The sequence below is a fragment of the Klebsiella sp. PK18 genome, assembly GCF_057784655.1.
The window spans coordinates 3,746,018-3,802,715 of the sequence record NZ_CM173493.1 but is presented as its reverse complement, the minus strand read 5'-3'; the positions used below and the strand labels follow the sequence as shown (position 1 = coordinate 3,802,715).

Here is a 56,698-nt window from a genome sequence, read left to right as displayed (position 1 = left end):
CCAGGGCAAAGGGTTTCACCAGATAGTCATCCGCGCCGGTATCGAGACCGCTAATGCGATCCTCAAGCGTATCGCGGGCGGTGAGGATCAGCACCGGCTGGGTCATCTTCTCCCGCCGCATGCGGGTGAGAAAATGCAGACCGTCTTCATCCGGCAGGCCGAGGTCGAGTACGATCAGGCTGTAGTGATTGCTGGCCAACGATAGCGCCGCTTCGTGCGCTGTGGAGACGCCGTCGCATACGTATCCTTCACTTTGCATCGCCAGAATCAACCCCTGCAACAGCAGCGCATCGTCTTCAATGACTAAGATTTTCATCAACCAGCCTCTCTACATGGCGTTAAAATATCATCTGCTGCCTGGTACTCGTGGGTGCTGACGCCGAGCAGGCCGAGCAGGGTGGAGAACAGATTATCTTGTGAATAATCCTTCGTCTTGGCCTGTTGTTGCAAACACTGGCTGGAGACACCGTAACGTTGCTGGTAATCCGGCGACAGCCACAGCAGCATGGGCACGTGTTTTTGCGTATCCGGCGCAATTGAGTACGGCAGACCATGCAAATAGACGCCATCTTCACCCAGCGATTCGCCGTGGTCTGACAAATAAACCAGACTAGTGGTAAATTTATCCTGTTTGGATTGCAGTAATTTTATCGCTTTATCAACAACATAGTCGACATACAGAATGGTGTTGTCGTAGGTATTGGTCAACTGTTGTTGCGTACAACTTTGGATTTCATTGGTATCGCAGGTCGGGGTGAATTTTTTGAATTCAGCCGGATAGCGGTTGTAATAGGTCGGGCCGTGGCTGCCGATAGTATGCAGTACGATAATGCCATCCTGTTTCAGGTTGTCGATGTAACTGTCCAGATTATGGAACAGGACCTCATCGTAGCACTCGCCGTCGATGCACTGACCGCTGAGGTGCAGGTCGGTGACGTTCTGGTGCGGTACACGGTCACAGGCGCCTTTACAGCCACCGTCATTGTCGTTCCACAGCACCTGAACACCGGCGCGCTGCAGAATATCCAGGACGCCTTCCTGATGGTGCGCCAGTTCTTCATCGTAATGCGCGCGCGGCATATTGGAGAACATACAGGGGACGGAAACCGCAGTTGCCGTGCCGCAGGAGGTGGTTTTCGGGAAGTACACCACGTCGTCCTGTTGCAGGCGTGGGTTAGTCTCCCGATCGTAGCCGCCCAGCGAGAAGTTCCCGGCGCGTGAGGTTTCGCCCAGCACCACAATCGTCAGGTTTTTGCGGGGGCCGCTATGCATCACCGGTTTCTGCCTGGCATCTTCGCCAATCTTCACCAGCGGCAGATTGTCCATGCGGTTGTGCGCATACCACGAGTTCAGCGCCACAATGCTGTTGGAGGGACTCAGGGATTTCACCAGCTCTTTGTTGTTACGGAACACCGAGGCGTAATCTTTGTAGAACAGCGCGGCCACCAGAATAATCAGCAGCGCCGAAACGGCGATATTGAGCAGGCGCATCGCCGCGCCGCGCCACCGCGTGGCGGGCTTACGGATTTTCACCCACCAGGCGACGAATACCGCTAAAACCCCCGAGAGGCCGAGGACGGCGATCATTTCGCCGGAGAGCAGAGCAAAGCTCTCCGCTGGAGTGGTGTCGAGGATATTGGTGATCATGCTGCGGTCGATCACTACCCCGAAGTTCCAGATAAAGTACTGCGCCGACGCGCTGAGCAGAATAAACAGGCTGATGACCACCCGATCGAGCTTCAGGAACGAGGCGAGGGTGGTGATGATATTCATCACGCTAATGGCCACGATCGGCATACTGAGGAATACCAGCCAGTTATGCAGGCTGTTTACCGGCAGTAACGGGAAAACCTGGCGATAAAAAGCCAGGTTGAGAAAGATACCGATATAGCAAGCAAAGAGAATCAAATAAGTCGTGCGGCTGAAGAGCGGCCGACGCAGAGGCAATAACGACATAATACCTACCCACAGAAAGAGATAAGCGTATAGTGCCAGCCCTATTTTAAGACAACCTTAAGATTTTAAGGTGCACCGAAGGTTGGCCCTCCGGCGCGCAGCGTCAGCCAGGAAGCTGAATCGCCTTTTCCAGCGCGCCGCGAAGCAGCGCCCGATCATGGCGATAGGGCACGTCACTGGCCTCCAGCGGCGTCTGGATCACCAGCCGGTCGTTGATGCCACGGATATCGGCTTTTGGCCCGGCGATCACCGCATCCACCACCCGCTTACCCACATAGCGCTCCATAATCGCAATGCGTTCCGCCAGCGACAGCCTCGCCGCCGGGCTGTGCTCTTTGCCGAGGTTATCGATAAACACCATCGGCGCCGGGGTGCGGCGCAGCGCCTGGGCCATCTCGTCGAGCAGCAGGATCGGCAGCAGGCTGGTGTAAAAGCTGCCCGGGCCGATGAGGATCAGATCGGCTTCGGCGATCGCTTCCACCGCCTCGCGGGTGGCGGGTACCGGTGGGGTAAGCATCAGCTCCTGCGGTAGGTTGTCGAGCTGATCGATATTCACTTCGCCGTAAACTTCATGGCCTTCATGATCGAGCGCCATCAAATCCACCGGTTGTTCCGACATCGGGATAAGAAACGCGTCTACTTTGAGCAGGTTTCTGATTAAATTGATAGCTTCTAAAGGCCGCACGCTCAGGTGGTCCAGCGCCTTTAACATCAGATTCCCGAGGTTATGCCCGGAAAGTTCGCCATTACCGCTAAAACGATACTCGAACATCGCCGACGCCACGCTGGGCTCGGCAATTAACTGATTGATGCAGTTGCGCATATCGCCCCAGGCAATGCCGCCTTCCGAGCGGCGGATCCGCCCGGTGGAGCCCCCGTTGTCGGTGGTGGTGACAATGCCGGTCAGCCGCGAGCCGAGCGAGGAGAGGGAGGACATCACCCGGCCCAGACCATGCCCGCCGCCGAGCGCGACCACCCGATCGAGGTCAGCGAATGTACGATTGCGCATAGAAATTCCTTATTTCACATAAACGGCCACACACTACCCGATCTACCCCTAAAAGACGATGGGAGGAGCCCGACAAACTGACCGACATCAAGGCAAAAAAATGATTTATGGCTATTCTGTAGCGAAAATGCACGAAGGTAGCGATATATACAATGTTATATAACGAAATCGCAAATGGCGAAACCGTCCGTAACGCGCTACTATCGGCATAACCTGTTAACACTCTAGCCTCTTCGCCTGTGTCAAAAGATATGGCGGTTTGGCCGCGACTCCTCCGGGTGTCGCCAGGGCGTGGGAAGAAATGACCGCGCCTCCCGTATTTGGAAAGGTGTATATGGCCTCACAGCTTACCGATGCATTCGCGCGTAAGTTTTTTTACCTGCGTCTGTCGATTACCGATGTGTGCAACTTCCGTTGCACCTACTGCCTGCCGGACGGCTACAAACCCGGCGCCGTCAATAACAACGGCTTTCTCAGCGTAGACGAAGTGCGCCGCGTCACGCGCGCTTTCTCCGCGCTGGGCACCGAAAAAGTTCGCCTCACCGGTGGGGAACCCTCTCTGCGTCGCGACTTCACCGAAATCATTGCCGCGGTGCGTGAAAACCCGGCGATCCGTCAGATTGCGGTTACCACCAACGGTTACCGCCTGGCGCGCGATGTCGAACGCTGGCGCGATGCCGGGCTGACGGCGATTAACGTCAGCGTTGATAGCCTCGACGCCCGTCAATTTCATGCCATCACCGGCCAGGACAAGTTCCACCAGGTGATGGACGGCATTGATGCTGCTTTCGCCGCGGGCTTTGACAAGGTGAAGGTCAATACCGTGCTGATGCGTGATGTTAATCATCACCAGCTCGATACCTTTCTCGCGTGGATCCAACCCCGTCGTATTCAGCTGCGTTTTATTGAGCTGATGGAAACCGGAGAGGGCAGCGATCTGTTCCGCCGTCACCATCTCTCCGGCATGGTGCTGCGCGACGAGCTGCTGCGCCGCGGCTGGATCCACCAGATCCGCCAGCGCAGCGATGGCCCGGCGCAGGTCTTTTGTCACCCGGATTACGCCGGTGAAATCGGCCTCATCATGCCGTATGAAAAAGATTTCTGCGCCACCTGCAACCGTCTGCGCGTCTCATCCGTTGGCAAACTGCACCTGTGTCTGTTTGGCGAAGGCGGCGTCGACCTGCGCGACCTGATGGCTGAGGACGAGCAACAGGCCGAGCTGGAAGCGCGGATAGCCGAAGCCTTGACCCATAAAAAGCAGACCCATTTCCTGCATCAGGGCAACACCGGTATTACGCAGAACCTGTCCTATATTGGCGGTTAATCGTTTTAGAAAGGAGCATTCAGATGAGCCAGGCTAGCGCTGAGTTTATTCCGACCCGTATTGCTATTCTTACTGTTTCCAGCCGTCGTGGCGAAGAGGATGATACCTCCGGCCACTGGCTGCGCGAGGCGGCGCAGGAGGCGGGACACCATGTCGTCGATAAGGCGATTGTGAAAGAAAACCGCTACGCCATCCGCGCCCAGGTGTCGGCGTGGATCGCCAGCGATGACGTGCAGGTGGTGCTGATCACCGGCGGGACCGGGTTCACCGAGGGTGACCAGGCGCCGGAAGCGCTGCTGCCGCTGTTTGACCGTGAGGTCGAAGGCTTTGGCGAAGTGTTCCGCATGCTGTCGTTCGAAGAGATCGGCACCTCGACGCTGCAGTCCCGGGCCGTGGCCGGCGTCGCCAACCGCACGCTGATTTTTGCCATGCCGGGCTCGACCAAAGCCTGCCGCACGGCGTGGGACAACATCATTGCCCCGCAGCTGGATGCTCGCACCCGTCCGTGTAACTTCATTCCTCACCTGAAGAAATAATCTATGTCACAACTGACCCATATTAACGCCGCGGGCGAAGCCCATATGGTGGATGTCTCCGGCAAAGCGGAAACGGTGCGCGAAGCGCGCGCCGAGGCTTATGTCGAAATGCAGGCGGCGACGCTGGCGATGATTATCGACGGCAGCCACCACAAAGGCGATGTGTTCGCCACCGCGCGTATCGCCGGGATCCAGGCGGCAAAACGTACGTGGGAGCTGATCCCGCTGTGTCATCCGCTGATGCTGAGCAAAGTGGAAGTCAATCTGCAGGCGCAGCCGGAACATAACCGGGTGCGCATTGAGTCGCTCTGCCGTCTGACCGGTAAAACCGGCGTCGAGATGGAAGCATTAACCGCCGCCTCCGTTGCCGCGCTGACCATCTACGACATGTGCAAGGCGGTGCAAAAAGATATGGTCATTGGTCCGCTGCGCCTGCTGGCGAAAAGCGGCGGCAAGTCCGGCGATTTTAAGGTGGACGAACGCCATGATTAAGGTTCTGTTTTTCGCCCAGGTGCGCGAACTGGTCGGCACCGATGCCCTGACACTCGACGCCCGCGACCTGGCAACCGTCGAGGCCGTGCGCCAACAGCTTGCCGCCCGCGGCGACCGCTGGGCGCTGGCCCTGGAAGAGGGCAAGCTGCTGGCGGCAGTCAACCAGACGCTGACCGCGTTTGACCATCCTGTCGCCAGCGGTGACGAAGTGGCATTTTTCCCACCGGTTACCGGGGGCTAAGATGACGCAAACTCGTATCGTGGTTAGCCCGGCGCGCTTTTGCGTCGGCGATGAGTATCCGTGGCTGGCCGAGCGCGATGAAGACGGTGCGGTGGTCACCTTCACTGGTAAAGTGCGCAATCACAATCTTGGCGACAGCGTAAAAGCGCTGACCCTCGAGCACTATCCGGGGATGACCGAGAAATCACTGGCGGAAATTGTCAACCTGGCGCGCGAGCGCTGGCCGCTGGGCCGGGTGACGGTTATCCACCGCATCGGCGAAATGTGGCCGGGGGAAGAGATTGTGTTTGTCGGCGTCACCAGCGCCCACCGCGGCAGCGCCTTCGCCGCGGGCGAGTTTATTATGGACTACCTGAAAACCCGCGCGCCGTTCTGGAAGCGTGAGGCGACGCCGGAAGGGGAACGCTGGGTCGACGCCCGCGACAGCGATCGTCAGGCGGCAGAGCGCTGGTAGTGTGATACGCTTACAGGGTGAAACTTTGTTAATCAGGAGAGAGTCATGGACAGATATCCGCGTTCCGATTCAATCGTGCAGGGCCGTACCGGCCTGCAGACTTACATGGCGCAGGTATACGGCTGGATGACGGTCGGCCTGCTGCTGACGGCGTTTATCGCGTGGTTTGCGGCGAATACCCCGGCGGTGATGATGTTCGTCTTTTCGAGCAAAATCACTTTCTTCGGGCTGATTATTGCCCAGCTGGCGCTGGTGTTTGTGCTGTCGGGGATGGTGCAGCGGCTGAGCGCCGGGATGGCCACCACGCTGTTTATGCTCTACTCGGCGCTGACCGGGCTGACGCTGTCGAGCATTTTTATCGCCTATACCTACTCATCGATCGCCAGCACCTTTGTGGTCACCGGCGGGATGTTCGGGGCGATGAGCTTGTATGGTTACACCACGAAGCGCGATCTGAGCGGCTTCGGCAGCATGCTGTTTATGGGGCTGATTGGCATCGTGCTGGCATCGCTGGTCAACTTGTGGCTGAAGAGCGAGGCGCTGATGTGGGCGGTGACCTACATTGGGGTGGTGCTGTTTGTCGGCCTGACGGCGTATGACACCCAGAAGCTGAAAAACATCGGCGAGCAGATTGACACCCGCGACAGCGCCACGCTGCGTAAATACTCGATCCTCGGGGCCTTAACGCTGTACCTGGACTTTATCAACCTGTTCCTGATGCTGCTGCGTATTATGGGCAACCGCCGCTAACCTCTTAATATCAAAGAGTTGCATCTCCTAACGCCCGGTAAGAGCAGCGCCGCCGGGCGATATATCAGGCACGGTACCCGTGATTTTGCCGGGTGGCGGCTGCGCCTTACCCGGCCTACAGGATCCTCTCACAGGCTCACACCCCGTAGGCCCGTGCAAGCGCAGCGCCGCCGGGCGATGGCATCAGGCACGGTACCCGTGGTGCTGCCGGGTGGCGGGTGGCGCCTTACCCGGCCTACAGGATCCTCTCACAGGCTCACACCCCGTAGGCCCGAGCAAGCGCAGCGCCGCCGGGCGATGGCATCAGGCACGGTACCCGTGGTGCTGCCGGGTAGCGGCTGGCGCCTGACCCGGCCTACAGGAGCCTCTCACAGGCTCACACCCCGTAGGCCCGTGCAAGCCGCAGCGCCGCCGGGCGAGATTTCAGGCACGGTACCCGTGATGTTGCCGGGTGGCGGCTGGCGCCTTATCCGGCTTACGGTGCGTGCGACCTGTCGTTAATTTATTCACCTTTCTTGCTGAAACTGCCGGTGCTGACGGCCTCAAAATCGCTGAGACGTTCCCGGAAGGCCGGGGCAGCCCGCAGGGATGCGGGCTGAGGGCCGTGTTTTGCACGGACGCTGCCTCGGCCCGACCCGAAGCCTGCAGGGATAAGTCGAAGGCACCACGAAGTGGCGATTTTGCTGGCCGGAGCCCGGGGGTACAGGGGGCGGCGGCGACTGGCCGCCCCCTGTGCGCTCCCTGCGCCATAAGAGACATAACGCAGAAGACTAACCGGGAGCGCAAACTACGCTGAAGCCACAGATAATATAAACAACCACACCGCAGTGCTTCCCCTCACCCTGTCCCTCTCCCGGAGGGAGAGGGAACCGTCCGGCTGGCGTTTAGACCTGCCAAGCGCAGCGCCGCCGGGCAAGATATCAGGCACGGTACCCCTGGTATTGCCGGGTGGCGGCTGGCGCCTTACCCGGACTACAGGATCCTCTCACAGGCTCACACCCCGCAGGCCCGGCAAGCGCAGCGCGACCTGGCGGTGTCATTCGCGGGCCAGCTTACGCTGGTTCTTTTGCCGCAGCTTTTTCGCTCGACTCTCCAGCAGCAGATAAGCCACCGTCGCCAGCAGCAGCGGCAGGAAATAATAGAGCGCGCGCCAGGCGAGCAGGGCGGCGATAATCGCGCCCTTCGAAATCTCCTCTCCGGAGAGCATGGCGATAAACACCGCCTCCAGCACGCCGATACCGGCCGGAATATGAACGATCACCCCGGCGATACTGCTCACCAGCAGCACCCCTAATACCAGGAAATAGTTAATTTCGCTACCCAACAGCAGCCAGATTATCGCCCCCATCGCCATCCAGTTCGCCGCCGAAATCCCCATCTGCAGCAACGCGAAGCGCCAGGAGGGCAGCACCAGCCGCTGGCCTTTAATCGTCAGGTGACGGCGTTTGGCAAACGCGCAACCGAACAGATAGCAAAGCGTAAGGATCAGCATCACCCCACCGATAATGCGCAGAGTGGTCTGGCTGATGTACCAGTGCGGCGGCAGCTTCACCAGATCCGCCGTAAATATCACCCCACCGAGCAGGATATAGCCCAGCCAGTTGGTGGTAATGCTTAATGAAAAAATACGGGTGATGGTGCCGCCGTTGAGCCCCAGCCGCGAGTACAGCCGGTAGCGCATGCCGATCCCGCCGACCCAGGTGCTGAGCGTCAGGTTAAAGGCATAGCAGATAAACGACACCAGCATCACCTGGCGTTTCGCCAGCTTATGCCCACAATAGGCCCGGCCAAGCAGATCGTAGCAGCCGTAGATCAGATAGCTGACGATGACCAGCGCAATGGCGCTAAACAAGGCCAGCCGATCGTAGCCGCGGATCACCTTCCACACGTCCTGCCAGTCGACTTTTTGCGCGTAAATCACCAGCAGGACGATCACCGCGATAAAAAAGAGCACGGTAAGTACTCTTTTCGCCATCCGCCAGCGGGGATGCGATTTGCTCATAGCGGATTATCCCTGGTTTGTGAGTCGACACGATCCTGGGTTTCAATCTCCGGCTGCACCGGCGGGCTGACCCTGGCCAGCCGCGGCGTATGGGCTGGTAGCCAGCCGACCCACGCCGGGAAGTGGCGCAGAAAGTGGAAGGCCATCACGCTGACGCCCAGCCGCCACCAGTTGCGTTTCGGCAGCATCGTTTTATCGATCCGCTGGCAATCCCTGGCGATAAGCCCGTTAAGGTTATCGCGCAGCGTCTGGTTAAACACCCGGTCGTGGATAATCAGATTGGCTTCCAGATTCAGCGACAGGCTCAATGGATCCAGGTTGCTCGACCCGACGGTGGCCCAGTGGTCATCCGCCAGGGCGACCTTGCCATGCAGCGGACGGCGGCGATATTCGTAGATCTGCACCCCGCCCTTAACGAGATAGTGATAGAGCAGGTGGGCGCCAAACTTCACAATCGGAATATCCGGCTCGCCCTGGACGATCAGCTTGACCCGCACGCCGCGTCGCGCAGCGTTGCGCATCGCATGCAGCAGGCGGTAGCCGGGAAAGAAATAGGCGTTGGCAATGATCACCTCCCGGCGGGCGCTGGTGAGCATCTTCAGGTAGTGGCGTTCGATATCGTCGCGGTGATCCTGGTTGTCGCGCCAGATGAACAGCGCCTGCGCCTCGCCGGGAGTCTGGTTGATCTCTGGCTGGTGGCGACGGCGGCGCCACCAGCGGCGGGCGGTTTCGCTGTTGGGCAGGTTCTCCAGCTCGAACTGGAGAATATCAAGCACCACCGGCCCCTCGACCTGCACCGCATAATCCTGTTTCGCCTCCGGGCCGTAGTCGCTCATATGCTCGGCGGAGTAGTTGATGCCGCCGACAAAGGCGGTGGTGTCGTCAATCACCACGATTTTACGGTGCATCCGACGGAACAGGTTGGTGCGCATCCCCATCAGCTTAGGGCGCGGATCGTAGTAGCGAAAAATCACCCCGGCGGCGGTCAGTTCGCCGACAAACTCATCGCTGAGATCCGGCGAGCCGTAGCCGTCAAGCAGCACCTCCACCTGAATACCGCGGCGGGCGGCTTTCAGCAGCACCGCGTGCAGCCGCCAGCCCACCTCATCTTCAAACCAGATAAAGGATTCGAGGATCACCCGCCGGCTGGCGCGACCAATAGCCGCAAACAGCGCCGGATAGTACTGGTCGCCGTTCTCCAGTAGCGTAATGCGGTTGCCTTCCTGCCAACGACATTTCACAAGTGTATCTCCACGCTAAGGGGCGCATGATCGGACAGATGCCGCCATTGTTTGAGGGCCAGCGCCTTCGGGTGGCTGGCGTGGGCGTTTTTGACATAAATACGATCGAGGCGCAGCAGCGGAAAACTGACCGGAAACGTACGCGCCGGCCGTCCGCGGGCGCGGGTAAAGATCTCTTCCAGCCCGGCTTGCGCTTTTAACGGCTGATTCGCCTGCTGACGCCAGTCGTTAAAATCCCCGGCCACCACCACCGGCTCACCGGCGGGGAGGGTATTGACCCATTCTGCCAGCATGGTCAACTGCGCCTGCCGTTGGCCGGCGCGTAAACCCAGGTGAACGCAGATCACATGGATCGTCACGCCGCTCTCTGGCGGCACGATGCGGCAGTAAAGCAGACCGCGTTTCTCGCCGTTGCCGACTGAAATATCCCGATTTTCATAGTATTCAATGGGAAAGCGCGACAGTACGGCATTGCCGTGGTGGCCTTCCGGATAGACTGCGTTGCGCCCGTAGGCGTAATCGCTCCACATGGTGTCGGCGAGAAATTCATAATGGGTGGTATCTGGCCAGTTCTCGATGTGCAGCGGGTGAACCTCGTGAGCGCCCATCACTTCCTGCAGGCAAACAATATCCGCGCTGACGCTGCGCACGGCGTCGCGCAACTCGGGCAAAATAAAACGCCGATTAAACGCCGTAAAGCCTTTATGGGTGTTAATTGTCAGCACGTTCAACGAAAATCCCGACGTTGGCTCAGCCATAATTCTCCAGTAAATGTCACTTTCCTGAATAAAATAGTGTAGTAGACGTCACAAAAAGATGCGGTGTTACGGAATTTTCCGTAAAGTGCGGTACTCTGAGTAGCAGAGAAAAATCCTTCAGGAGAGAAGCCATGAAGTGGCAACAACGTGTACGCGTCGCAACAGGTCTTAGTTGCTGGCAGATTATGTTGCATCTACTGGTCGTGGCAGTGCTGGTGATGGGATGGATGAGCGGCGCGCTGGTGCGCGTCGGATTGGGGCTGTGCGTCCTCTATAGCGTCACGCTGCTGGCGATGCTGTTTTTGCAGCGTCACCACGAGGCGCGCTGGCGCGATGTGGGAGACTTCCTTGAGGAGCTCACCACCACCTGGTACTTTGGCGCGGCCATGATAGCGCTGTGGCTGCTGTCGCGCGTGCTGCACAACAACCTGCTGCTGGCCCTCGCCGGGCTGGTGATACTGGCAGGCCCGGCGGTGGTCTCGCTGCTGGCGAAAGATAAAAAACTACGCAATCTTTCTTCGGAACATCGCATACGCCGCTGAGCCGGTGGTGGCCGCTATGACCAGTAGCGGCCACAAACTTCCCCACACAATCTTCAGACTCGCATCCTTCAGATAAATTTGCTTGGTGATATCGGTAAAATGGCGGATCGGGTTTATCCAGGTCAGATCCTGCAGCCACTGCGGCATATTTTCCACCGGTGAAACGTAGCCCGAAAGCAGGATCGCCGGCATCATAAAGACGAACACGCCGATAAACGCCTGCTGCTGGGTGGCGCACAGCGATGAAATCAATAAACCGAAGCCCACCAGCGATAAGCCATAAATCACCATCGTGAAATAGAACAGCAGCAGCGAGCCGGCAAACGGGATCTGATAGGCCCAGATACCAATCGCCAGCACGATAGTCGCCTGCAGGGTGGCGACGATCAGCGCCGGCACTGCTTTGCCAACGAAGATTTGCCAGGTGGCGAGGGGCGAGACCAGCAGCTGATCGAGGGTACCCTGTTCGCGCTCACGGGCCACCGACAACGACGTCACGATCATCACTCCGATGGTGGTGATCATGGCGATAAGCGACGGCACCACGAACCACTTATAGTCGAGATTCGGGTTGTACCAGTTGCGCACCACCAGTTCGCTGTTGTTCGGCTTCGCTTTCCCCTCCAGCAGCTCCTGCTGATAGTTTTTTACGATCTGCTGCAGGTAGTTGGCGGCGATTTGCGCGCTGTTGGAGTTGCGCCCGTCGAGCAGGAGCTGCAGCGGGGCGGTTTGATAGTTGTCGAGATTACGCGAGAAATCCGCCGGGAAGCGTACCACCAGCAGGGCTTTTTGTTCATCGATGGTCGGCTGGATCGCTTGCGGGCTTTTCAGCAACAGGACGTGGGTAAAGGCTTTGGCGCGGGCGAAGCGCTGAGTGAGTTCCACCGCGTGGCGGCCGCTGTCTTCGTTGTAGATGGCGATGGTGGCGTTGGTCACCTCCAGCGTCGCGGCAAAGGGAAACAACAATACCTGAATCAGCACCGGCATGATTAAAATTGCCCGCGTTTGCGGCTCGCGCAGCAGCGACTGCAGCTCTTTGCGGATCAATGTCCATAAACGGTGAAACATAATTGCTCCTTTGGCCCATTCAACCACGCCGGGCGGCACTGCGTTTGCCCGGCCTGGGGGATCGGCGAACCGTATAATCGATGTTGGTTAAACCGTAGGCCCGGTCAGCGCAGCGCCACCGGGCAAAACCTAATCCAGACGCCGCTTGGTTTTTAACCACGTCAGGCCGATAAACATCACCGCCGACGCAATCAAAAACAGCACATTCACCAGCAGCACCACCGGAATATTGCCCGCCAGAAACAGGCTTTGCAGGGTGTTGACGAAATAGCGCGCCGGGATCACGTAGGTCACCGCGCGGATCACCGCCGGCATACTGTCTATCTGGAAAATAAACCCGGACAGCATAATCGACGGTAAAAACGCGGCATTCAGCGCCACCTGCGCGGCGTTAAACTGGTTGCGGGTAATGGTTGAGATCAGCAGCCCCATCCCCAGGGTGCTGAGCAAAAACAGACTGGTGATGACAAACAGGATCGGCAGCGAGCCGCGATAGGGCACGCCGAGAATAAATACCGACACCAGCATACAGAGCAACATCGCCAGCATGCCGAGGAAATAGTAGGGAATGAGCTTGCATAGCAGCAGTTCGGCGCGGGTGATCTCCGTCGACAGCAGCGCCTCCATGGTGCCGCGCTCCCATTCGCGCGCCACCACCAGCGAGGTCAGGATCGCGCCGACCACGGTCATGATGATGGTAATTGCGCCGGGGATAATAAAGTGCTGGCTAATAGCCGCCGGGTTAAACCAGTAGCGCATCTGCACGTCGATCAGCGGTTCAAAGGTTTCGCCGCGGTCTTCCGCCCGCTGCTGCTGCCAGATCTGCCAGATACCTTCCACGTAGCCCTGAGCGAAGTTGGCGGTATTGGGCTCGCTGCCGTCGGTGATGAGCTGCAGCGGTGCGTCGGCGCCGGCGCGGGCCATCTGGCGGTCGAAGTCCACCGGAATGACCACCATGGCGCGGATGCGCCCGGCCTGCATCATTTGAATCAGTTGCTGGCGATTATCGCTGACCGTGGCGTCGATATAGGGCGAGCCGGTCATGGTATGGACGAAATCCAGCGCCTCTTCGCTCTGTTGCTCCAGCAATACGCCGACCCGCAGTTTGCTGGAGTCGAGGTTAATGCCATAGCCGAAGATAAACAGCAGGAGTAGCGGGATCACCACCGCGATCAGCCAGCTGCTGGGATCGCGGACGATCTGCCGGGTCTCTTTCACGCACAGGGCGCGGACCCGCCGCCAGGAGAGAATGCTATTGCTCATGGCTATTCTCCTTATCCCAGCGGTTAATCAGGGTAATGAACGCCTGCTCCATGGTCGGGTCCGTCTGGCTGTCATCCGCTGCCTGGGCCTTCAGCGCGTCCGGGGTGCCGCTGGCGATAAGTTTACCGTGGTAAACCAGCCCGATACGGTCGCAGTATTCCGCCTCATCCATAAAGTGGGTGGTCACCATCACCGTCACCCCTTTATCGACCATGCTGTTGATATGCAGCCAGAACTCGCGGCGGGTGATGGGGTCGACGCCGGAGGTCGGTTCATCGAGAAACAGAATATCGGGCTCATGCATCAGCGAGCAGGCCAGCGCCAGCCGCTGCTTGTAGCCGAGCGGCAGCTCGTCGGCGGCGTGACGGGCGATACTTTTCAGGCCAAAGGCATCGCTCATTCGGGCGATTTTTTCATTTTGCGCCCGGCCGCGCAGGCCATAGACGCCGGAGAAAAAGCGCAGGTTCTGCTCGACGCTGAGGTTGCCGTACAGCGAAAATTTTTGCGCCATATAGCCCAGATGTTGGCGCGCCTTGCCAGAGCTGACCTTAAGATCCATCCCCAGAACCAGCGCTTTGCCGGAGGTGGGCACCAGCAGGCCGCACATCATTTTGAAGGTGGTGGATTTCCCGGCGCCGTTGGGGCCGAGCAGGCCGAAAATTTCACCGCGCTTAACCTGGAAATCGACGTGGTCGGTAGCGGCGAAATCACCAAACTTTTTCGTTAACGACTGGGCTTCAATGACCGTTTCGTCTTTGCTGCCGTCAACACGATGGATAATCGCTCCCAACGGCGATTCGGCGGTTCCCGCTCCGCCGAGCAGATCGATAAACGCATCTTCAAAGCGCGGCGCGGTGTCGGCCACCTGCAGCGGCGGCATGTCGCCATGCTGCTGGACTTCCTCAATGCGGGCGTCCTTTTTCAGGATCAGGCGCACCGATTTGCCCTGGATCACGCCATCGCTGACCTGCGGCAGTTTCAGCGCCCGCTGCAGCAGACGGCGGTTGTTTTCCTGTGGGCTGGAGACGAGGAAACTGCGCCCGGCCATGGTTTGCGTCAGCGCCGTCGGCTCACCCTGGTAGAGCAGTTTGCCTTCGTTCATCAGCAGCACGTCGCGGCATTGTTCCGCTTCATCGAGATAGGAGGTGCTCCACAGGATCAGCATGCCTTCGCCGGCCAGCTCGTGCACCATCTGCCACAGCTCGCGGCGCGAGATAGGGTCGACGCCGACGCCGGGCTCATCCAGCAGCAGTACTTTCGGGTCGCCCACCAGGGTACAGGCGAGCCCCAGCTTTTGCTTCATGCCGCCGGAAAGCTTGCCTGCCAGCCGTTCGGTGAACGGGCCAAGGGAGGTGAACTCCAGCAGACGGTCGAAAATTTTCTTCCGCGCCTCGCCGGTGACGCTGCGCAGGTCGGCGTACAGGGTCAGGTTTTCCATCACCGTCAGATCTTCATACAGGCCGAACTTCTGCGGCATATAGCCGAGCACCGCGTGCAGAGCGCTGTCGTCTTTTAGCGGGTCGAAGCCGATCACGCTGGCGCGGCCCTCATCAGGCTTGAGCAAACCGGCCAGCATTCGCATCAGGGTGGTTTTCCCCGCGCCGTCGGGCCCCACCAGCCCGGTGACGTAGCCGGCGTGGATCGTGCAGGTGAGCGGCGCCACCGCTGGCCTGTCCATTCCGGGAAAACGGCGGCTCAGACCGTTTAAGGCAATGATGGCCTCACTCATGTCCGTTCCCGTGGTTAAAGGAGACGGTCACCGGCATCCCCTGGCGCAGGGCGCCGTCGGCATCGTTCACCACAATACGCAGACGATAAACGAGGTCGGTACGCAGATCCGGCGTTTCAACGGTCTTCGGCGTGAATTCAGCGCTTGGCGAGACAAAGCCGATTTTGCCGTGATAGGGCTTATCCGGCCGGCTATCGGTATACAGCAGCACTTCACGTCCCGGCTGCGCCTGACCAAGGTTTTTTTCGTCAACATAGGCGCGGACCCATACCGGATGGGTTAACGACAGCGTCAGTACGGTGCCGCCGGCGTTGAGCATGGTGCCGGGCTCGACGGCACGGGTCATCAGCGTACCGTCGGAAGGGGCGGTGAGCACGGTATCGTGCAGGTCCAGTTTGGCCTGGGCCAGCGCCGCCTGCGCCTGTTCCAGACTGGCTTTGGCCTGGGCAATTTCCTGCGGGCGGTTACCGGCGCGGTACTGACGCAGTTTGTCCTGCGCTGATTTGAGCGTTGCCTGCGCCTGGTCGCGCGAGGAACGGGCATTCTCCAGATCGTTGGCGGAAATCGCGCTGCTGGCGCGCAGCCCGAGCTGGCGCTGATAAAAGTTTTGCGCATAGTCGTAAGCGGCCTGCGCCTGTTTCACCGCCGCTGCGGCCTGGGCAATCTCTTCCGCGCGGTAGCCGGCCATCATCAGGTCATACTGCGCCTGGGCGGTAGAGACGTTGGCCTGGGCCTGCAGCAGGGCATTTTCATACGGCGCGCGATCAAGCTCGCCGAGAGTTTGCCCGGCGCGGATGCTGTCGCCTTCGTCGACGGTCAGCGAAGCCAGTCTGCCGCCGACGCGGAAGCTCATGTTGACGGTGCGGATATCGACATTGCCATACAGGGTCAGCGGCTGCTGCCGGCTGCTCTGGTACCACCACCAGCCGCCGCCCAGCGCGGCGAGAAGAATCACGATCAACAGAATGACGACGACGGGTTTTTTCATCAGCCCAAACTCCTTTGCGATAACCCTTGCAGAATGAAATCGATATGACAGGTAATGACCTCGAAAATCTGTTCGGTCTTTTGCGCGTCAAACTGCGTCCAGCCGGTGCGCAGCAGGATGGTTTCACGCCCAAGACGGAAAGCCAGCACCTCGCCCAGCAGGGCGTGGGTGTGGAGGATCATTTGCGTATCACCGGCATCGCGGCCTGTCCAGGCGGCAATCAGCCGGGTGAGATAGTGGTGCAGGGGGGCGATCACCTGCTGGTGGATCAGATGGTAGGCGGCGGTCGGCGCCAGCTGCTCACGGGAAATGAATTTGCTTAAGTTGACCGTATCATCCTGGGTCAGCAGCAGGATCATGTTATGGCAGGCGTTGAGAATGAGGGCGCGTATTGCCTGGCGATCCGGCGACTTCCCGGCGAGCAGGGCCTCCGCCGCTTCGGCCTGTGGGCGAAAATTGTCGCCGATAAAATCGGCGATCCATTGGGCACAGGCGAGATATAAGTCGTCTTTCGAGCCAAAATAATAGGTGATAGCGGCGATATTCTGCCCGGCCTGGGCGGCGATATCGCGGGTGGTGGCATGCTGACCATACTCGCCAAACTGGGCGATAGCGGCCGCGATAAGCTGATTTTTTGCCTGTTCGCCTTTACTAGTCATCGCGCTCGGTAAAAGTTAATCAATCGATTGATTAACTTTAGGCCTCGATCGGCGGTTTGTCCACCAGCCGGGATCAAATATGGAACCCTTCCTCTTTCAGCTCCCCGGCGACCCAGGCGAAGAAACGCTGGACCTTCTCCTTCTGTTCATTGGCATGGGGAAGAACGAAGTGGTGCGCGCCGACCGGCATACTCCGCTCGTCGTCAAATACCGGCGTCAGCTGCCCCTGACGCACGTGCCCGCCGGCCAGCAGATTGCTTTCGAGGATCACGCCCATCCCCATTCTGGCCGCCTCGATGCTCATGTACGACCGGTCGAAATTAAAAATGAAGTTTTTATGCCAGCCGCGGACCTTGTGCCACGACAGCCAACTGCTCCAGTTAATTAAGGTGCTGTCGGAGTGGATCAGATCGCAGGCCAGCAGATCTTCCACCGCATGCACAGGATGGCTGGCTAAATAAGACGCTGCGCTGTAGGGCAAGACGCACTCATTTTTAATGGTTCTGACCAACAGCGTTGGCCACTGTGATAGCCCGTGACGAATATCGATATCAATATTATCCCGGGAGAACTGGATGCTTTCGTAGGAACAGGTCAGGCTGATTTTTAACTCCGGCCACGCCTGGCGAAATTTATCCAGGCGAGGCATCAACCACAGCAGGCCGAAGCTCGGCGCCGAGTGAATACGTAAATAATCCTGATGGATATCGTTGATCACCTGGCTGGTGGCCTGGCCAATCATATTCAGCGCCCCGGAGACCTCTTTGAGATATTTTTCTCCCACCGCCGTTAACATGACGCCTTTACTGCTGCGGGAGAACAGTTTTTTCCCCAGAAAGTGCTCCAGGCTGGCTATCTGATGGCTGACCGCCGAGGCGGTAATATTGAGATTCTCTGCGGCCAGGTTGAGGCTGCCGGTAGCGGCGACTTCAATAAAGGCCTGGATATTGCGTAAAGAGGGCATCGGCAAATTTTTATTGGGCAGCGGTTGACTCATGGCAGCATCCTGGGCAGGGCGTTTCTAAAAGAAAATAGCGAACAGCGTGGCGCAGTCGTGATAGCCAGCATAGGGAAAAGGAAAAAAATGATTTTAATTTGTGATGGGCTTAACAATTTATCTCGTTAAAAGCGCGCGTGTCAGTAAAGACTAAAAATTTGCGGGAAGTCACTAACTCAATTTTTCTCAATCATAATTGAGGTTTTTTGAATACCGTTTCATTTTGGGGTTGTTATATTCCTCTCACAGGCCTGATCACAAACGGCGATGCTTTGAGATCGCCATTATAAAACACCTAACCACCTGTTTAGCTGAGCGAAAAGATATTTATCTTTTGCTGCTGTATGGAAAGTGAAAACGCGGTGATCCGAAGCGGCAACGGGCAGCGAAGTGGATGAGGTATAAGATGAGGAAACCCTATGTCACGTATAGATACACTAGTCTGTACTGACGCCAGGAAAACGAAATATCGTTTCGTGGTTTTGACGATGATTTTCCTGGTGTATGCCATCAATTACGCCGACAGAACCAATATTGGCGCGGTTCTGCCGTTTATCATTGATGAGTTTCATATCAATAATTTTGAAGCCGGGGCCATCGCCAGTATGTTTTTCCTCGGCTATGCGGTAAGCCAGATCCCGGCCGGTTTTTTCATCGCCAAACGCGGTACCCGGGGGCTGGTTTCGCTGTCCATTTTCGGCTTCTCCGCCTTTACCTGGCTGATGGGCACGGTGAGCTCCGTGTTTGGCCTGAAGCTGGTGCGGCTGGGACTGGGGCTAAGCGAAGGGCCTTGCCCGGTGGGGCTGGCTTCCACCATAAATAACTGGTTTCCACCAAAAGAGAAAGCCACAGCAACCGGCGTTTACATCGCGGCGACCATGTTTGCGCCGATTATTGTCCCGCCGCTGGCGGTGTGGATTGCGGTGACCTGGGGCTGGCGGTGGGTCTTTTTCTCCTTCGCGATACCCGGGATTGTGGCAGCGATAGCCTGGTATCTATTGGTGAAGTCAAAGCCATCAGAAAGCGGATTTGTTTCACAAAGTGAACTGGCAGAGATTAATGCCGGGCGTGAAAGTCATAATAATAGCGTACGCGAAAATATATTAATTGCCGATCGATTCACCTGGCTGGATAAAATCATTCGGGTAAAGAAGATGGCGCCAATTGATACGGCGAAAGGCTTATTCACCTCAAAAAATATTCTCGGTGACTGCCTGGCGTATTTTATGATGGTTAGCGTGCTGTACGGATTATTAACCTGGATCCCGCTGTACTTAGTCAAAGAGCGTGGCTTTGATGTAATGAGTATGGGTTTCGTGGCCAGTATGCCGTGCATCGGCGGCTTTATTGGCGCGATTGGCGGCGGGTGGATTTCAGATAAAGTCCTGGGCCGCCGACGTAAACCCACCATGATGTTTACTGCCGTGTCAACGGTGGTCATGATGTTAATTATGCTGAATATCCCGGCAAGCACCCTGGCGGTCTGTATTGGATTATTTTTTGTCGGTTTTTGTTTGAATATCGGCTGGCCGGCTTTTACCGCCTACGGTATGGCCGTTTCGGACAGCAAAACCTATCCAATCGCCTCTTCCATAATTAATAGCGGCGGCAACTTCGGTGGATTTGTCGCGCCGATGGCAGCCGGTTTCTTACTTGATAAAACCGGGAGTTTTAATTCTGTATTTACCTATTTTGGTATCTGCGCCGCCATTGGTTTGGTGGTGATTCTTTTCCTCGATGAACCACAATAACGGAAATATATCCTGTTAATTAATATGACGTAATGTCATGGAGTGAAACTATGTTATTAGAAGATAAAGTCGCCATTATTACTGGCGCGGCCTCCGCTCGCGGTTTGGGTTTCGCCACCGCGAAATTATTCGCCGACAACGGCGCGAAAGTGGTCATTATCGACCTCAATGGTGAAGCCAGCAAAACCGCGGCGGCGGCATTAGGCGAAGGCCATCTCGGCCTGGCGGCGAACGTCTCCGACGAAGTGCAGGTGCAGGCGGCCATCGAACAAATTCTGGCGAAATATGGCCGGGTTGATGTGCTGGTGAATAACGCCGGGATTACCCAACCGCTGAAGCTGATGGATATCAAGCGCGCCAATTATGACGCAGTACTTGATGTCAGCCTGCGCGGCACGCTGCTGATGTCGCAGGCGGTTATTCCCACCATGCGGGCGCAAAAATCCGGCAGCATCGTCTGCATCTCGTCCGTTTCCGCCCAGCGCGGCGGCGGTATCTTCGGCGGCCCGCACTACAGCGCGGCAAAAGCCGGGGTGCTGGGTCTGGCGCGGGCGATGGCGCGCGAGCTTGGCCCGGATAACGTCCGCGTTAACTGCATCACCCCGGGGCTGATTCAGACCGACATTACCGCCGGCAAGCTGACCGACGACATGACGGCCAACATTCTTGCCGGGATCCCGATGAATCGCCTCGGAGACGCGGTAGACATCGCGCGCGCCGCGCTGTTCCTCGGCAGCGACCTCTCTTCCTACTCCACCGGTATTACCCTGGACGTTAACGGCGGCATGTTAATTCACTAAGCGAGGCAAACAGATGAAGATGACCGAATCACAAAAAGTCGCCGCGGCGGCATGGCGTATTCGCCGTTACGCCCTGCAAATGGGGGAAGTGCAGGGGCAGGGCTATATCGGCCAGGCGCTGGGCTATGCCGATGTGCTGGCCACCGCCTTCAGCCACGCCATGACCTATCGTCCGGAAGATCCCGAGTGGGAGGGGCGCGATCGCTTCCTGCTCTCTCATGGCCATTACGCTATCGCTTATTATGCCGCGCTGCTGGAGGCGGGCATTATCCCGGAAGCCGAGCTGGAAACTTACGGCTCCGACGACAGCCGCCTGCCGATGTCCGGCATGGCGACCTACACCCCAGGCATGGAGATGTCCGGCGGTTCGCTGGGACAGGGGCTGTCCATTGCCGTCGGCATGGCGCTTGGGCTGCGGCAGAAACAGAGCACGGCCTGGGTCTACAACTCCATGTCCGATGGGGAGCTGGACGAAGGGTCGACCTGGGAAGCGGCGATGTCGGCGGCTCACTATGGCCTGAGCAACCTGATTAACCTGGTCGACGTCAACAAACAGCAGGCCGACGGCGATTCACGCAAAATCCTCGGCTTTGAGCCGCTGCATGAAAAATGGGCCGCCTTCGGCTGGTACGTACAGCGCGTGGACGGTAACGATCTGCCGGCGGTGATGGCCGCCTTTGACAACGCGAAAAGTTATTCCGGCAACCAGCCGCGGGTCATTTTATGCGACACGCTGATGGGCAAAGGTGTGCCGTTCCTCGAAACCCGCGATAAAAACCATTTTATTCGCGTCGATGCCGACGAATGGCAAAAAGCGATTGCGGTGCTGGATGCTAACAAACCAGAAGGAGTGCTGTAATGAGCCAGAGTCAACCCCGTTTAAAAACGTCGGCGATGATCGCCTCGATTGCCGATGAGGGCCAGGCGACCATCTCTGCGCCCTTCGGCGTCGCGCTGTCAAAACTGGCGGCGCAGCGTCCGGAAATCGTCGGCATGACCGCGGACCTGTCAAAATATACCGATCTGCATATTTTCGCCCAGGCCTTCCCGGATCGTTTCTTCCAGATGGGCATGGCCGAGCAGCTGCTGATGGCGGCGGCGGGGGGAATGGCGAAGGAGGGATTTATTCCTTTCGCCACCACCTATGCCGCCTTTGCAACCCGTCGCGCCTATGATTTTATTCATCAGGTCATCGCTGAAGAGCATCTGAACGTGAAGATCTGCGCGGCGCTGCCGGGCCTGACGACCGGTTATGGCCCCAGCCATCAGGCCACTGAAGATCTGGCGATTATGCGCGGTATCCCCGGCATGGTCATCGTCGATCCTTGCGATGCGCTGGAGATAGAGCAGGCGGTGCCGGCCATTGCCGATCACCAGGGGCCGGTGTATATGCGCCTGCTGCGCGGTAAGGTGCCGCTGGTGCTGGATAAATACGACTATCAGTTCGAACTGGGTAAAGCAAAGCTGCTGGAGGACGGCAACGATGTGCTGATCATCTCCTCCGGGCTGATGACCATGCGCGCGCTGGAGGCGGTTGAAAAGCTGCGGGCCGATAACATCAGCGTGGCGGTCCTGCACGTGCCGACCATCAAACCGCTGGATGAAAAAGCGATTATTGAACAGGCGTCGAAGCCAGGTCGTCTGGTGGTGACTGCGGAAAACCACACCGCGGTCGGCGGCCTGGGGGAGGCGGTGGCCGCGCTGTTGATGCGTAAGGGTATGCGCTGTGAGCTGGATACTGTGGGGCTGCCCGACGCGTTCCTGTTAGCCGGCGCGCTGCCGACCCTTCACGATCGCTACGGCATCTCCACCGCGAAGATCGTTGAAAAACTTAAGTATCGTCTGCGTTAATCGCTTTGCCATGACGCACCAGGCCGCTGAGCTCGCTCAGCGGCCTTCTCATGCCCGCCAGCCAGGCGCGGTATTCTTTTGCAGATTTTATGCGGCCTGTCACAAAATCTGCTAGACTGCGCCCCTTCATGGCATTGTGGTTTTTGCCATCTCTTATCGCAATAATCTCCCTGAAAACTACGCCCTTCACCGGGCCGGGGCGGTTCGGAGTTGTTATGTCTTTTGATTCCCTTGGCCTGAATCCCGATATCCTGCGCGCTGTCGCTGAGCAGGGCTACGTTGAGCCGACCCCTATCCAACAGCAGGCGATCCCGGCAGTAATGCAGGGGCGCGACCTGATGGCCAGCGCCCAGACCGGTACCGGTAAGACGGCGGGCTTTACCCTGCCGCTGCTGCAGCGCCTGATTGACAAAGAGCCGCACGCAAAGGGTCGCCGCCCGGTGCGCGCGCTGATCCTGACCCCGACCCGTGAGCTGGCGGCGCAGGTGGGCGAGAACGTCCGCGATTACAGCAAGTACCTGAATATTCGCTCGCTGGTGGTATTCGGCGGCGTGAGCATCAACCCGCAGATGATGAAGCTGCGCGGTGGCGTCGACATCCTCGTTGCCACCCCGGGCCGTCTGCTGGACCTCGAACATCAGAACGCGGTCAGCCTTGATAGCGTGGAAATCCTTGTGCTGGACGAAGCGGACCGCATGCTGGATATGGGCTTTATCCATGACATCCGTCGCGTACTGGCTAAACTGCCGGCGCGTCGACAGAACCTGCTGTTCTCGGCGACCTTCTCCGACGAGATCAAGGGCCTGGCCGAGAAACTGCTGCACAACCCGCTGGAAGTGGAAGTGGCGCGTCGCAACACCGCGTCCGAGCAGATCACCCAGCACGTCCATTTCGTTGATAAGAACCGCAAGCGCGAACTGTTGTCGCAGCTGATCGGCGAAGGTAACTGGCAGCAGGTGCTGGTGTTTACCCGCACCAAGCATGGCGCCAACCACCTCGCGGAGCAGCTTAATAAAGACGGCATCCGCAGCGCGGCGATCCATGGCAACAAGAGCCAGGGAGCGCGTACCCGCGCGCTGGCCGACTTTAAATCCGGCGGCATTCGCGTGCTGGTGGCGACCGATATCGCCGCCCGTGGTCTGGATATCGAAGAGCTGCCGCACGTGGTGAACTACGAGCTGCCAAACGTACCGGAAGATTACGTCCACCGTATCGGCCGTACCGGCCGCGCGGCGGCCACCGGTGAAGCCTTGTCGCTGGTGTGCGTGGATGAGCATAAGCTGCTGCGCGATATCGAGCGCCTGCTGAAAAAAGAGATCCCGCGCATCGCGATTGCCGGCTATGAGCCGGATCCGTCCATTAAAGCCGAACCTATCCAGAACGGTCGCCAGCAGCGCGGCGGCGGTCGTGGGCAAGGTCAGGGACGCGGTGGCCAGGGTCAGGGACGCAGCGGACAGCCGCGCAGCCAGAACAGCGCCCCGCGCCGTCAGGACGGCGAGGCGCCGAAAGCGCGTACGCAGGACGGCAAACCGCCGCGCCGCCGTCGTCCGCGTAAACCGGCTGGCGAATAACACGCTGATGCCCCGGCCGCGATAACGCGGCCCGGCTCAGGCCCGTCTGTCCGCTACGCGGCGGCGGGCCTTTTTCTTTCCATTACACTATTTGTCGAGCACGCTTCCACACTCAGCAGAAAGCAATACCTCCAGGCGGGCAAAAATGGCACAATAGTGGCTGTTTATACAGTATTCAGGTTTTCTCATGGCTTTGACCGCTGCGCTGAAAGCGCAAATCGCCGCCTGGTATAAGGCGCTTCAGGAACAGATCCCGGACTTTATTCCCCGCCCCCCGCAGCGGCAGATGATCGCCGATGTGGCGAAAACTCTCGCCGGGGAAGAGGGCAGGCATCTGGCTATCGAAGCGCCGACCGGCGTCGGTAAAACGCTGTCATACCTGATCCCGGGCATCGCCATCGCCCGGGAGGAACAAAAAACGCTGGTGGTCAGCACCGCCAACGTCGCCCTGCAGGATCAAATCTACAGTAAAGACCTGCCGCTGCTGCGTAAAATTATTCCCGACCTGCGCTTTACCGCCGCCTTCGGTCGTGGGCGCTACGTCTGTCCGCGTAACCTGACGGCGCTGGCCAGCACCGAGCCGTCGCAGCAGGATCTGCTGGCCTTCCTCGATGACGATCTCACCCCGAACAACCAGGCCGAGCAGAAGCTGTGTGCGACCCTGAAGCAGGACCTCGACAGCTACCGCTGGGACGGCCTGCGCGATCATACCGATAAAGCCATCGATGACGCGCTGTGGAGCCGGCTGAGCACCGATAAGGCCAGCTGCCTGAACCGCAACTGCCACTACTATCGCGAGTGCCCGTTCTTCGTGGCACGGCGGGAAATTCAGGAGGCGGAAGTGGTGGTGGCCAACCATGCGCTGGTGATGGCGGCGATGGAGAGCGAGGCAGTGCTGCCGGAGCCGAAAAACCTGCTGTTGGTCCTCGATGAAGGCCATCATCTGCCGGACGTCGCCCGCGACGCGCTGGAGATGAGCGCTGAGATCACCGCCCCCTGGTTTCGCCTGCAGCTGGATCTGTTCTGCAAGCTGGTCGCCACCTGCATGGAGCAGTTTCGTCCGAAAACCACACCGCCGCTGGCCAATCCGGAGCGGCTCACCGGCCATTGCGAAGAGCTGTTCGAGCTGATTGCGTCGTTGAATAATATTCTCAATCTCTACATGCCCGCCGGTCAGGAAGCGGAGCATCGCTTCCCGATGGGCGAACTGCCGCAGGAGGTGATGGAGATCTGCCAGCGGCTGGCGAAGCTCACCGAGATGCTGCGCGGGCTGGCGGAGCTGTTTCTTAACGATCTCAGCGAAAAGACCGGCAGCCATGACGTGGTGCGCCTGCATCGGGTGCTGCTGCAGATGAACCGCGCGCTCGGCATGTTTGAAAGCCAAAGCAAGCTATGGCGCCTGGCGTCGCTGGCGCAATCCTCAGGCGCGCCGGTAACCAAATGGGCGACGCGAGTGGTGCGCGACGGCCAGATCCATGTCTGGTTCCACTGTGTCGGCATCCGCGTCAGCGATCAGCTGGAACGGCTGCTGTGGCGCAGCGTACCGCATATCGTCGTGACGTCAGCGACGCTGCGCTCGCTAAACAGCTTCTCGCGCCTGCAGGAGATGAGTGGTCTGAAGGAGAAAGCGGGTGACCGCTTCGTGGCGCTGGATTCGCCGTTCAACCACGTGGAGCAGGGGAAAATTATTATTCCTCAAATGCGCTATGAACCGCTGATGGATAACGAAGAGCAGCACATTGCCGAGATGGCGGCCTATTTTCGCCAGCAGGTAGAGAGCAAGAAACATCTCGGGATGCTGGTGCTGTTTGCCAGCGGGCGGGCGATGAACCGCTTCCTGGAGCATGTGACCGATCTGCGCCTGATGCTGCTGGTGCAGGGCGACCAGCCGCGCTATCGGCTGGTGGAGCTGCATCGCAAACGGGTGGAAAGCGGCGAGCGCAGCGTGCTGGTGGGTCTGCAGTCCTTTGCCGAAGGGCTGGATTTAAAGGGTGATCTGCTAAGCCAGGTACATATCCATAAAATCGCCTTTCCGCCCATCGACAGCCCGGTGGTGATCACCGAAGGCGAATGGCTGAAAAGCCTTAATCGTTACCCTTTCGAGGTACAGAGTTTGCCCAGCGCCTCCTTTAATCTTATTCAGCAGGTGGGGCGTCTGATCCGCAGCCATCACTGCTGGGGAGAGGTGGTGATTTACGATAAGCGTCTGTTGACCAAAAACTATGGCGCGCGTCTACTGAACGCGTTACCTGTTTTTCCCATAGAGCAGCCGGGCGTCCCGGAGGTTATAGTAAAACGGAAAGCAAAACAGACAGCAAAACAGTCAGGCCGCAAACGTCGCTGACGCCGGCGCGTGATGCACCAGGGGGAGCCATGGAGTACAGCAAAATTATAAAAGAGGTGGGTCGCGGTAAGAATCATGCCCGCGACCTCGATGAAGAGACCGCCCGTGCGCTCTATGCGCGGATGCTGGACGGCGAGGTGCCGGAGCTGGAGCTGGGGGGAATATTAATCGCCCTGCGCATCAAAGGCGAAGGCGAAGCGGAGATGAAAGGGTTTTACGCGGCGATGCAGCAGCATACGCTGCGCCTGACCCCGCCGGCCGGCAAGCCGATGCCGATTGTCATCCCCAGCTACAACGGCGCGCGCAAGCAGGCGAACCTGACGCCGCTGCTGGCGATGCTTCTGCACAAGCTGGGGTTTCCGGTGGTGGTTCACGGCGTCAGTCACGATCCCACCCGGGTGCTGACCGAGACCATTTTTACCCTGCTGGATATTCCGGCCACCCGGCACGCCGGACAGGCTCAGGCGCAGCTGGAGGGCCATGAACCGGTGTATATCCCGGTGGGGGCTTTCTGTCCGCCGCTGGAGAAACAGCTGGCGATGCGCTGGCGGATGGGCGTGCGCAACAGCGCCCATACCCTGGCCAAGCTGGCTACACCGTTTGGCGAAGCGGAGGCATTGCGTCTCTCCAGCGTGTCGCATCCGGAATATGTTCCGCGGGTGGCGAACTTCTTTCGTGAGACCGGTGGCCGCGCGCTGTTGATGCACGGTACCGAGGGCGAAGTGTATGCCAACCCGCAGCGCTGCCCGCAGATCAGCCTGATCGATGAGCAGGGCGTGCGGGTGCTGTACGAACGCCAGACTGAGACGGCAGCGGAGGCGGTGGTCCTGCCGGCCTCGAAAGATCCCGAGGTCACGGCGCGCTGGATCGAGCGCTGCGTCGCCGGCGTCGAACCGGTGCCCCACTCGTTGAAAATTCAGCTTGCCTGTTGTCTGCTGGCCAGCGGGGAAGTCACCACCCTGGAGCAGGGCCTCAGCCGCGTCAACGACTGCTGGTGATCGGATCTGCAGGATAAAAAAAGCCCGTCCGGTGGCTCGGACGGGCAAGGCAAGGGTATTAAAGGTCTTTTCAGGGTTAATTCAGTGGCTTACAGAGGGAACAGCGATTATTTATAGATAACCGCAGTACCGCTCAGTTTGTTGTTGGTGTTAGCGGAAGTAATGCTGTAGCCGGTCGCGCCAGCGGCTTCGGCTTTAGCAGCCAGTTTTGCTTCCAGACCATCTAAAGTGGTTGCGCCTTGCGCAGACACCACACCGATTTTATTCATGCTTTCTGCCTGAGCGGGGGTGACCGGTTCGGCGGCAAAGGCGCCGAAGGAAAGGGCGGTCAGAGCGATGGCAGCGGCAGCATATTTGATGTTTTTCATAGTTAATCTCTCGCAGGTTGTTCTGTTCAGGGGACGATGTTCCGTCGATGTGATAAGTATCACGCTTTTTTGCGGGAGATAAAATCGAAGGAAATTCACAGTCTTCATCGAATTTTTTGAATGATTAATAATTTACTGATTATTAATAAATTATTTCTCATTCTTTTCGTCACGAAGCTTAGCGAGGAAGACTGACGCGTTTAAGGGCACATATTGCGACTTTTTCCGCCAAAAAATGTGCGCGAAAAGATAATGCGAAAGGCTGTCATGAACGGTAAAGGAAAGTCAGCGTAGCTGGCTATCCTTGGATCCGCGGCGATTATATCCTGAAAACGTATTGTTATGTAAATCTTTCTCCTGCTGGCACTTCACGCAATATCTGACCCCTGGGATGGCCTGTCGACGGGCCTCCGGAATCGGCTCTCCACATTCATCACAAAATTTGTTGCTTTCGCCGCGCGGAAGCTCGCGGCGTGCGCGAGCCACCGCATCGTCAATGGTGCTGTCGATCTGATCCTGAACGGCCCCATCACCTGCCCAACCTGATGCCATCGTCTGCCTCCTGTGAAAGGTTATTGATAAATTATAGCTGAACCGTGCAGTCGGTTACCGCTGCTGGCGGCATTGACCCGCCAGGCTATCGCCCCCTGGCGGTGGGCCTTATCCGCGAGGGCGGCCACCAGATCATCAAGGGTGCTGGCACCGGAGGCGGAGACGGTGCCGACAGGGCGGAGCGGCCCGGCATAGGGCAGTACGGGTGTCGGTGGCAGGGGAGAGGCCGCGGTGGCATGAGCGGTGAGCGCAGCGGCGAATAGCAGCGAGGTGATTTTCATCAGCATATCCTCATAAACAGCATGGGACATAGCTTAAGTGTAGGTCTTTCCCGACCGTGCGATAGGGAATTTTTAATGCAAAACAAGGCGTTTAGTAGGCTACCGGCGCAGGGCAGCGGTACTCTGGCCGGTAGATTATTTAGCGGGCGTCAGGGCGGATCATGTCAAAACGCAGACTATCATCAATACTGTAATAGGCGCTCGGACCTCCGGCGCGCAGGATCGGCTGGGCGCGGGCGGTTTGATAGATGCCGTTGTCCAGCAGTGATTCATCAATATGCACGGCGACCACTTCGCCGAGCACCAGCCACGTATCAACAGGGTTACCGTCGGCGGTGGTGAGTTGAATACATTGCGACAGACGGCACTCAAAGTTCACCGGACTCTCCGCGACTCGGGGGGCGCTGACCAGGCGGCTGGCGGCGGCGGTGAGACCGGCGCGCACGAACTCGTCCTCATGGTGCGGGATCGAGGCAGACGTTTCATTCATCGCCACGGCCAGCGGTCGCGTCGCCAGGTTCCAGACGAACTCCTTTGTTTCGACGATATTTCGCACGCTGTCTTTCCAGCCGCTGCTGGCGAAACCAATGATCGGCGGGCGATAGTTAAAGCAGTTAAAAAAGCTGTATGGCGCCAGATTTCGCTGGCCCTCGGCGTCCTGCGAGGCGATCCAGCCTATCGGGCGAGGCCCGATTATCGCGTTCAGCGGGTCGTGCGGCAGGCCGTGGCCCTGCGAAGGTTGATAAAAGTACATGCTGCACCTGTCACGGATAAAGGAGATATCCAGACTCCCTTATTTACCGCGCCGCCGTCAACGGGTATCTTACGCGGCTGTTCAAAGGAGATTGTCATGAAAGCCCAGAAACCGGGGTTACACCCGCGTAACCGCCACCATCAACGCTACGACCTGCCTGCGCTCTGCCAGGCGCATCCTGACCTGCAGGGATACATTACGCTCAATCCGCTGGGTGAGCAGACCATTGATTTTGCCAATCCGCAGGCAGTAAAGGCGTTGAATAAAGCGCTGCTGGCGCATTTCTACGCGGTCAAACACTGGGACATTCCTGACGGTTTTCTCTGTCCGCCGGTGCCCGGGCGTGCCGATTATATTCATCATCTGGCGGATCTGCTGGCGCAGGATAGTGGCGAGGTGCCGAAGCAAGCCACGATCCTTGATATTGGTACGGGTGCCAACCTCATCTATCCCCTGATCGGCGTTCACGAGTACGGCTGGCGCTTTACCGGCAGCGAAATCAGCCCGGAAGCCTTCGCCAGCGCGCAGGCGATTGTCAATGGCAACCCCGGATTGACCCGGCAGATCCGTCTGCGTCGGCAAAAAGAGAGCCAGGCCATCTTCCACGGCGTGATCCACAAAAACGAGACCTATGACGCCACGCTGTGTAATCCGCCGTTCCATGACTCCGCAGAGAGCGCCCGGGCGGGCGGTGAGCGCAAGCGCCGCAATCTCGGACTCGGCGCCGACAGCGCGCTTAACTTTGGCGGTCAGCAGCAGGAGCTGTGGTGCGAAGGAGGCGAAGTGGCCTTTATCTCGCAGATGATCCGCGAAAGTCAGGCCTTCGCCCGCCAGGTGAAATGGTTTACCTCGCTGGTGTCGCGCGGCGACAATCTGCCGCCGCTCTACCGCCTGCTGACCGAGGTTGGGGCCGTGAAAGTGGTGAAAAAAGAGATGGCCCAGGGGCAAAAGCAGAGCCGCTTTATCGCCTGGAGCTTTATGGACGACGCCAAACGCCGCCGTCCGTTCTAACGCTACTCGGCGGCCGGGCTGTCTGAGCCCGGCATCGGCAGCTGTTGCCAGGTCTGTACCGGGGCGCGAACCCCGGCGCGATCGAAGTGCTTTTTCACCTGAGTGTCGAGGGCAAAGCGCACCGTCCACTGCTTCAGCGGCAGGGTGGTGAAGCTGACGCGTAGCGTGAAGGCGGTATTGCTCAGCCCCACCAGCCCGGCGAATGACGGTTCGCCAATGATCAGGCCGCGGATCTCCTCCTGGGCCAGCAGATCGTCCACCGCCGCCTTCAGCGCCTGGCTGGCTTTATCCAGATCCTCATGACGGTCGACATCATAGTTGGCGACTACCGAGCCAATGCCGCGCACGAAGTTGGCAAAAGTGGTGATCGAGGACCAGGGAATAATGTGATAGGCGCCGGTATCCTGTCGTACCCCCACGGAGCGAATCGACATTCGTTCCACGGTGCCGGTCAAAGGGCCGATGGTGACCAGGTCGCCGGTATTCATCCCGTTCTCAAACTGGATAAATATGCCGGTGATAATATCTTTAACCAGCGTTTGCGCGCCAAACGAAATCGCCAGCCCTAACGCCCCGGCGCCCGCCAGCAGCGGCGCAATGTTAACCCCAATCTCCGAAAGCAGGATCATCACCGTGATGGTGCTGATCACCACCGCCAGCGCGTTGCGAAACAGGGTCAGCAGCGTCCGGGCCCGCGCGCTGGGCAGCGGGCGACCATGGATATCCGAGGCCAGCCGGTTTTCGATCAGGCTGGCCAGCACCGTCCAGCCGATGGCAGAGAAGAAGAGGATGAGGGCGATGCGGATCAGCACATCCACCGTTTTTTGCCCGGCATCGTTATGCAGCCATTCGCGGAAGTCAAACAGGCCCCAGGCGCTCAGCAGCAGCATGACGGCGACGCAGACGGTGAGAATGCGCGCGGCCTTCAGCGAGGCGGAGATCCAGCCATTCAGCCGCTTTTGCAGCTCAGGATAATTGCGCTGGGTGGCGGGTGACAGGGTGATGGTTTTGGCTATCCAGCGCGACAGGATGCCGGACACCAGCGCCGCGCCGCCGATAATGGCCAGGCTGCGCAGGGTGGCGCCCATCATGAATTTCAGGCTATTGCCCGGGTCGAACAGGGAGAAGAAAAAGAGCACCACAAAGTAGGCGCAGGCCAGCCAGTGCCAGACCAGCGCGAAGGCGCGGATAAACAGGCTAAAGAAGGAGAGCGAACGGTCGGCCAGATGGATTAGCCCCTGCGTAATCAAGGTCTTGTTATGAAAAATCAGGTACAGCGCCCACAGCGTAATGCACAGCATGATGACGACGTTAGCCAGCGCGCCAACCTGAACATTCACCTGATTGGAGATAATCGGCACCGCGACGATCAGGCCATAGCCAATCAGGCTGCTGAGCGCGCTCAGGCGCAGGCTCCAGTATGACGCGGCTTCGTCGCTGAGGTTAAAAGGCCGGAGCGCCGGGATGCGCGGGCAGAAAATGAGCCGCAGAATGGCTTTAAAAAACTCGATCAACGCGAAGGCATTGAGGAAAAGACTCTGCTGGAAGGCGATGGTGGGGTTATTACCATTCAGGCGATCGCTTAACAACTGGCCGACAAACAGGGTCAGCGCCAGCAGCAGCAGGTCGATAACAAACGCCCCGGCGATGGTCAGGGGCAGCTGGAGCCAGTTTCCGCGATCGCGGTTTTTATGCCGCCCCCATTCACCCATTTTGCGATACAGCGGCAGCGCCGCAAGACGCACCAGCCACCAGAAGGCAAAGACCAGGCCGGCCAGCAGTAAAAAATGCCAGGCCGCGCTGGTGAAGGTTTGCGAATTAAAAGGTTTATGCGGTGAGCCGGTGATATTGCGCCACAGTTGAGAGAAGCGAGACGAGAGCTGCTCGCCGTATTCCCGGCTGATCTGCGTGACGTTCTCCAGCACCGTGGTCTCTTCTTTCACCGCCGGCGGCGTCAGCGTCGGGGTGCTGTCTGGCGGCGGCGTGGCGGCTGCTTTACGTAACTGGTCAATGAGCTCCTGACGGGCGCTGTCGTTAGCCAGCACGTCAGCCAGCGCGGCGTAGGCCGCTCTTTTCTGTTCCGCATCGGGTTCGCTGGCGCTGGTTTTATCGGCGTTAGCTGTCGGCACGCCGGGCAGGGCGGCGGCGGAAAGCGGGGCAGTAAACAGTGCAGCGAGCAAAAGCAGGATCCACGGCATGGGCACCTCCGTTGCAACGTAAACGGGTAAGTATAGAAGCCGATGGCGGAAGGGGAGGGAAGAGGAATCTGGAAAAGCGGCTCTCTCCGCGGAGGAAGAGAGCCGTTGCGGGTCAGGCGACGTGCTGCAGGAATTCGCGCAGGCGCGGGCTTGGCGGGTTCTTCACCAGCTCCTGCGGGTTGCCGTCTTCAGCAATGCGTCCTTTGTCGATAAAGATCAATCGCGAAGCCACTTTTTCGGCAAAGCCGATTTCGTGGGTTACGATCACCATCGTCATCCCCTCTTCAGCCAGATCCTGCATCACCTTGAGCACTTCATGGCGCAGTTCCGGGTCGAGCGCGGAGGTCGGTTCATCAAACAGCATCATCTTTGGCTTCACCGCCAGCGCGCGGGCAATGGCCACACGCTGCTGCTGGCCGCCGGAGAGTTCAGACGGATAGTGATGCGCGCGCTCGGCCAGGCCGACTTTCGCCAGCAGATCTTTCGCCTGCTTCTCTGCCGCCTGCTTGCTGGCGCCGCGCACCCGCAGCGGACCAAACATGACGTTCTCCAGCGCCGTGAGGTGCGGGAACAGATAAAACTGCTGAAATACCATCCCGGCTTCCTGACGAATCAGACGTTCGTCCACCTTCGGGTCGTTGACCTTCAGGCCATCGACAATCAGATCGCCGCTGGTGATCTCTTCCAGTTTATTGATGCAGCGCAGCATCGTTGATTTACCGGAGCCGGACGGGCCGATAATGACCACCACTTCACCCTGATTAATTTTCAGGGAGATATCGTGCAGCACCTGGGTCGGGCCAAAGTGCTTGGAGACGTTTTTAAATTCAATCACAGGATTTTCATCCTTCTTTCAAGACGACGCAGAATAAAGCTCAGGACCAGGGTGATAATCAGGTAGATAACAGCAACGGCGCTCCAGATTTCCAGGGCGCGGAAGTTGCCCGCGATGATCTCCTGTCCCTGACGGGTCAGTTCGGCGACGCCGATGACGATGAACAGCGAGGTATCCTTGATGCTGATAATCCACTGGTTGCCCAGCGGCGGCAGCATGCGGCGTAGCGCAAGCGGCAGGATCACGTGGCGAATGGTTTCGCGACGCGACAGGCCCAGCGCCAGGCCCGCTTCGCGGAAGCCTTTATGAATGGACAGCACCGCGCCGCGGGTAATTTCCGCGATATAGGCGCCCGAGTTAATCATGATGGTCACTACCGCTGCAGAGAAGGGGTCGATGCGCAGGTCGCTAAAGGCCATCGGCAGCGCAAAGTAGATGAACATGACCTGCACCACAATCGGGGTGCCGCGAATGATTTCAATAAACACCAGTGCGATGTGGTTGGCGATCCAGCCGCCGAAGCAGCGGGCGAAACCGGCCACCAGACCGATTATCAGGCCGCCGGCCAGGCCGAGGACGGAAATCCACAGCGTCATTTTGGCGCCTTCCAGCAAAATCGGAATGGCAGGCCAGATGGCACTCCAGTCAAACTGCATAATACGTTCCTGTTACCGTGTCGAGAGCAGAGGAAATCCTCCGCCAAAATACGGTCTCCCGCCGAGTCTGTGCCGGAAGACCGTTGTGATGTCGCCGGAGCTGCGTCTGGCGAAGTGTGTTCTTATTATTTTGGTTCAGTGCCGAACCATTTTTTATAAATTTCGTTGTAGGTACCATTCTCGCGCAGCGTTTTCAGCGCACCGTTCACTTTCTCACGCAGCTCGTCGCTGCCTTTCGGGAAAGCGATACCGTAGTTTTGCGCTTCCAGTGATTCGCCTACCGCTTTGAACTTGCCGTTGCCTGCGGTTTTGATGAAGTACAGAATATTTGGCGTATCGTGCAGCACGGCATCAGCGCGGCCGGTACCCAGTTCCATATAGGCGTTATCGATGTTCGGGAACTGACGCAGATCTTTGGTTTTGATATTGGCTTTCGCGTAATCAACGGAGCCGGTACCGCTCTTCACCGCGACCACTTTACCGTTCAGATCTTTCACATCTTTGATGTCGTTATTATTGGCGTTGACCATCACCAGCAGGCCGCTTTTGTAGTAGCCGTCGGAGAAGTCGATCGCTTTTTTACGTTCGTCGGTGATGGTGATCCCGGCCAGCGCCAGATCGATATTTTTAGTTTGCAGCGCCGGGATAATGCCGCTGAAGTCCATTGGCTTCAGGGTGTAGTCGAGCTTCAGCTCTTTGGCGATAGCCGCCCACAGGTCAACGTCAAACCCGACATATTTATCGCCTTGCTTAAATTCGAACGGGACGAACGCCGTATCGGTGGCGACAACCAGGGTCTTATTGGCGGCATGGGAAGAAACCGCAAAAGCCAGGGTCAGTGCAGCCAGTGAAACTTTAAATACAGACTTCATAGCATTTCCTTTTATATCCACGGGACGATCCCCTGCGAGAACGACTAGCCTAATGAAAAAATCGTGCCACTTTTACAAGCTGTTGTTTTTCAACAAACGAAGCGCGAGCGGTTGCACAATTTCGATCATGACAGGCACTCACTGCACCAGGATGGGGCGTCACTTTGGTGCGTTATAGAGTTGCTGAATAACGAGCACATTTTTAGCGCAAACCCTGATGGGAAAACAATCTCAACGTAACGATTGTGTGAGGTGATTATTACAATTGTTTTACTTTTGCGCGCATTTTCATCAATTTGGCGCCCTAAAACAGTGCATGGCCAGCAGGGGGACGAAAAGCATAGAAGGGGAAACGGATAGAACGGAAAACAGAAAGGTGGGCGAGAAAAGTAAAGGCGCCGCCGACCGCGCTGCGGCCGGCGGCAAAGCCTTACTCGATATTCGCTTCAATGAACCACAGGAATTTATCCAGATCGCGGGAGGCCGCGGTGAAAATATCCGCAGTATCCTCGTCTTTGGCTTCATCGATCGCCTTGCGCACATCGTTAGCGACGACGGCATAGCGGTCAGCCAGCGCTTTCAGGTGATCCTGAACGTGATGGATATCGAGCGGGTAGCTCTGCAGCGGCGTTTTGCTGTTAATGACCTGAGTGGTGCCCAGTGCGACGCCGCCCAGCTGCACGGCGCGCTCCGCCATGGTGTCCAGGTGCTCGGTTAGCGCGGTACGGAAGCCATCCAGCATTTCGTGCACGGCGATAAAGTTCGCACCGCGCATATTCCAGTGTGCCTGCTTGGTGATAAGTGACAGGTCAATGAACTGGATCACCTGGCGATTCAACAGCTCAATGGTCGCTTTCTTTTCGCTGTCAGCGACATCGTTGCGGGTATAGACCAGATTAGATGCTTTTGATTTAACCAGTTTTGCGGTACTCATCGTTTCATATCCTCTTGATATTGATGCTCGTCACACTTCAAATCTGAATGATGTGGAGCGTTGTCCCAGGTAACTTCGGGACTAAGTATAGCAAGGGTTTCAAAGAGTGAGGCATCGGCAGGCCATATCACTTCGATAGCGCAAAGTGGTTGGTTATTTTGAAAGTCGCTAAATATCATAGGGTTATATTTAGCTGAACGGCCCGGATTTCTCACGGGCCGGCGGCGTAACAGAATGTTAATTGATATCGACTTGCTCGATTTTACTTTGTCGCTGCATGGTCAGCGTGGCGCCCATCGAGGCGATAATGATCGCGCCCAGCGCCAGGGTCTGGGAGAGCTTCAACGTTTCGCCGAGGAAGACCATACCGGAAAGGGCGGCTAATGCTGGTTCAAGGCTCATCAGCGTGCCGAAGGTGCGCGTCGGCAGGCGCGTCAAGGCCATCATTTCGAGAGAGTAGGGCAGCGCGGTTGAGAGAATAGCAATCCCCAGCCCCATCGGCAGCAGCGACCATTGCCACAGTGTATCCGTAGCCTGCGCCATGCCTAACGGAACAAACACCAGCGAGGCGATGAGCGACCCCATCGCCACCGTGGCTGGCCCATGCTCTTCACCGGCGCGCTGCCCGGTCAGAATATAGACCGCCCAGCAGGCGCCGGCGCCCAGGGCAAAGAGCGCGCCGGTTAAATCGACCTGCGCCACATTCTGCCCCAGCGGCAGGAGATACCACAGTCCGAGGATCGCCAGCGCCACCCAGACAAAATCCAGCGGTCGGCGCGAACCAAACAGCGCCACCGCCAGCGGGCCGGTAAACTCCAGGGCTACCGCCACGCCGAGCGGAATACGCTGCAGGGATAAATAAAAGAGATAGTTCATCGCGCCGAGCGCCAGGCCGTACAGTAGCAGCGGCACGCGCTGTGTCGGGGAGAAACGTAACCGCCATGGCTTGAACACGACCACCAGAATCAGCGTCCCGAGCGCCAGGCGCAGGGCGGTGACCCCCGGGGCGCCGACCAACGGGAACAGCGATTTGGCGAGCGATGCGCCGCTCTGAATCGAGGTCATGGCGATTAAAATCACCAGAATCGGCAACCATGCCGCCGCTTTTCGGGATGGACCGGGCATCCTTTCTCCTGTCAGGTTTTGTCAAAAGTCGTAAAAGTGCCAGTGTACTGGAATAACCTGCTGACGGTTGAGCTAATGTTGAAAAAAACAGAGGCGAAAACAGTAGAATGGCGCACGTTGCTGAGAAATTCGCCAGGTGATTAAGATTAATCTGGATGCTTGCGAATTTCTTAATGAGCGTTAAGATGTACGTTAACGCCAAAAATTGTTGTTTTCCATATTGTTATAGAAATATGGAAACTTTTGGTTACATGAAAAAGTATGTTAGACAATGTAAACTCCAAAGAGTTTCCCAAAAGTTTTTGATATATTTAAGGCTTAGGACTTATTAGAAACACATTTGAGGTGGTTATGAATAAAATTGCACGTCTTTCAGCACTGGCCGTTGTTCTGGCTGCATCCGTAGGTACCACTGCATTTGCTGCAACTTCTACCGTAACCGGCGGTTACGCGCAGAGCGACATGCAGGGTAAAGCGAACAAAGCTGGCGGTTTCAACCTGAAATACCGTTACGAGCAAGATAACAACCCGCTGGGCGTTATCGGTTCCTTCACCTACACCGAAAAGGATAACACCAGCAACGGTACTTACAACAAAGGTCAGTACTACGGCATCACCGCAGGTCCGGCTTACCGTCTGAACGACTGGGCAAGCATCTACGGTGTAGTGGGTGTTGGTTACGGTAAATTCCAGAACAACAACTTCCCGAACCAGAAATCCGATATGAGCGACTACGGTTTCTCCTACGGTGCTGGTCTGCAGTTCAACCCGATCGAAAACGTTGCTCTGGACTTCTCCTACGAGCAGTCTCGTATTCGTAACGTTGACGTCGGTACCTGGATTGCTGGCGTGGGTTACCGCTTCTAATCACTCCGGTGATATAAAAAATCCGCCTTTCGGGGCGGATTTTTTTTGCCTGTTGCCGGCCAGCCTGAGCGACTGGCCGGGCCTGCACGATTAATTGACGGTGAACTCATCGGTACCGAGGTGAGCGTAGTCCACCTTCTGCAGCTGGAAGTTGGTGATGTACACCGGACCGGCCTTTTGCTCAGAGATAAAACGATAGCGCGGGACGATTTCCGCCGCCTTGATCCCGGTCCACTGGGAGAAGAAACTGAGGAAATCATTCGCTGAGCGCTGCGCTTTAATCACTTTATGCGCTTTGTCATCGCTGGATAGCACCATAAACGGCACCTGGAAGTTCTGCTGGAACTTATCGTCATGCGCCAGATACTGCACCTCTTTTCCCCGCTCCTTGAACGCCAGACCATGATCGGAAAAGTAGGTCAGTGAAAAGGTATCGCCGGAGTTTTGCAACTGACTGTATAGCTTAGCCAGCAGCGAATCGGTCTGCGTCATGCTGTAGAGATAACAGGAGGTCTCTTTCGACTGGACGAAAACCGTGTACTTGCCTTTGGTCCGATCGCAGGCCTGCGGGTGAGAACCCATCAGATGCAGGACAATCAGCTGCGGCTGGGTGCGCTGCGTAGAGAGTACCTGCTCGGTCAGCTTTAATAACTGCTCGTCCTGAGTATTTTTATTGGCCTCGAAATCGCCGTTTTTCAGGAACTGGACTTCATCCGCACGTTTGGCGATGCTGGCGATAGCGGTGTCGTACTCGCCAATCTGCCCCTGGTTGGAGAACCACCAGGTCTGGAAACCCGCGCGGTTGGCGAGGGTGACAAAGTTATCCTGAAACTGCGGTTTGCCGTCGACCACCCGGTTAAGCGTCAGGCCGAGCGATTTCTGCGTCGAGCCGCTGGCGGCGACATAGTTGTTAAACAGATAACCGTTTACTGAGCTGGCAAACGGCGTGTTATCCCAGTGGCCGCCGAAGGCGCCGAGGGCGTCGCGACGGGCGCTCTCGCCAATCACCACCACATAGAGATGGTACTTTGGCTTCACCGCCAGCACGTGCCAGCTGTCTTTCATGCCGGCCAGCTGCGCCATTCGCGCCTGCTCGTCCAGCACCTCGTTATTATTCACCACCACGTCTTTCACAAAACGAAAGGCCGGATAACCGGTGTCAATCACCTTGAACACGCCGCCCCAGGCGAGGTTTTGCACCGGCTGCAGAAAGAAGATCCCGACGCTGAACAGCAGGCCCAGGGTCTCCATTTTTCCCCAGCGGGAGGGCTCAACGATCCTGCGGCGGACCGCAATGATCCCCAGTGCGAAAATGAAGACCGCCAGCAGATAGTTGTACCACGGGAAGATGGTCAGAATTTCCGTAGATTCTTCCACGTTGGTCGCGTGCAGCGCCAGCAAGGTGTTGAAATTGGGGGCGCCGTAAGCCTGGCCAAAGGGGTAATACAGGGCCGCCAGCAGCGAATAGGCGCCGACTACCCCTTTCTGGACGCGCGGAAAAGCGCGCCACAGAAGATGTAACACGCAGGTAAATGCCACGGTATAGAGCAGGCTAAATTCATAGCCCAGCGCCAGGTTAATCAACAGCGATTGTAAAAAGTAGAATCCTGTCCATGGGTTCAGTGCCAGTCGGCGGGCGACCAGCGTATCTTTCAGGGTGGTGACATTCATAGTAAACAATCAAAAAGAGGCCATGCGCATCCCCTGGCGACAAGGGGTAAAACCTGCTGGACAGTGCGTGAAGAGGGTCTCTGCGAGCCGCGAATGTGGCAGGGCTGTGCAAAGATAGGGCTTGTAAATGGTAAGGTCAACCAGACATAACAGATTGTTTTGCGAGGGCGCTTACAAAACTTGAAAAAAGGTCAGGGAAACGGGGGAAACCGGTCATTTTGCCGGCAGAAGATGACAGAAAAATGAAGCGGCGTACCGCGACGCCGCCTTAGGAATGGGGTTTGCCCTGCTGTGGTTTACCGTTGATCATCTCGCACAGCATACCGATCAGCATTAATCGTACTTTAAAGGGTGAATGGCTAAACACGTTTAAGCACCTCTTGAATTCGTTCATCTGCTCTCCTCCTGCCTGTTCACGCCGTCAATCCATGATGGCTGTTTGCATTACATACAGATATAGCACAGGCTATATTTTATAGCTATGGCTAAAACGTTAATTTTTTGTGCTCTTGGCGCAATCCATTACAATGTGGATCTTTTTATATGATGCTTGACGCGTCACACGAATGAGGAAGCACAATGAACCGTCGCGCAGGTAAGCCAATAACAAAAAAAGTGACGCAGTTAGTAAATGTTGAAGAGCACGTTGAGGGGTTCCGTCAGGTGCGGGAAGCGCATCGCCGCGAACTGATCGATGACTATGTGGAGCTGATCTCCGATCTGATCAACGAAGTGGGGGAGGCGCGCCAGGTGGATATGGCGGCGCGTCTTGGCGTTTCGCAGCCCACGGTCGCCAAAATGCTCAAACGCCTGGCCAGCGTGGGTCTGATCGAACAGATCCCCTGGCGCGGGATCTTCTTAACCCCGGAAGGGGAAAAGCTGGCCCAGGAAAGTCGCGAACGCCACCAGATTGTGGAAAACTTTCTGCTGGCCATTGGCGTCAGTCCGGAAATCGCCCGCCGCGATGCGGAGGGAATGGAGCATCACGTGAGTGAAGAGACGCTGGCGATGTTCCTGAAATTTACCCAGAAACAGGGATCCCAGGAAGCATGACTCTTCCCTTTGTTCAGTCGCTGCTGCGCGACCGTTTTTTACACCTGCTGCTGATTATCGCCTGCGTGCTCAGCGCCATCGTGCCGTTTGTCCCGGCAAGCTGGCCGGCGGCCATTGACTGGCATACCATCATCACGCTCAGCGGCCTGATGCTGTTGACCAAGGGCATTGAACTGAGCGGCTACTTTGACGTGCTGGGGCGGAAAATGGCCCGCCGCTTCGTGACTGAGCGCCAGCTGGCCATCTTTATGGTGCTGGCGGCAGCGCTCCTGTCCACCTTCCTGACCAACGATGTGGCCCTGTTTATTGTGGTGCCGCTGACGCTGACGCTGAAAAAGTGGTGTGCGATCCCGGTTAACCGTCTGATTATCTTCGAAGCGCTGGCGGTTAACGCCGGGTCGCTGCTGACGCCGATCGGCAACCCGCAGAACATTTTGCTGTGGGGACGGTCCGGCCTCTCTTTCGTCGGGTTTATCGGCGAGATGTTACCCCTGGCGGCGGCAATGATGTTGACCCTGCTGGTGCTGTGCTGGTTCTGTTTCCCGGCAAACCGGCTTAGCTACCAGAGTAGCGATAAGGCGCCATCGTGGCAGCCTAAGCTGGTCTGGAGCTGTCTGGGATTGTATCTGGTGTTCCTGACCGCGCTGGAGATGAATCAGGCGCTGTGGGGGCTGGCGCTGGTGCTGCTGGGCTTCCTGATTCTGGCCCGGGCGGTGATCGTCCATGTGGACTGGTCGCTGCTGCTGGTGTTTATGGTGATGTTTATCGACGTCCACCTGCTGACCCAGCTTCCGGCGCTGCATCATGTGCTGAGCGGCGTCGGGACGCTTTCCGGCGGCGGACTGTGGCTGACCGCCATCGGCCTGTCTCAGGTGATCAGTAATGTGCCCTCGACCATTCTGCTGCTCAACTATGTCCCGCCGTCGATACTGCTTGCCTGGGCGGTTAACGTGGGCGGCTTTGGTCTGCTGCCAGGATCGCTGGCCAATATCATCGCCCTGCGCATGGCCAGCGATCGGCGGATCTGGTGGCGCTTCCATCTTTACTCCATTCCTATGCTGCTATGGGCGGCCATCAGCGGCTATTGGCTCTTTAAACTCTGCGCCTGATTTCTGCAGAATTGGGCAAGAAACTGACAGAAACACCCCATTCGCACGCCTCGACACAGCGGTATAACTATACCGCTGACGTTAACCATCCTGTTGAGGAGAGTGCTATGCGATATCAAAAACTGGGCAATACCGGTCTGTTTGTCTCTGAGCTGTGCCTGGGCACCATGACCTTCGGCGGCGAAGAAGGGATGTGGGGCAAAATCGGCCAGCTGCGCCAGGCTGAAGCCGAACAGCTGGTCGGCAGCGCGCTGGACGCCGGGATCAACTTTATCGATACCGCCAACGTCTACTCGGAAGGGCGCTCTGAAGAGATTACCGGTCAGGCGCTGAAAAACCTGAAAATCCCGCGTGAAAACGTCGTGGTGGCGACCAAAGTGTTTGGCGAAACCGGCACCGCCGGCGTGAACTCGAGCGGCAGCTCACGGTACCACATCATGGGCAGCGTGAAAGAGAGCCTGCGCCGCCTGCAGCTCGATCATATCGATCTCTATCAATTGCACGGCTTCGATCCGGCGACGCCGATCGAAGAGACATTGTCGGCCCTGGATACGCTGGTACAGCAGGGGCATGTGCGCTACATCGGTGTTTCAAACTGGGCGGCCTGGCAAATCGCCAAAGCGCTGGGCATCGCGGAACGCCTTGGACTCTCGCGCTTTGCTTCTCTGCAGGCCTACTACACGATTGCCGGGCGTGACCTGGAACGTGAGCTGGTGCCGATGCTGCAAAGCGAAGGACTCGGCCTGATGGTCTGGAGCCCGCTGGCGGGCGGCCTGCTGAGCGGGAAATACCGCCGCGACGGCGAGGCGGAAGCGGGTGGTCGTCGCCTGGCGTTCGACTTTCCGCCCGTGGATAAAGCGCGCGCATTTGATTGCATCGACGTCATGCGGGTGATAGCTGAAGCAAAAGGGGTATCGGTGGCGCAGATTGCCCTGGCGTGGCTGCTGCATCAGCCGGCGGTGACCAGCGTCATTATTGGCGCCAAACGGGCCGAGCAGTTGCAGGATAACATCGCTGCGACCGCTATCCGCCTGAGCGATGATGAGTTGCGCCAGCTTGACGCGGTCAGCGCCCTGCCGCGCGAATATCCGGGCTGGATGCTGGAGCGACAGGGGGAATATCGTCGTCATCAGCTTGACGCGCAGTAACGCCGTTTTTTCCGTGCCTATAAAGATCGCCGCTTGCGGCGATCTTTTTTGTTTGCCTGGCTCACAGAAAACGATCCGACTTTTGCTTCGGTGGCGGATCTTTTGTATATGACTAGTCATTACAGTTAAATGACTAGTCATATACCGAGGCGCAGCATGAAGAACACACTACCGGCAGATTTTTTATGGGGTAATTCCGTCTCCAGCATGCAGACGGAGGGGGCGTGGAACGAGGGGGGCAAGGGGATGTCGGTGTACGATATTCGTCAACCGGCGGAATTCGCCTCGGACTGGAAGGTCGCGACCGACTCCTATCATCGCTTTCGCGAAGATTTCGATCTGATGCAGGATCTGGGCATGAACTGCTACCGCTTCCAGATCGCCTGGAGCCGGGTGTGCCCGGAAGGGGACGGCGAATTCAATGAAGAGGGGATCGCGTTCTACCATCAGTTTATCGATGAGCTCATTGCCCGCGGTATTGAACCGATGATCTGCCTGTATCACTTTGATATGCCGCTGTCGCTGGCGGAGCGTTACAACGGTTTTACCGACCGCCGGGTCATGGACGCCTTTATCCGCTATGGCCAGAAGATGATCGACTGCTACGGCGATAAGGTGAAGTACTGGCTGACCTTCAATGAACAGAACCTCTACCATTCGCCGGAAGCCTTCCTGATCACCGGCTATTTGCGTGGCGATAAAACGCTGCGCGAACTCTATCAGATCCAGCACCACGTGATGATGGCGCATGTCCATCTGACCCACTATCTGCATCAGACGAAGCCGCAGTGCCTGATGGGCGGAATGCTGGCCCATGCGCTGGTCTATCCGGCTACCTGCAAACCACGCGATATTCTCTGCGCCCAGCAACTGGACGAGTTTTTAAACCAGAACCTGCTGCGCGCCTACGCCGGCGAGGGTTATAGCCCGGAAGTGATGCATTTTGTCGCTCGCCAAGGCTTTGACGATATTTATCGCCCTGAAGATATCGCGCTGATGGCGACGGTGAAGGTCGATTATCTGGCGTTCAGCTATTACGCCAGCCGTGCGCTCAATAGCGACGCGATCCCGCCGGGAACGGCGGTCAACAATTACATGCTATTCGGTAATCAGGATAACCCGTACCTGAAAGCGACGGAATGGAACTGGCAGATCGATCCGCTGGGATTTCGCATGATCATCACCCGCTATTACAATGACTGGCGGCTACCGGTGTTCCCGATTGAAAATGGCATCGGGGTGATCGAATCCTGGGATGGCGAACATCCCATTGCCGATGATTACCGCATCGCCTACCATCGCGACCATATTAACGCCATGAAAGCGGCGATATTTGAGGACGGCGCGCAGGTGATTGGCTATCTCGGCTGGGGATTAATCGATATCCTCAGCTCTCAGGGCGATATGCGTAAGCGCTACGGCGTGGTGTACGTCAATCGTGAGAACCATGACCTCAAGGATCTGCGGCGGGTGCCGAAGAAGAGCTATGCGTGGCTAAAGCAGGTGATCCACAGCAACGGCGAAGCGATGTAACAGTGTCCTGGCGGTCAGGTCAAGTATGCTGTCCGCCAGCCACACACAGAATGTAAAAGGACCGGGAATGACGGCGAAGTATCTGCAAATCGCGCGGGAAATAAAAAAACGCATCATCAGCCAGCAGTATCCTGCCAGCGCGCCGCTACCCGACCAGTTTGCGCTGGCGGCGGAGTTCAACACCAGCCGGATGACGATCCAGCAGGCGATGCGTCAGTTAATCGTCGAAGGGCTTATCTATACCCGCAAAGGACTGGGTACCTTTGTGCGGAAAAATTTTCTCCAGCTGTCGCAGTGGGAGTTGCCCGGCAGCGACTATTTTGGCGCCACCAAAACCTGGGAGCATCTTGGCGAGGTACAAAGCGAAGTGGTGCGCTTTGAGGTGCGTTTTCCCAGCGACAAAGAGCAGAGTTCGCTGCTGATTGACGCCGATGCGCCGGTGTATGACTTCGTTCGCCTGCGGTTGCTCAACGGGGAACCGGTGTCGCTGGATCTGACGGTCATGCCGGTGGGGCTAGTGCCGGGGCTCAATAAAAGCCATCTGGAAAGCTCGGTGTTTCGCTATATCCAGGAGACGCTGGGGCTGAAGCTGATGGGATCTTACCGCGTGGTGCGGGCGATGAAGCCGGATGAACTGGATAAATTACATCTTCACTGCGACCTCACCGACCCGGTGCTGGAGGTTGAACAGGTGATCTACCTCGAAGACGGTACGCCGCTGGAGTATGCCCACTGTCACTATCGCTACGATCACGGCGGGATTATTCTGGTGAATAACGGCTAGACCGGGGACCCCTGTTTGCGCAGCGCTTAGCAGGCCCAGGGTGTTGTCAGGTTTGGTAACCCAGGCAAGGCGTCAGCCGCAGCCCGGGGAAATGCAGATAAAAAAACGGCGGGCATCAGGCCCGCCGTTTTTCTTGTCATGCAGAACTTAGTTCAGACGCACCGGCATACCGGAGCGGTTCTGGATAGCCTGCTCAACCACGTTCTGATCGACATCAGACTGGCTGGTGATCGCCTGTACCGGCTGAGTCAGGGTGATCGGCACGATTTCGCCGCCCTGGAACTGCGCTTCGGTGGTCGACAGCGGGTTGTGAACCTCAATGTAACGGCTGCCGTCCGGCTCGGTGGTCGCTTTTACCGGCTCATCGATAAACTGCACGCGGGTGCCGACCGGCACATTCTCAAACAGGAATTTGATGTCATCGTTGCGCAGACGCACGCAGCCGTGGCTCACGCGCAGGCCAATACCAAAGTTAGCGTTGGTGCCGTGGATGGCGTACAGACGGCCAATATATAACGCGTACAGACCCATCGGGTTATCCGGACCGGCCGGTACGACGGCTGGCAGCGGGTTGCCGGCAGCGGCGTATTCAGCGTGCATCTTGGCGGTCGGCGTCCAGGTCGGGCCGGCCTTCTTGCGTTCGACTTTGGTGGTCCAGTTAATCGGCGTATCTTTACCTAACTGGCCGATACCGATCGGCAGAACGATCACGGTGTTGGTGCCTTTCGGATAGTAATACAGACGCATCTCGGCGCTGTTGATGACGATGCCTTCGTGGACGGTGTCCGGCAGGATCAGCTGCTGCGGGATGTTCAGGACGCTACCGCCTTTTGGCAGATAGGTGTCCACCCCCGGGTTGGCTTCCAGCATGTTGGACAGTCCCATCTGATATTTCGCCGCAAAGTATTCCAGCGGCTGCTTGTTATCATCCGGAATGGTGATGACCTGATTCTGACCAACCAAACGGCTGCCGTCGGTCGGCAAAGGATAGGTGACAGCAGACGCTGTATTGCAAAAGCCTACGAGGGCGAAGGCTGCCGCTAAGAGTGTAGATAATTTCATAGTCTTTAATGTCGTGTGCGAAATCAACGCCACACAGGCCTTTGTTAATGATTGAGACAGTAGATGGGAGCGCATTATATGTGCATTCCGCTAAACAGGTAAATCAGATGTGTACGAAATCACATTTTTTTCCCTGTCGCCTCGGCTGACGGGGCTGGCGGATGATGCAATCGCCGCCTCTCACGCGGGTGACAGGGAGGTTATCCTTCCAGTAACCGGTCCTGTAGCGAAGCGCGTGCCGGGGCGGTGAGCTGGTACTCTTCTGCCAGCCAGGCGTCGACCGTGCCATAGCGCTGGTGGATGGCTGACAGCGCGGCGGCGAGATAGGACTCTTTCACCGTCAGGATATCCGCCAGACTCTGGCGTCCCTGGGGCGTCAGGTCGTTGCCCAGCATCTCCAGCATCCAGGCTTCCACTTGTGTCAGCATGCCGTGGGTGAGCAGATACTCCTCCATGACCGTCTCGCTGTCGCATCCGACGGCAAACAGGGTTAACGCGCAGCCGACGCCGGTGCGATCTTTGCCGACGGCGCAGTGTTGCAGTAAAGCGCCTTCAAAAGGCGTGGTCAGCCAGGCGGCGAGCTGGCGATAGGCCGGGTTATTAAAGGGCAACTGGCGATACAGTTGCAGCATAAACTGCTCCCCGTTCAGCGCGTTAAGGGTGGCAGCATTCAGCTCGGTGACTTTCGCATTCACATCGCCGAGCGGCGGATTAGCGGGCGCGTTTAAATAGTGAGTGAGCGGGCTAAGCTTGTCAGGGGTGCGCTGCACTTCGCCGGGGTCGCGATAGTCGAGCACCCGACTGAGCGGCAGCGTCGCCAGATGGTTGAGATCGTCCGCCGTCAACCGATTTAGCGCGCCGGAGCGTAGCAGCTTGCCGCTGCGTACCGTGCGTCCGTCGGCGGCGCGCTGGCCGCCGAGGTCGCGAAAATTGATACCGCCCTGCAGGGATAAAAAAGCCGGGTGTCGCGGTAGGCTGGTGGTCATGGGGTTCCTCATAATGACGTACAGAATAACCGTTTGAGCCCTGGTCTGCGGCTCATCTGACAAAGACCTTAGCACAAGCGCCGCGGCGGAATTTACCGCAGGCCGTGAAAAGTGTGTCATTTGCTGGCATAATGTCTGTTGTGTCACACCCCTCATTCTCTTTTTTCAGGATATCCCCGTGCTAGTATCCAGCAACGTTACCATGCAGTTTGGCAGTAAGCCGCTGTTCGAAAATATCTCCGTTAAATTTGGCGGCGGCAACCGTTATGGTCTGATCGGCGCCAACGGCAGCGGTAAATCGACCTTTATGAAGATCCTCGGCGGCGATCTCGAGCCGACGCTGGGCAACGTTTCTCTCGACCCGAACGAGCGTATCGGTAAGCTGCGCCAGGATCAGTTCGCCTTCGAAGCATTCACCGTGCTGGATACGGTTATCATGGGCCACGGCGAGCTGTGGGAAGTGAAGCAAGAGCGCGATCGCATCTACGCGCTGCCCGAAATGAGCGAGGAAGACGGCTATAAAGTGGCCGACCTGGAAGTCAAATACGGCGAGATGGACGGTTACTCCGCCGAAGCGCGCGCCGGCGAACTGCTGCTCGGCGTCGGCATTCCGGTTGAACAGCATTACGGCCCGATGAGCGAAGTCGCGCCGGGCTGGAAACTGCGCGTCCTGCTGGCGCAGGCGCTGTTCTCCAATCCGGATATCCTGCTGCTCGACGAACCGACGAACAACCTGGACATCGACACCATCCGCTGGCTGGAGCAGACGCTGAACGATCGCGACAGCACCATGATCATCATCTCGCACGACCGTCACTTCCTGAACATGGTCTGCACCCACATGGCGGACCTCGACTACGGCGAGCTGCGCGTCTATCCGGGCAACTACGACGAATACATGACCGCGGCCACCCAGGCGCGTGAGCGTCTGCTGGCGGACAACGCCAAGAAAAAAGCGCAGATTGCGGACCTGCAGTCCTTCGTTAGCCGCTTTAGCGCCAACGCTTCTAAATCACGTCAGGCCACCTCGCGCGCGCGCCAGATTGACAAAATCAAGCTGGAAGAGGTTAAAGCCTCCAGCCGTCAGAACCCGTTTATCCGCTTCGAACAGGACAAGAAACTGTTCCGTAACGCGCTGGAAGTGGAAGCCCTTACCAAAGGCTTTGATGAAGGTCCGCTGTTCAAAAAGGTCAACCTGTTGCTGGAAGTGGGCGAGAAGATTGCCATTCTGGGCGCCAATGGCGTGGGTAAATCCACCATGCTGAAAACTCTGGTAGGCGAACTGCAGCCGGACAACGGCACCGTGAAATGGTCTGAAAACGCGCAAATTGGTTACTACGCGCAGGATCATGAGTACGAGTTCGAAAACGACCTGACGGTCTTCGAGTGGATGAGCCAGTGGAAGCAGGAAAGCGACGACGAGCAGGCGGTACGCAGTATCCTCGGCCGTCTGTTGTTTAGCCAGGACGATATCAAAAAGCCGGCGAAAGTCCTTTCTGGTGGTGAGAAAGGGCGCATGCTGTTCGGTAAGCTGATGATGCAGAAGCCAAACATCCTGATCATGGACGAACCGACCAACCACCTGGATATGGAATCGATCGAATCGCTGAACATGGCGCTGGAGATGTATCAGGGCACCCTGATCTTCGTTTCTCACGACCGCGAGTTCGTCAGCTCGCTGGCGACCCGCGTCCTGGAGATCACCCCAGAACGCGTGATCGATTTCAGCGGTAACTACGAAGACTACCTGCGCAGCAAAGGTATCGAGTAATCCCTGTCCGTTACCCGGGTAGCGGCTACGCCTTACCCGGGCTACGCCTGGCATGTGATCTGTAGGCCCGCGCAAGCGTAGCGCCGCCGGGCAATAACTGCGGGTAAAGAGCCACTTTCGCGCCGGATGGCGGCTGCGCCTTATCCGGCCTACGGTCCGTGCCATTGTGAGCTTAAGAGCGCTATCTTGTACCCATGGTTACTGAAACTGTCCGTTACCCGGGCTACCAAACCGCACAGTGCTGTAGCCCCGGTAAGCGGTAGCGCCACCGGGGATTTTGAGGCCACCCGTTTGTAGCCCGGATTAGCGTAGCGCAATCCGGGAACATCATAAAATCCAGGCCGGGCAAGGCGTAAGCCGCCGCCCGGCATATCGCTTAGCGCCTCCACTCGGTCCCTTCAACGCCATTCACCAGCAGCTTGCGCTTTTCTCCCGCCGGTAATGACAGCTTCAGCGCTTTCCACGCCGGACGGTAGCTGCCGCGAGCGTTGATATTCAGGTTTATGCTGTTGGCGCTGCAGATCATTTCCCACTCCAGCCATAGCGCATCCCCCTCTTTATAGCCCCAGCTTTCGCCGTCGTCTTCAAACAGCAGACCGCGGGTTGAGCCGGTACCTTTCAGCGGGAACAACTGCAGTTCGCGACGATCGTCTTTTTGCGCATCGACGTGGCTGATACGTTCACTAAGCGGCAGACCGGCGCCGGCGCGGACCAGCAGCGGCAGTTTTTCCAGCGGCGCGTCCAGTGTCACCCACTGGCCGCCGGCGAACCACTGGTGGCTGTAAAAATCGTACCAGCCGTCCTGATTATCGGGCAGCCACAGCTGGCGTTGACGGGCGCCGGGCTCGACCACGCTGGCCACCAGCAGATCGCGACCCAGCAGGAAGTCATCGCACTCGGCGAAGGTCTGGGTATCGTGCTGGTGATCGAGGAAGGTCGGGCGCAGCATGGGTTCGTCATCGGCATGCGCCTGCCATAACAGGGTGTACAAATAGGGCAGCAGACGGTAGCGCAGCTCGATGGCTGAGCGGATCGCCGGGGTGATTTCCGGGTACATCCAGGCTTCATTGACCGTCTGGTCGTCATTCCACGAATGAATGGTAAAGCGCGGATGCATCACGCCGTTTTGTACCCAGCGCACGAACAGCTCCGGCTCGGGTTTATCGCCGGAGAAACCGCCGACGTCGTGGCCGACGTTAAACAGCCCGGAAAGGCTCATGCCCAGCCCCATGCGGATGTTATAGCGCAGCGTATCCCAGTTGGTGCGGTTGTCGCCGCTCCAGGTCTGGACGTAGCGCTGCATCCCGGCGCAGCCGGAGCGGGAGATCAGATACGGGCGCTTTTGCGGCGCAAAGCGCTGCTGGGCTTCCATGGAGGCGCGCATCATCAGCAACGGCATCACCGGGCGAATATGTTTAATGGCGATTTCGCGGCCAAAGCCGTAGCAGCGCGCCTCGCCGTCCCACACCTCATACTCGTTATTATCGTTCCAGGTCGAATCGATACCCATCTCCAGTAGCTGGGTGGTCACGCCTTCCTGCCACCAGGCCACGGTGTGCGGGTTGGTGAAGTCGAGATGCGACCCTTCATCATCCCAGAAGCTGGAGCGCTCCGGCGCGTCGGTTTGCGAATCGCGAATAAACAGGCCGCGTTCCGCCACTTCGCCATAGCGCGGATGATCCTGCAGCAGGCAGGGTTTGATATTGGCGGCCAGCTTCAGCCCGGCATCATGGAACGACTGGCTCATCACTTTTGGCTGCGGCACCTTGTCGTAGTTCCAGTTAAAGACGTAGCGCTTGCCGTTGATCGAGGTATAGCCGGAAGAGAGCTGGAACGAGTCGCAAGGGATCGCGTGCTGCTCGCACAGGCGGATGAAGTTCATCAGCTGATTTTGCGCATCCGGCGCGTCGGTATAGTGCATCGTGGAGCCGCTGTAGCCGAGGCTCCATTTTGGCCCGAACAAGGTTTTACCGGTCAGGCGGACGAAGGCTTTGGTCACATCCAGCACCTGTTTACCGGTAAACAGGTAATAATCGATATCGCCGGCCTCCGCCTGCCAGCGGCGATAGGCGGTGTGGTAGTTGTCGATTTCATTGCCCAGATCCAGCCAGCAGCTGCTCAGGTTGTCATAGAACAGGCCGTAGCTGATATCGCTGCGCTGCGTGATGGTAAACGGAATATGTTTATACAGCGGGTCGGTGCTGACGGCGTTGTAGCCCATGGCATCGAGGTTACGCATTTCATAGCGCTTACCGTTGCGCTGCAGGTCGCCGGCCTTTTCGCCCAGGCCGTAGAAACGCTCATCTTTGCGGCGGCTCAGATAATGGGCGACGCCGTCGCCGTGAGCGTTTGCCAGATAGGCGCTGGTGGGGCGGTCACTGGCGAGCGTCTGCCACTCGCCGGCGTCGTCGCGATAGCTCCACTCCAGCCAAAGCGGCTGGTGGACGGTGACGCGCAGCTGGCGGGTGGCGATGGTCAGCGCGTCATCTTCTTTGGTCATCTGCCAGGCCGGGAGGCTAAAACCGCTGAGGTCATCCCGCGCGCGGCCTTCCCACGGCACATCCTGCTGCGGGGCGATACTCCAGGTGCGATCCAGCGCCAGTTGGCCCTGGCGCTTCAGCAAGACGCGGAATAAATTCTCTTCCAGCACATACAGACACAAAGTGTGCTGACCATCAACGGTCAGTTCAACGTGATGCTCCAGCTGTTGGTGCAAACTCCAGTGTTTCAACGTCTTCATATTTTACATCCACTCTCAGGCGCGCTTGGCGCGACGTTCAGCAATAAATGCCACCAGGAAAACGGCGCCAATCAGGTCAAAGAAACCCATGGCGATAAACAGCGGGTTGAAGCCAATTTTGTCGGCGGTCACCCCGATTAATAATGAGAACAGGAAGCTGGCGATCCACGCCGCGGAGCCGCGCATACCGTTGACCGTCGCCATTTGTCCCTTGTCGAAAGACTCCACCACCAGCGCGCTGAGCATGCAGGAGATGATCTGATGGCCGAAACCACCAATGGAGATCAGGATGATGGTGATATAGGGATCGCGAGTAATGGCGACCAGGGCCAGCGAGATCATCAGAAACGCGCCGGTTACCGAGCTGGCGATAACCGAGTTGACTCGCGTGCAGCCGAACCAGCGAACGTACAGGCGGGTGAGATAGCCGCTGACCACGCTGCCAAGATCGGCGGCGAGGAACGGCAGCCAGGCGAACATCGCGATCTGCTTCAGATCCATGCCGTGCTCTTTCGCCAGGTACAGCGGCACCCAGAAGCTCAGTACCGCCCAGGCAGGCTCGGCCATAAAGGCGGGGATGGCGATCCCATAGAAACGTTTATTCTTCGAGACGGTTTTGAGCGCGGTAAAGAAGGGCTGTTTCACCGGCGGGGCTTCGTTATCCTGCTTGATGTACTCCAGCTCGCTTTTGCTGAGGTTCGGGTGCTTTTCCGGGTTCTGATAGAAAGCCCACCACAGCACCACCCACAGCAGCGCCAGCGCGCCGGTAAACATAAACGCCCCCTGCCAGCCGAAGGAGGCGTGGGCGAAGTAGATAATCGGCGGGGCCAGCATTGCGCCGATAGAGAAGCCGACGCCAGCCCAGCCGGCGGCGATTGGCCGTTCAGATTTCGGGAACCACTCGCCGATGGTTTTGGCGTTCGCCGGCGTGGCGGCCGCCTCGGCGCCGCCCATAAAGAAGCGCAACATAGCCAGGTGCAGCCAGCTGCCAGCCCCGGCGTGGGCGATACAGGCCAGCGCCCACAGGGTAGCGCAGATCATAAACCCGAGCTTCAGGCCGATGACGTCGATAAGCCAGCCACAGAGCGGCTGGAAAATCGTGTAAGCCAGCTGAAACGCGCCGACGATCCAGGAATATTGTTCGGTGGTAATACCGAGCGTCGCTTTCAGTTCCGGGGCGATAATCCCCAGCGAGTTACGTGTGATGTAGTTGACGGTGACGCCGAGTAAAAACAGGACCAGCACCCACCAGCGCAGGTTTTTTACCACCCGGCGCGTTTTACTGACCGCGATATCATTGTTGAGGCCTTGACTCATAGCACACTCCACAAGACGTTGTAGGGGGAAAGTGACGGCCTCTTTCCCTGAGTGGTCACATAGTTTTTTTTAACTATTTGAATAGTCTATTTTTTATCTCAACATCATTGGTATAACTAGTATGGGAGATGTTGGACCAATTCAGGCTAAGGGAGAAAAAACGTCGGGCAAAGTGCTATTTATGCAACTTTTTTCATGAAATGACCGAGATCTCAAATTTCGCTCTGTCATTTGCTTACAGGAAGCGCTTTGGCGATTATGAAAATTCTTTCATTTTCCAATCGGAGCTGGATCACAAAATGGATAAAAAGCTGCGCGTCGCCGAAATCGCCGCCCGCACCGGGCTGTCGGCCAGCACCGTTTCGCGCGTCCTGGCCGGAAAGGCGAATACCAGCGATAAGGCGCGCCGGGCGGTGCTGGAGTGCGCCCGCGAGCTGGGGGTCATGCAGGGACTGGCCGCCGGGCGTCTGCTGCTCAATAATCTGCTGGTGTTTGCTCCGCAGCGCGCCTTCGATGAGCGATCGGATATCTTCTACTACCGGGTGATCCAGAGCATCAATAACGCGCTGGCGGTGCATGAAGTGCGCCTGCGCTACTGCGCACTGGACGAGAACGACAGCGACGCCAATCTGTTTCTTGCCCGCATGAACGAAGCGGAGACCCAGGCCGCGGTGCTGCTGGGGATCGACGATCCGCATATTCATGGCCTGGCGGCGGATGTGGGCAAACCCTGCGTATTGATCAACTGTCGGGATGAAGGGATGCGGCTGCCGTCCATTGCCCCCGACCATCGTCTGATTGGCCAGTGCGCCGCCCGCTATCTGTTTGATATGGGCCATCGGGCGGTGATGAACGTGATGTGCCTGCGCCGCTATACCATGGAGCTGCGGCTGGGCGGGATCCAGGAAGCATGGCGCGCGCGCAATCTGCGCTTTACCGCCAGCCGGGATCTCATCAGCGTCGCCAACTTTAGCGCCAGAGAGACGGAAGAGCAGGTAGGGGCCTAGCTTGACGCTTTACAGGGGCGCCCGATGCCCACCGCCTTCCTGGTGGGCGGTGATTTTATGGCCGCCGGCACCGTCAGCGCCCTGCAAAAACGAGGCCTGCGGGTGCCGCAGGATGTTTCGGTAATGAGTATCGACGGGTTTAATCTGGCGGCGATTCAGGAGGTGCCGCTGACCGCGGTGCATGTGCCGCGAGATGAGCTGGGCAGCGAGGCGGTGCATCTCCTGCAGCAGCGCCTGCTGCGCCCGGAGGCGCCGCACGGCTCGCTACTGTTGCACGGCACGCTGGTGGTACGTGATTCGGTACGGCGGATCCGGCCGGGCAAAGGCCATACCGCCGTGGAGCCGCAGGGGCTGTATGACGATTAAACCGGGATACCCAGCGCCCGTTTCCCGTGAATATTCAGATCTTCCAGGGTGAAGCGCCCCTGCCAGCTGGCCTCATAGTCCTCGCGCGGGAAATCCCCCGGCGAGGCCCCTTTTTCCAGAGCAATTTTCACTTTCTGCGCGTAGGCGAGGTTCTTTTCGCACATCGGCGCGGCCGGGATGTACATCACGTTGCCCCAGCCCTGTTGATTTTCCACCGGCGCCACTGAGTGAATAACATCGCAGTGCCACCAGACGGAATCGCCAGCGTTCAGCGCCGGAATCGAGCTTAACGCTTTAATTAAGAGTGGGTGCCATTGCTCAGAGATCGGCAGCACTCTGCCCGGCGCGACGCCGCACAGCTCATCTTCCGGCACATCGTCGAGCAGGGGGCGCAGCAGCACATAAGCCATCGCCTCCGGGATCGGCACCACGTGTAGCAGCCCCTGACCCGGGATCATGTCCGACAGCGCGGTCCAGCCCTGGAAGGTGCGGAACACCGAGCATTTGGTGGTGTTGTCGACGGTGTACTCTTCCACTTCGGTACGGTGCGCGGCGTCCCACGGATCGTAGGCGTCGATATTGCCATTAAAGACGTTGGCGAAAACCTGCTGATAGGCGGGAAGCAGCCAGCGCTCCAGCGCGCCAGAATCGGTATGCGCCCCCAGCCCCTTTGACGTGGTTCCCGGCGGGCGGCGGCGGATACGGTCAGGGTAAATCACGCTGACATCCGGATCGAACCAGCGCTTGCCATTCTGTTCAAAGCGCCACAGGCGATTGAGGAAGGATTGCACCGCCGCCATTTCATCACTCTGTCGCGCCTGCATTTGCGAGGGGGACCAGTAGATCGGATAGATTTCCGGACGCGAAGCCTCCAGCGAACCGAAGAAGCTGTCGCCAGGCCCTTTGTATACATCATCGAAATGGTTCAGATCGAGGTATTCCAGCATCGCGTTGTCCCAGGCCAGCGCCTGTTCGCGCGGGTAGTGGCCTTTGATCACTGCGCAGCCCCGGCGCTTAATCGCCGCGCGCTGCTCATCGCTCACTTTTCCTTCGGCGATATCGCTGAACGGGATCGTCGGCCAGACCTCCTGGCCTGTGGCTTTCAGGGCATTAATCTCGTCCAGGCGCTCGCTGATACGCGCCGAGAGTTTATCGAACACTGCCTGGACATCGCCAATTTGTGCCCGTAAGGCCTGTTTCATCTGGCGAATTGCCGCTTTGTGGTCGGCAGGTAATGTTTCGTGGGTCGGGAGAGCAGCCATAATAACCTCGCTGTATCTTTCATTCGAAAGTATTAAATATTACAAACGTTAATTTAAGTTAAAATGGAGTTAATGCAAGTTTAAAATCTTGCTACGGCGCACAAAATGGAAAAACCGGGGCGCGATGCCCCGGCGAAGGGTCACGCGTTGAAGGGAGCGGTGTTATCGAGGACGGCCTGAATGACGTTCAGCGCGCCGTCATGGTTATTATCGTCGGTAGCGTAGCCGGCGATAGCCTTGATGGTGTCGGCGGCGTTACCCATGGCGAAAGCGTATTTCACCAGCTTCAGCATTTCGGCGTCGTTGCCGCTGTCGCCGATGGCCACGCACTGCTGGGGCGAAAGGTTCCAGCGTTTGAGCAGGCGGCTGATGCCGTTGGCTTTATGCAGGCCGGGGATAATCAAATCGACAAAGCCAAAGCCGCTGGTGACCGGCTTCATGATCCCGTCGAGCGACACGTGCAGTTTATCGATCAGCTGTGGGATCTCGCTGTCCGGCAGGTTGAGGGAGAATTTGAACAGCGTGTCGTCGATGCGATGGTAATCGCTTACCCGCTGCAGACGGTGGTAGTGCTTTGACATCAGGTCGACGAAGGCATCCGGAGCTTTATCGCTCACATACGCGCTCTGCAGGCCGCAGGCGACAAAGTTGAGCTGCGGATCTTTGAGCAATTCGCCAATCACCACCTGTGATTCGTGGCGGGTCAGTTCGCCGTGGAACAGCTGCTTGCCATGCTCAAAGACCAGCGCGCCGTTTTCGGCGACGAACGAAATCTGCTCGCGGATCTCCGGGAAGAAGGAGATCAACTGATAGTACTGGTTGCCGCTGGCGACAACAAATTCAATGCCGCGCTGCTGCAGCTGGGCGAATTGCGCCAGAAACCGTGAGCGATCGTAGGTTTTGGCGTCATTGAGAAAAGTTCCGTCCATATCGGTGACGATAACTTTAACGGTCATAAGGGGATGCTCCTGGCTTAACTTCGACCAGTAACATTCTAATTACAATGTGATGGGGAGCACAAATTTATTTCGAATGAAAGTTCACTCAGCGCAGAAAATGCCGGGTGGCAACGTTGCCTTACCCGGCCTGCAGAACAGGGTAGGCCCGCTAAG

Annotated in this window: 51 protein-coding genes, 2 pseudogenes and 1 riboswitch (1 of these 54 only partly in view); of the genes and pseudogenes, 23 read left to right on the top strand and 30 right to left on the bottom strand. The window is 57.7% G+C overall.

Translation table 11 applies throughout. The annotated features are described in order from the left end of the window. The 3 genes from pmrA to yvcK form a co-directional block, all read right to left on the bottom strand. Positions 1-316 carry the 5' portion of a two-component system response regulator PmrA gene (gene pmrA, locus AC3EMD_RS18565; protein WP_023297250.1) on the bottom strand. 356 nt of this gene lie to the left of the window's left edge, so only the first 316 of its 672 coding nucleotides appear in the window; the start codon lies at positions 314-316; the stop codon falls past the left edge of the window. Next, positions 316-1,956 (bottom strand): phosphoethanolamine transferase EptA, encoded by a 1,641-nt coding sequence (gene eptA, locus AC3EMD_RS18560; protein ID WP_012542393.1) that lies wholly within the window; start codon positions 1,954-1,956, stop codon positions 316-318. The genes pmrA and eptA overlap by 1 nt, the downstream gene beginning before the upstream one ends. A 103-nt stretch (positions 1,957-2,059) precedes the next feature. Continuing rightward, positions 2,060-2,965 carry a uridine diphosphate-N-acetylglucosamine-binding protein YvcK gene (gene yvcK, locus AC3EMD_RS18555; protein WP_008805745.1) on the bottom strand — a complete coding sequence of 302 codons (906 nt, stop codon included), beginning with the start codon at positions 2,963-2,965 and terminating at the stop codon, positions 2,060-2,062. 208 nt (positions 2,966-3,173) lie between these two features. Then, positions 3,174-3,312: riboswitch (molybdenum cofactor riboswitch) on the top strand. Between yvcK and moaA the strand changes: the two genes are divergently transcribed. The 6 genes from moaA to AC3EMD_RS18525 all read left to right on the top strand — a co-directional run bounded on the left by moaA (position 3,300) and on the right by AC3EMD_RS18525 (position 6,762). Continuing rightward, complete coding sequence (moaA, locus tag AC3EMD_RS18550) at positions 3,300-4,289, top strand: GTP 3',8-cyclase MoaA (RefSeq protein WP_022065255.1); 990 nt, start codon at positions 3,300-3,302, stop codon at positions 4,287-4,289. (Overlaps the previous riboswitch by 13 nt.) Positions 4,290-4,312: 23 nt before the next feature. Then, positions 4,313-4,825: a molybdenum cofactor biosynthesis protein B gene (gene moaB / locus AC3EMD_RS18545; protein WP_008805747.1), complete on the top strand. Its 513-nt coding sequence runs from the start codon at positions 4,313-4,315 to the stop codon at positions 4,823-4,825. Between the two features lie 3 nt (positions 4,826-4,828). Continuing rightward, the gene (gene moaC / locus AC3EMD_RS18540; protein WP_008805748.1) at positions 4,829-5,317 is read left to right on the top strand and encodes a cyclic pyranopterin monophosphate synthase MoaC; all 489 of its coding nucleotides are present in this window, start codon (positions 4,829-4,831) and stop codon (positions 5,315-5,317) included. Further along, complete coding sequence (moaD, locus tag AC3EMD_RS18535; protein ID WP_012968665.1) at positions 5,310-5,558, top strand: molybdopterin synthase sulfur carrier subunit; 249 nt, start codon at positions 5,310-5,312, stop codon at positions 5,556-5,558. Before moaC ends, moaD begins: the two co-directional genes overlap by 8 nt. 1 nt (position 5,559) lies before the next feature. Beyond that, a complete protein-coding gene (gene moaE / locus AC3EMD_RS18530; RefSeq protein ID WP_064170525.1) occupies positions 5,560-6,012 on the top strand; it encodes a molybdopterin synthase catalytic subunit MoaE in 453 nt (150 codons plus the stop codon). 45 nt (positions 6,013-6,057) lie between these two features. Continuing rightward, positions 6,058-6,762, top strand: a complete 705-nt coding sequence (locus tag AC3EMD_RS18525) for a Bax inhibitor-1/YccA family protein (protein WP_004142079.1) — start codon at positions 6,058-6,060, stop codon at positions 6,760-6,762. 1,036 nt (positions 6,763-7,798) lie between these two features. Here AC3EMD_RS18525 and AC3EMD_RS18520 read toward each other — a convergent pair. Genes AC3EMD_RS18520 through AC3EMD_RS18510 form a run of 3 tightly spaced genes read right to left on the bottom strand, consistent with a single transcriptional unit; the run spans position 7,799 to position 10,763 of the window. After that, complete coding sequence (locus tag AC3EMD_RS18520; protein ID WP_023322254.1) at positions 7,799-8,764, bottom strand: lysylphosphatidylglycerol synthase domain-containing protein; 966 nt, start codon at positions 8,762-8,764, stop codon at positions 7,799-7,801. After that, entirely contained in the window at positions 8,761-10,005 is a 1,245-nt protein-coding gene (clsB, locus tag AC3EMD_RS18515; protein ID WP_008805753.1) for a cardiolipin synthase ClsB, read from the bottom strand. Before clsB ends, AC3EMD_RS18520 begins: the two co-directional genes overlap by 4 nt. Continuing rightward, positions 10,002-10,763 carry an endonuclease/exonuclease/phosphatase family protein gene (locus tag AC3EMD_RS18510; protein WP_302073636.1) on the bottom strand — a complete coding sequence of 254 codons (762 nt, stop codon included), beginning with the start codon at positions 10,761-10,763 and terminating at the stop codon, positions 10,002-10,004. The genes clsB and AC3EMD_RS18510 overlap by 4 nt, the downstream gene beginning before the upstream one ends. A gap of 131 nt (positions 10,764-10,894) precedes the next feature. On the opposite strand from AC3EMD_RS18510, the gene AC3EMD_RS18505 reads away from it, so the two are divergent. Continuing rightward, positions 10,895-11,305 (top strand): YbhQ family protein, encoded by a 411-nt coding sequence (locus tag AC3EMD_RS18505; RefSeq protein WP_012542390.1) that lies wholly within the window; start codon positions 10,895-10,897, stop codon positions 11,303-11,305. On the opposite strand, the gene AC3EMD_RS18500 is transcribed toward AC3EMD_RS18505, so the two are convergent. From AC3EMD_RS18500 to AC3EMD_RS18475, 6 genes are all read right to left on the bottom strand, one after another. After that, positions 11,267-12,373 carry an ABC transporter permease gene (locus AC3EMD_RS18500; RefSeq protein ID WP_012542389.1) on the bottom strand — a complete coding sequence of 369 codons (1,107 nt, stop codon included), beginning with the start codon at positions 12,371-12,373 and terminating at the stop codon, positions 11,267-11,269. The genes AC3EMD_RS18505 and AC3EMD_RS18500 overlap by 39 nt on opposite strands. Before the next feature lie 129 nt (positions 12,374-12,502). After that, positions 12,503-13,636, bottom strand: coding sequence for an ABC transporter permease (locus AC3EMD_RS18495; protein WP_008805757.1), 1,134 nt, complete (start codon positions 13,634-13,636; stop codon positions 12,503-12,505). Then, the gene (locus AC3EMD_RS18490) at positions 13,626-15,365 is read right to left on the bottom strand and encodes an ATP-binding cassette domain-containing protein (RefSeq protein ID WP_302073635.1); all 1,740 of its coding nucleotides are present in this window, start codon (positions 15,363-15,365) and stop codon (positions 13,626-13,628) included. The genes AC3EMD_RS18495 and AC3EMD_RS18490 overlap by 11 nt, the downstream gene beginning before the upstream one ends. Further along, positions 15,358-16,353, bottom strand: coding sequence for a secretion protein HlyD (hlyD, locus tag AC3EMD_RS18485; RefSeq protein ID WP_008805759.1), 996 nt, complete (start codon positions 16,351-16,353; stop codon positions 15,358-15,360). The genes AC3EMD_RS18490 and hlyD overlap by 8 nt, the downstream gene beginning before the upstream one ends. Next, on the bottom strand, positions 16,353-17,012 hold the full coding sequence (gene cecR / locus AC3EMD_RS18480) for a transcriptional regulator CecR (RefSeq protein ID WP_012542387.1): 660 nt from the start codon (positions 17,010-17,012) through the stop codon (positions 16,353-16,355). The genes hlyD and cecR overlap by 1 nt, the downstream gene beginning before the upstream one ends. A 73-nt stretch (positions 17,013-17,085) precedes the next feature. Further along, entirely contained in the window at positions 17,086-18,009 is a 924-nt protein-coding gene (locus AC3EMD_RS18475; protein ID WP_012542386.1) for a LysR substrate-binding domain-containing protein, read from the bottom strand. Positions 18,010-18,428: 419 nt separating this feature from the next. On the opposite strand from AC3EMD_RS18475, the gene AC3EMD_RS18470 reads away from it, so the two are divergent. The 7 genes from AC3EMD_RS18470 (at position 18,429) to ybiB (ending at position 27,324) form a co-directional block, all read left to right on the top strand. Beyond that, entirely contained in the window at positions 18,429-19,760 is a 1,332-nt protein-coding gene (locus AC3EMD_RS18470) for an MFS transporter (protein ID WP_016160529.1), read from the top strand. 50 nt (positions 19,761-19,810) lie between these two features. Then, a complete protein-coding gene (locus tag AC3EMD_RS18465) occupies positions 19,811-20,560 on the top strand; it encodes an SDR family NAD(P)-dependent oxidoreductase (protein ID WP_032735010.1) in 750 nt (249 codons plus the stop codon). A gap of 13 nt (positions 20,561-20,573) precedes the next feature. Further along, positions 20,574-21,419, top strand: a complete 846-nt coding sequence (locus AC3EMD_RS18460) for a transketolase (RefSeq protein WP_016160531.1) — start codon at positions 20,574-20,576, stop codon at positions 21,417-21,419. Further along, positions 21,419-22,411: a transketolase family protein gene (locus tag AC3EMD_RS18455; protein ID WP_213935519.1), complete on the top strand. Its 993-nt coding sequence runs from the start codon at positions 21,419-21,421 to the stop codon at positions 22,409-22,411. The genes AC3EMD_RS18460 and AC3EMD_RS18455 overlap by 1 nt, the downstream gene beginning before the upstream one ends. Positions 22,412-22,626: 215 nt before the next feature. Beyond that, on the top strand, positions 22,627-23,982 hold the full coding sequence (gene rhlE, locus AC3EMD_RS18450) for an ATP-dependent RNA helicase RhlE (protein WP_008805766.1): 1,356 nt from the start codon (positions 22,627-22,629) through the stop codon (positions 23,980-23,982). A 187-nt stretch (positions 23,983-24,169) separates the two neighbouring features. Continuing rightward, the gene (gene dinG / locus AC3EMD_RS18445) at positions 24,170-26,326 is read left to right on the top strand and encodes an ATP-dependent DNA helicase DinG (protein WP_008805767.1); all 2,157 of its coding nucleotides are present in this window, start codon (positions 24,170-24,172) and stop codon (positions 26,324-26,326) included. A 29-nt stretch (positions 26,327-26,355) separates the two neighbouring features. Continuing rightward, a complete protein-coding gene (gene ybiB, locus AC3EMD_RS18440) occupies positions 26,356-27,324 on the top strand; it encodes a DNA-binding protein YbiB (RefSeq protein ID WP_008805768.1) in 969 nt (322 codons plus the stop codon). Between the two features lie 107 nt (positions 27,325-27,431). On the opposite strand, the gene ybiJ is transcribed toward ybiB, so the two are convergent. From ybiJ to AC3EMD_RS18420, 4 genes are all read right to left on the bottom strand, one after another. Then, a complete protein-coding gene (gene ybiJ, locus AC3EMD_RS18435) occupies positions 27,432-27,692 on the bottom strand; it encodes a DUF1471 family protein YbiJ (RefSeq protein ID WP_004176772.1) in 261 nt (86 codons plus the stop codon). A 285-nt stretch (positions 27,693-27,977) separates the two neighbouring features. Beyond that, a complete protein-coding gene (locus tag AC3EMD_RS18430) occupies positions 27,978-28,244 on the bottom strand; it encodes a DksA/TraR family C4-type zinc finger protein (RefSeq protein WP_002895824.1) in 267 nt (88 codons plus the stop codon). A 20-nt stretch (positions 28,245-28,264) separates the two neighbouring features. Beyond that, complete coding sequence (locus AC3EMD_RS18425; RefSeq protein WP_016160534.1) at positions 28,265-28,525, bottom strand: YdgH/BhsA/McbA family protein; 261 nt, start codon at positions 28,523-28,525, stop codon at positions 28,265-28,267. 139 nt (positions 28,526-28,664) lie between these two features. Next, a complete protein-coding gene (locus tag AC3EMD_RS18420; RefSeq protein WP_012968656.1) occupies positions 28,665-29,279 on the bottom strand; it encodes a flavin reductase family protein in 615 nt (204 codons plus the stop codon). A 96-nt stretch (positions 29,280-29,375) separates the two neighbouring features. Here AC3EMD_RS18420 and rlmF point away from each other — a divergent pair, with 96 nt between their 5' ends. Beyond that, a complete protein-coding gene (gene rlmF / locus AC3EMD_RS18415; RefSeq protein WP_008805773.1) occupies positions 29,376-30,290 on the top strand; it encodes a 23S rRNA (adenine(1618)-N(6))-methyltransferase RlmF in 915 nt (304 codons plus the stop codon). 2 nt (positions 30,291-30,292) lie between these two features. On the opposite strand, the gene ybiO is transcribed toward rlmF, so the two are convergent. The 6 genes from ybiO to rhtA all read right to left on the bottom strand — a co-directional run bounded on the left by ybiO (position 30,293) and on the right by rhtA (position 36,910). After that, a complete protein-coding gene (ybiO, locus tag AC3EMD_RS18410; RefSeq protein WP_012542377.1) occupies positions 30,293-32,488 on the bottom strand; it encodes a mechanosensitive channel protein in 2,196 nt (731 codons plus the stop codon). Positions 32,489-32,600: 112 nt separating this feature from the next. Beyond that, the gene (glnQ, locus tag AC3EMD_RS18405) at positions 32,601-33,323 is read right to left on the bottom strand and encodes a glutamine ABC transporter ATP-binding protein GlnQ (protein ID WP_008805775.1); all 723 of its coding nucleotides are present in this window, start codon (positions 33,321-33,323) and stop codon (positions 32,601-32,603) included. Beyond that, positions 33,320-33,979 (bottom strand): glutamine ABC transporter permease GlnP, encoded by a 660-nt coding sequence (gene glnP, locus AC3EMD_RS18400; RefSeq protein ID WP_002895837.1) that lies wholly within the window; start codon positions 33,977-33,979, stop codon positions 33,320-33,322. Before glnP ends, glnQ begins: the two co-directional genes overlap by 4 nt. 125 nt (positions 33,980-34,104) lie before the next feature. Beyond that, positions 34,105-34,851, bottom strand: coding sequence for a glutamine ABC transporter substrate-binding protein GlnH (gene glnH, locus AC3EMD_RS18395; protein ID WP_004886198.1), 747 nt, complete (start codon positions 34,849-34,851; stop codon positions 34,105-34,107). A gap of 430 nt (positions 34,852-35,281) precedes the next feature. Then, positions 35,282-35,785 carry a DNA starvation/stationary phase protection protein Dps gene (gene dps / locus AC3EMD_RS18390; RefSeq protein WP_002895841.1) on the bottom strand — a complete coding sequence of 168 codons (504 nt, stop codon included), beginning with the start codon at positions 35,783-35,785 and terminating at the stop codon, positions 35,282-35,284. Positions 35,786-36,022: 237 nt separating this feature from the next. After that, complete coding sequence (gene rhtA / locus AC3EMD_RS18385; RefSeq protein ID WP_012968655.1) at positions 36,023-36,910, bottom strand: threonine/homoserine exporter RhtA; 888 nt, start codon at positions 36,908-36,910, stop codon at positions 36,023-36,025. Between the two features lie 351 nt (positions 36,911-37,261). Between rhtA and ompX the strand changes: the two genes are divergently transcribed. Then, positions 37,262-37,777 carry an outer membrane protein OmpX gene (ompX, locus tag AC3EMD_RS18380; protein WP_008805777.1) on the top strand — a complete coding sequence of 172 codons (516 nt, stop codon included), beginning with the start codon at positions 37,262-37,264 and terminating at the stop codon, positions 37,775-37,777. Between the two features lie 90 nt (positions 37,778-37,867). On the opposite strand, the gene AC3EMD_RS18375 is transcribed toward ompX, so the two are convergent. Continuing rightward, positions 37,868-39,448 carry a phosphoethanolamine transferase gene (locus AC3EMD_RS18375; protein WP_012968654.1) on the bottom strand — a complete coding sequence of 527 codons (1,581 nt, stop codon included), beginning with the start codon at positions 39,446-39,448 and terminating at the stop codon, positions 37,868-37,870. Between the two features lie 268 nt (positions 39,449-39,716). Continuing rightward, on the bottom strand, positions 39,717-39,842 hold the full coding sequence (gene mntS / locus AC3EMD_RS18370; RefSeq protein WP_012542374.1) for a manganase accumulation protein MntS: 126 nt from the start codon (positions 39,840-39,842) through the stop codon (positions 39,717-39,719). A 185-nt stretch (positions 39,843-40,027) separates the two neighbouring features. Here mntS and mntR point away from each other — a divergent pair, with 185 nt between their 5' ends. The 5 genes from mntR (at position 40,028) to AC3EMD_RS18345 (ending at position 45,075) form a co-directional block, all read left to right on the top strand. Next, positions 40,028-40,501 (top strand): manganese-binding transcriptional regulator MntR, encoded by a 474-nt coding sequence (mntR, locus tag AC3EMD_RS18365; RefSeq protein WP_008805779.1) that lies wholly within the window; start codon positions 40,028-40,030, stop codon positions 40,499-40,501. Continuing rightward, positions 40,498-41,610, top strand: a complete 1,113-nt coding sequence (locus AC3EMD_RS18360) for an anion transporter (RefSeq protein ID WP_012542373.1) — start codon at positions 40,498-40,500, stop codon at positions 41,608-41,610. Before mntR ends, AC3EMD_RS18360 begins: the two co-directional genes overlap by 4 nt. A gap of 107 nt (positions 41,611-41,717) precedes the next feature. After that, a complete protein-coding gene (locus tag AC3EMD_RS18355; RefSeq protein ID WP_302073634.1) occupies positions 41,718-42,758 on the top strand; it encodes an aldo/keto reductase in 1,041 nt (346 codons plus the stop codon). Positions 42,759-42,914: 156 nt separating this feature from the next. After that, complete coding sequence (locus AC3EMD_RS18350; RefSeq protein WP_012542372.1) at positions 42,915-44,291, top strand: glycoside hydrolase family 1 protein; 1,377 nt, start codon at positions 42,915-42,917, stop codon at positions 44,289-44,291. 67 nt (positions 44,292-44,358) lie between these two features. Then, positions 44,359-45,075: a GntR family transcriptional regulator gene (locus AC3EMD_RS18345; RefSeq protein ID WP_016160535.1), complete on the top strand. Its 717-nt coding sequence runs from the start codon at positions 44,359-44,361 to the stop codon at positions 45,073-45,075. Positions 45,076-45,222: 147 nt separating this feature from the next. Here the strand turns inward: AC3EMD_RS18345 and ldtB are convergent, their stop codons facing one another. After that, the gene (ldtB, locus tag AC3EMD_RS18340; RefSeq protein WP_008805784.1) at positions 45,223-46,137 is read right to left on the bottom strand and encodes a L,D-transpeptidase; all 915 of its coding nucleotides are present in this window, start codon (positions 46,135-46,137) and stop codon (positions 45,223-45,225) included. Between the two features lie 200 nt (positions 46,138-46,337). Next, positions 46,338-47,253 (bottom strand): annotated as a pseudogene (locus tag AC3EMD_RS18335) (tyrosine-protein phosphatase). Positions 47,254-47,301: 48 nt separating this feature from the next. Between AC3EMD_RS18335 and AC3EMD_RS18330 the strand changes: the two are divergent. Then, positions 47,302-48,894, top strand: a complete 1,593-nt coding sequence (locus AC3EMD_RS18330; RefSeq protein ID WP_008805786.1) for an ABC-F family ATPase — start codon at positions 47,302-47,304, stop codon at positions 48,892-48,894. Positions 48,895-49,270: 376 nt separating this feature from the next. Here the strand turns inward: AC3EMD_RS18330 and AC3EMD_RS18325 are convergent, their stop codons facing one another. Together AC3EMD_RS18325 and AC3EMD_RS18320 are read right to left on the bottom strand one after the other, a co-directional pair. Beyond that, the gene (locus AC3EMD_RS18325; protein WP_012968651.1) at positions 49,271-51,634 is read right to left on the bottom strand and encodes a glycoside hydrolase family 31 protein; all 2,364 of its coding nucleotides are present in this window, start codon (positions 51,632-51,634) and stop codon (positions 49,271-49,273) included. Between the two features lie 15 nt (positions 51,635-51,649). Next, positions 51,650-52,951, bottom strand: coding sequence for an MFS transporter (locus AC3EMD_RS18320; RefSeq protein ID WP_012968650.1), 1,302 nt, complete (start codon positions 52,949-52,951; stop codon positions 51,650-51,652). 299 nt (positions 52,952-53,250) lie between these two features. Here AC3EMD_RS18320 and AC3EMD_RS18315 point away from each other — a divergent pair. Next, a pseudogene (locus AC3EMD_RS18315) lies at positions 53,251-54,324 on the top strand (LacI family DNA-binding transcriptional regulator). On the opposite strand, the gene AC3EMD_RS18310 reads toward AC3EMD_RS18315, so the two are convergent. After that, entirely contained in the window at positions 54,321-55,586 is a 1,266-nt protein-coding gene (locus AC3EMD_RS18310; protein WP_008805790.1) for a DUF1479 domain-containing protein, read from the bottom strand. The pseudogene AC3EMD_RS18315 and the gene AC3EMD_RS18310 overlap by 4 nt on opposite strands. A gap of 140 nt (positions 55,587-55,726) precedes the next feature. After that, on the bottom strand, positions 55,727-56,542 hold the full coding sequence (locus tag AC3EMD_RS18305) for a Cof-type HAD-IIB family hydrolase (RefSeq protein ID WP_008805791.1): 816 nt from the start codon (positions 56,540-56,542) through the stop codon (positions 55,727-55,729). Positions 56,543-56,698 lie beyond the last annotated feature (156 nt).

Excerpts from the sequence above, each read along its gene's own strand:
- AC3EMD_RS18310 (WP_008805790.1), bottom strand. The coding sequence starts at position 55,586 with ATGGCTGCTCTCCCGACCCACGAAACATTACCTGCCGACCACAAAGCG.
- AC3EMD_RS18320 (WP_012968650.1), bottom strand. The coding sequence starts at position 52,951 with ATGAGTCAAGGCCTCAACAATGATATCGCGGTCAGTAAAACGCGCCGG.
- glnH (WP_004886198.1), bottom strand. The coding sequence starts at position 34,851 with ATGAAGTCTGTATTTAAAGTTTCACTGGCTGCACTGACCCTGGCTTTT.
- AC3EMD_RS18525 (WP_004142079.1), top strand. The coding sequence starts at position 6,058 with ATGGACAGATATCCGCGTTCCGATTCAATCGTGCAGGGCCGTACCGGC.
- AC3EMD_RS18355 (WP_302073634.1), top strand. The coding sequence starts at position 41,718 with ATGCGATATCAAAAACTGGGCAATACCGGTCTGTTTGTCTCTGAGCTG.
- AC3EMD_RS18510 (WP_302073636.1), bottom strand. The coding sequence starts at position 10,763 with ATGGCTGAGCCAACGTCGGGATTTTCGTTGAACGTGCTGACAATTAAC.
- AC3EMD_RS18420 (WP_012968656.1), bottom strand. The coding sequence starts at position 29,279 with ATGTACTTTTATCAACCTTCGCAGGGCCACGGCCTGCCGCACGACCCG.
- moaD (WP_012968665.1), top strand. The coding sequence starts at position 5,310 with ATGATTAAGGTTCTGTTTTTCGCCCAGGTGCGCGAACTGGTCGGCACC.
- moaC (WP_008805748.1), top strand. The coding sequence starts at position 4,829 with ATGTCACAACTGACCCATATTAACGCCGCGGGCGAAGCCCATATGGTG.
- AC3EMD_RS18495 (WP_008805757.1), bottom strand. The coding sequence starts at position 13,636 with ATGAGCAATAGCATTCTCTCCTGGCGGCGGGTCCGCGCCCTGTGCGTG.
- mntS (WP_012542374.1), bottom strand. The coding sequence starts at position 39,842 with ATGAACGAATTCAAGAGGTGCTTAAACGTGTTTAGCCATTCACCCTTT.
- AC3EMD_RS18425 (WP_016160534.1), bottom strand. The coding sequence starts at position 28,525 with ATGAAAATCACCTCGCTGCTATTCGCCGCTGCGCTCACCGCTCATGCC.
- hlyD (WP_008805759.1), bottom strand. The coding sequence starts at position 16,353 with ATGAAAAAACCCGTCGTCGTCATTCTGTTGATCGTGATTCTTCTCGCC.
- rhtA (WP_012968655.1), bottom strand. The coding sequence starts at position 36,910 with ATGCCCGGTCCATCCCGAAAAGCGGCGGCATGGTTGCCGATTCTGGTG.
- AC3EMD_RS18500 (WP_012542389.1), bottom strand. The coding sequence starts at position 12,373 with ATGTTTCACCGTTTATGGACATTGATCCGCAAAGAGCTGCAGTCGCTG.
- AC3EMD_RS18350 (WP_012542372.1), top strand. The coding sequence starts at position 42,915 with ATGAAGAACACACTACCGGCAGATTTTTTATGGGGTAATTCCGTCTCC.
- AC3EMD_RS18345 (WP_016160535.1), top strand. The coding sequence starts at position 44,359 with ATGACGGCGAAGTATCTGCAAATCGCGCGGGAAATAAAAAAACGCATC.
- AC3EMD_RS18305 (WP_008805791.1), bottom strand. The coding sequence starts at position 56,542 with ATGACCGTTAAAGTTATCGTCACCGATATGGACGGAACTTTTCTCAAT.
- eptA (WP_012542393.1), bottom strand. The coding sequence starts at position 1,956 with ATGTCGTTATTGCCTCTGCGTCGGCCGCTCTTCAGCCGCACGACTTAT.
- cecR (WP_012542387.1), bottom strand. The coding sequence starts at position 17,012 with ATGACTAGTAAAGGCGAACAGGCAAAAAATCAGCTTATCGCGGCCGCT.
- AC3EMD_RS18470 (WP_016160529.1), top strand. The coding sequence starts at position 18,429 with ATGTCACGTATAGATACACTAGTCTGTACTGACGCCAGGAAAACGAAA.
- AC3EMD_RS18455 (WP_213935519.1), top strand. The coding sequence starts at position 21,419 with ATGAGCCAGAGTCAACCCCGTTTAAAAACGTCGGCGATGATCGCCTCG.
- ybiB (WP_008805768.1), top strand. The coding sequence starts at position 26,356 with ATGGAGTACAGCAAAATTATAAAAGAGGTGGGTCGCGGTAAGAATCAT.
- AC3EMD_RS18520 (WP_023322254.1), bottom strand. The coding sequence starts at position 8,764 with ATGAGCAAATCGCATCCCCGCTGGCGGATGGCGAAAAGAGTACTTACC.
- moaE (WP_064170525.1), top strand. The coding sequence starts at position 5,560 with ATGACGCAAACTCGTATCGTGGTTAGCCCGGCGCGCTTTTGCGTCGGC.
- dps (WP_002895841.1), bottom strand. The coding sequence starts at position 35,785 with ATGAGTACCGCAAAACTGGTTAAATCAAAAGCATCTAATCTGGTCTAT.
- rlmF (WP_008805773.1), top strand. The coding sequence starts at position 29,376 with ATGAAAGCCCAGAAACCGGGGTTACACCCGCGTAACCGCCACCATCAA.
- AC3EMD_RS18490 (WP_302073635.1), bottom strand. The coding sequence starts at position 15,365 with ATGAGTGAGGCCATCATTGCCTTAAACGGTCTGAGCCGCCGTTTTCCC.
- AC3EMD_RS18475 (WP_012542386.1), bottom strand. The coding sequence starts at position 18,009 with ATGAGTCAACCGCTGCCCAATAAAAATTTGCCGATGCCCTCTTTACGC.
- AC3EMD_RS18505 (WP_012542390.1), top strand. The coding sequence starts at position 10,895 with ATGAAGTGGCAACAACGTGTACGCGTCGCAACAGGTCTTAGTTGCTGG.
- ldtB (WP_008805784.1), bottom strand. The coding sequence starts at position 46,137 with ATGAAATTATCTACACTCTTAGCGGCAGCCTTCGCCCTCGTAGGCTTT.
- yvcK (WP_008805745.1), bottom strand. The coding sequence starts at position 2,965 with ATGCGCAATCGTACATTCGCTGACCTCGATCGGGTGGTCGCGCTCGGC.
- AC3EMD_RS18360 (WP_012542373.1), top strand. The coding sequence starts at position 40,498 with ATGACTCTTCCCTTTGTTCAGTCGCTGCTGCGCGACCGTTTTTTACAC.
- moaB (WP_008805747.1), top strand. The coding sequence starts at position 4,313 with ATGAGCCAGGCTAGCGCTGAGTTTATTCCGACCCGTATTGCTATTCTT.
- dinG (WP_008805767.1), top strand. The coding sequence starts at position 24,170 with ATGGCTTTGACCGCTGCGCTGAAAGCGCAAATCGCCGCCTGGTATAAG.
- AC3EMD_RS18460 (WP_016160531.1), top strand. The coding sequence starts at position 20,574 with ATGAAGATGACCGAATCACAAAAAGTCGCCGCGGCGGCATGGCGTATT.
- AC3EMD_RS18325 (WP_012968651.1), bottom strand. The coding sequence starts at position 51,634 with ATGAAGACGTTGAAACACTGGAGTTTGCACCAACAGCTGGAGCATCAC.
- mntR (WP_008805779.1), top strand. The coding sequence starts at position 40,028 with ATGAACCGTCGCGCAGGTAAGCCAATAACAAAAAAAGTGACGCAGTTA.
- ybiO (WP_012542377.1), bottom strand. The coding sequence starts at position 32,488 with ATGCCGTGGATCCTGCTTTTGCTCGCTGCACTGTTTACTGCCCCGCTT.
- AC3EMD_RS18465 (WP_032735010.1), top strand. The coding sequence starts at position 19,811 with ATGTTATTAGAAGATAAAGTCGCCATTATTACTGGCGCGGCCTCCGCT.
- glnP (WP_002895837.1), bottom strand. The coding sequence starts at position 33,979 with ATGCAGTTTGACTGGAGTGCCATCTGGCCTGCCATTCCGATTTTGCTG.
- ybiJ (WP_004176772.1), bottom strand. The coding sequence starts at position 27,692 with ATGAAAAACATCAAATATGCTGCCGCTGCCATCGCTCTGACCGCCCTT.
- ompX (WP_008805777.1), top strand. The coding sequence starts at position 37,262 with ATGAATAAAATTGCACGTCTTTCAGCACTGGCCGTTGTTCTGGCTGCA.
- AC3EMD_RS18430 (WP_002895824.1), bottom strand. The coding sequence starts at position 28,244 with ATGGCATCAGGTTGGGCAGGTGATGGGGCCGTTCAGGATCAGATCGAC.
- moaA (WP_022065255.1), top strand. The coding sequence starts at position 3,300 with ATGGCCTCACAGCTTACCGATGCATTCGCGCGTAAGTTTTTTTACCTG.
- rhlE (WP_008805766.1), top strand. The coding sequence starts at position 22,627 with ATGTCTTTTGATTCCCTTGGCCTGAATCCCGATATCCTGCGCGCTGTC.
- AC3EMD_RS18375 (WP_012968654.1), bottom strand. The coding sequence starts at position 39,448 with ATGAATGTCACCACCCTGAAAGATACGCTGGTCGCCCGCCGACTGGCA.